Consider the following 55948-nt stretch of genomic DNA (forward strand, 5'->3'; position numbering starts at 1 on the left):
AAATCTTCCGCAAACTGCGTGGTCGCCGCAGGGTAAACACCACGCCACGTAAGCTCCGCCATCGTAAATCCTCCGTTGAATTGATAATCGTATACAGTATATAATGCTATTTGAAAAGGAGTTTGTTGCTATGCCGCAATTTCTCGTTATTGGTGCAGGCATTCTGGGTTTGTCAACAGCGCTCGCCTTGCAGGATAAAGGCCTGTCGGTGACGCTGCTGGACGACGCGCCGAAGCGACCGCCCGCCTCCTGGGGCAATGCAGGACATATTGCGGTGGAGCAGGTGGAGCCGCTGGCCAGCCCGGCCACGCTGCGCGGCGTGCCGGGGCGCCTGTTGGCCAGCGACGACGCGCTGTCCCTGCCCTTGCGCGACCTGCGGCATTGGCTGCCCTTTGGCATCCGGCTGGCGCTGGCGGCGCGGCCTGCCGCTTATCGGGCCGGAACAAAGGCCCTGAAGGGGCTGGTCACCCAGGCAATGCCGGCCTGGCAGCGGCTGGTGGGCGGGCTGGGCGAGCCCGGCCTGCTGCGGCAGGATGGGCATTATGTGCTGTGGGATACGCCACAAAGTGCCGCCGCCGGGCTGGCCCGCTGGCAGGCCAGCGATACCGGCACCACCGATTTCCGCCCCATCGACCGGGAAGAGACGGCACAATTGCGTGCCCTGCTGGGGCGTGACCCGGCCGGCGGCATCCGTTTCCGGGGCAGCGGCCAGATTGCTAGCCATGACCGGCTGTTCCAGGCCATGCGGGAGAGGCTGCTGGGCCGCGGCGGGCAGATCATCACCGGCAAAGCCACCGCCCTGCCGGTGATGGATGGAAGGGCGGCGGTAAAGCTGGCCGATGGCACGCTGTTGGCGGGTGATGGCATTGTCGTCACCGCCGGGGTGGCCAGCCGCCCGCTGATGGAAAGCCTGGGCCATCGGGTGCCGATGATCGCCGAACGTGGATACCATCTGCACGCACCGCCGGGGGAATGGCCGGCCGACCTGCCGCCCTTGGTGTTTGAGGATCGGTCGCTGATCGTCACCCGCTTTGCCGATTATCTGCGTTGTTCCAGCTTTGTGGAATTCAGCCACCCAGACAGCCCCGCCGACCCGCAGAAATGGGAACGGTTGCGTAATCGTGTACGAGAATTGGGCCTGCCCTTCCCCCTGCCGGCGGGCGAATGGCTGGGCAGCCGCCCCACCCTGCCCGATTATCTGCCTGCCATCGGTCGCAGTGACCGGGCGGGCAATCTGTTCTATGCCTTCGGGCATCAGCATCTAGGCCTGACGCTGGGGCCATTGACGGGGGAATTGATCGCCGCGCAGGCAACGGGCCAGCGCCCTGCGCTGGATCTTTCGCCCTTAAATCTTGATCGTTTCGGATAAGGAATAACCATTATGACAACCGGTATCGGTGGTTCCACCATCGAAATGGAGCTTTCTGGCCTTGGCCCCTGGGCCGATATCGCCCCCGCCATCACCCCGGCGGAGCGGGAGATGCGGCTGGAAAAGGCCCGCCAGCTGATGGTGACCATAGGGGCCGACGCATTGCTGGTGGGGGCCGGGGCCAGCCTGCATTATTTCGCCGGCGTGCCCTGGGGCGCCTCGGAACGGCTGGTGGCCATGCTGCTGACCCGGTCGGGCGACCCACTGCTGTTCGCCCCCACCTTCGAGCTGGGATCGCTGGCGGCCGACACGGCCATTTCCGCCAGCGTGCGCGATTGGCAGGAACATGAAAGCCCCTACGCGCTGGTGGCCGGTGCGCTGGCGGAACGCGGGGTCGCCACCCTGGCCGTCGACCCCGCGATGGCCTTCACCATGGTGGACAGGCTGCGCAAGGCCGCTCCGGGCGTCAACCTGCTGGATGCCACACCGGTGATCGATGGCTGCCGCATGGTGAAATCCGCTGCCGAGTTGGCGGCCCTGCGTCAGGCCAAACAGATGACGCTGGAGGTGCAGCGCCGGGCCGCCCGCATCCTGCATCCCGGCATCACCGCCACCGAGGTGAAGCGTTTCATTGAGCAGGCGCATCGGGCGCTGGGAGCGGCCGGCAACAGTTTCTGCATCGTCCAGTTCGGCCGTTCCACCGCCTTCCCGCACGGGTTGCCGGGGGAAAGCGTGCTGGTGGAAGGTGATGTGGTGCTGATCGATACCGGCTGTCTGGTCCAGGGCTATCATTCCGACATCACCCGCACCTATGTGTTTGGCGAACCCACGCACGAACAGCGGCGCATCTGGGCGATTGAGCGCGAGGCCCAGCAGGCCGCCTTTGATGCCGTGCGTCCGGGTGTTCTGTGCGAGGCGGTGGATGAAGCCGCCCGCCGCGTGCTGGCGGCGCATGGGCTGGGCCCGGATTACCGGCTGCCCGGCCTGCCCCACCGCACCGGCCACGGAATCGGCCTGTCGATTCACGAGGCCGCCTATCTGGTGCGCGGCGATAAGACACCGCTGGTCCCCGGTATGTGCTTTTCCAACGAACCGATGATCGTGGTGCCCGACCAGTTCGGCATCCGGCTGGAAGACCATTTCCATGTTACTGAAACCTGTGCGGAATGGTTCACCCAGCCGTCACCGTCCATTGATCGCCCCTTCGGCTGAACAAAGGCAACCCGCCCGTGCAGGTGCCGGGCGGGTTTTCCGCAAGATCAGCCCGTTGAAAACAAGCTGATCCCGTTTAAGCAAAAAAATTCATCTACCACCCGTTAAGAGGGTAATTTACCAACCAGCGCTCACCGTATAATATTGAAGAGGTAGCCCCGAAGGGCTAATCAGAGGGCGGTTGCCGATCCGGCGCCAGGTGAAATTGCAATGCCCGTCACTGAGGGCACAGGGGAGGTGTTGTATGATTGGCTATCCGGGTTACCCGCAGACCATTTCCTATCCGCAGACCATCTCGTATCCTCAAGCGGTCTCGTGCATTCCCGCCAGCTGCTATTATCCGCAAACGATCAGCCTCGCTCAGCCCGGCACCATCAGCTTCGCTCAGCCCGGCACCATCAGCTTCGCTCAGCCCGGCACCATCAGCTTCGCTCAGCCCGGCACCATCAGCTTCGCTCAGCCCGGCACCATCAGCTTCGCTCAGCCCGGCACCATCAGCTTCGCTCAGCCCGGCACCATCAGCTTCGCTCAGCCCGGCACCATCAGCTTCGCTCAGCCGGGGACGATCAGCTTCGCTCAGCCGGGGACGATCAGCTTCGCTCAGCCGGGGACGATCAGCCTCGCTCAGCCCGGTGCAGCGACCGCCGGGGTGACGCAGGGGCCGCTGGCCCCGCCGCAGACGACAGCCGTGGGTAATCCCTGGGTGACGCAAACCACCTATTGCCCGCCGGCCGCCTGATTTGCCCCCCATGGTCCGGGCGGGTATCCTCCCGCCCGGACCTTTTTCAGTATATCGGCAAGGGCGACCCCATGTTTCTGCTGGCCAGCGATGTTGCGCCCTTTTTACTGTCGCGTGCCCTGCTGACGGCAGAGGATGTGGTCAGCGACAGGCTGCGGATTCGAGAGGTCAGGCGGCGTAACCGCAGCTTCCGCATCTCCGGCATCGAGGGTCCGGGCCTGTTCATCAAGCAGGTGGCCGCAGCGGCCCCCGATCTTGCAGGCTCCATCGGGCGGGAAGCGGCCTTGCATCAGATGGCGGCGACCTTTCCGGCCCTGTCGGTCCTGCGGGGAACGACGGTGGCGCTGCGTCGGTTTGAGGAGCGCCGCAGCGCGCTGGTCTTTGACCTGTTCGGCGATGCGGAAACGTTGGATGCACATTATCGTCGCACCCGGCAGACGGACCAGGCGACAATGGCCCTTCTGGGCGCTGCTTTGGCCGGCATCCATACCCAGGCGGAACCGCTGGCAGCCCATATTGCCGACCAGATTGGCGCGCCCCGGCAGCCGCCTTGGATATTGACCCTGGGCCAACGGGATATGCCCCTTCTCGGCCAGGGCGGGGCGCATCTGGTGGCCGCCATCCGGGCCACCCCCACCATGCTGCAGGGGTTGCAGGCGGCCCTGGCAGGATGGCGCCCGGTCACCCTGGTGCATGGTGATCTGAAATGGGACAATATCCTGGTTCGTGAGGGGGCGGAAAAGATGCCCGACCTGCGGATCGTGGATTGGGAGCTGGCCGATCTGGGTGATCCGCTCTGGGATCGGGCAGGTGTGCTGGCCGGGTTTTTCAGCAGCTGGCTGGTGGAGGATGGCGGCTTGCCCTGGATGGCCACCCCCAATGCGCCACCACGCCCCCCCCTACCGATACCCCTGCCCCCCTTGCAGTCCATGTGGCCCGCCATGGCCGCCTTCTGGCGGGGGGCCAGCGGTGCCGGCGGGTCGGATATCTCTGCCCTGCGGCCAGTTCTGCCTTATCTGGGGGCACGACTGCTGCAAAGCGCCCTGGAATCCACCTTCACCTCCCCCACAGTACCCCCGCTGGCCGCAGAGCTGGTCAATCTTGCCGGGCTGGCCTTCGCCGCACCGGAGCGGTTCCTGGCGGAATTTCTTGATCTCAGCCGGGTCGCAGAGGATGCCCCGCCACCCCGTCCGGTGGAGGCCAACCCGGCCCCGCCACCGGCACACGGGCCGGCCGACTGGGCCGACCCTTCCCTGGTGGCAGTGGCGGAGGCGGTCCGCATCCTGCCGCCCCAGTCGGTGCAGTTGAGCCCGCTGCCGCCGCAACCGGTTTCCGCCCCGCCGGGCCAGGATGTCCGCCCTTCCATGGTGGAGGCACTCTGGCCGCTGCTTTATCAATATGCCTATACGCGCCGCTGGGATGGCAATCCCGCACCGCCCAAACAGCTGGATCTGACACCCGACAGCACCCTTGTCTCCCGCCTGTCTGGTGCCAATGCCGGCCATTCGCTGCTGGATCGCGGCTGGCAAATCTATCAGGTGGCACCGGACGGGCGCCTGCATGTGGAGAAAGGTGGCGGCTATCGGGTTGTCAGTGCCGGACAGGCGGGGCTGCCCCCCGGCTTTCAGCCGCAGCCCGGTACCCTGATCGATCTGCGGATGCCGCACCAGTCGCTGACCGCCCAGGCAGGTTATTATCATGCCTTCGGTGAAACGCCCGCCAGTGCGTCGGAAGAAGGAGAGCTGGCGCGGCTCTATTTCAATGTCGGGGCGGAGCAGGCGCCGGCCCTGCTGCATCTGCTGACACTGGGGCTCAACCGCTATTTCATCCCGTTCAGCCTGAAATGCCCTGTCGCCCCCGCCCTGTACGACCGGGTGGATACGCTGGTGCTCTATCCGCCCCGGCGTTATCTGCCGCTGGTGCTGGATGTGCTGGATGAGGCAGTGCCGATGATCGCCCCCCTGCTGCGGCCGGGGGAGCCACTGTTCACCCGCCGGCTGCTACCGGGACTGGGGGGGGCAGATGATCCCGGAACGGGGGAAAGTTTCGGCCAGTCGCGGTGTCGATTGGTGGCGGCGGGCATTATTGATGCCTGGTCAGGGGGCGGCACATTGCTGGACTGTATGGGGGCGCGGTTAAGCGGGGCCGGGCTGCGGCTGGAGGCCCCGCATCTGTCGCCCGGCCTTGCGGATCTTTACCGGCCGTTGCGGGGGGCACCATGAACCAGATGCTGGCAGCCGCCCCCCTGGTGGAGGGGCGTGACCATTTCCTGCGCTGCGCCGATGAGATCGGCCGCCGCCTCTGCCGGGATGCGTTGCGCCACGGTGACAATATCAACTGGCTGCGGACGGAACCGGAACAGCGGGAAAACCTGCCCCAGCTGCTGGTCCGGCCGGTAGGGGCCGATCTTTATCAGGGAACAGCCGGGATTATGCTGTTCCTGGCGCTGTTGCATCAACGCACGGGCGACCGGCTGGTCGCCCGCACCCTGGATCAAGCACTGGCCGCGGCCACCAAAAGTGCTGGCACAGGCGCAGGGGGATTTTATACCGGCGATGCCGGCATTGGCGCATTGTTCATCAGCCTTGGTCTGCTGCAAGGGCGCGAGGGGCTGGTGGAAATGGGGCTGGCGCGGCTGGGACAGGCGGTGAGGTTGCACAAGCCGGCCGCGCTGGACCTACTGGGCGGGGCGGCGGGGCTTATACCCTTGTTGCTGACCCTGGCCCGCCACCATGACCGGCCGGATTTCCAAGATCATGCGCTGACACTGGGCGCCACCCTCCTGGCCGCCGGGCAATCCGGGCCCGACGGTCTCTGCTGGCCCAGCGGAACGGAAGGGCCGGCGCCCAGCGGCTTCGCCCACGGCGGTGCCGGCATGGTCCCCGCCCTGGCCAGCCTGCACTTGGCCAGCGGGGAAACCCACTGGGCGGAGGCTTTGACAGAGGTGCTGCGTTATCAGCGGGCGCAATTCAATGGTCCGATGGGCAATTGGCCGGACTATCGGGATGCCGCCGGCACCCCTTCCCCCCAACCCAGCTTCGGTGCCTCCTGGTGCCATGGCGCGGCGGGAATCGGCCGGTCACGGCTCTGGCTTCTGGCTGCCGGCGCCCAGGACCCGGTATTGGGGGAGGAGCTGGAGGCTGCCCTGCGGGTCGTCGCCATGGCGATTTCCCAGCCTGCCGCTTCCGCTCCCGCCGATTTCAGTTATTGCCATGGTCTGGCGGGCATGGCGGATCTGCTGCTGGATGCCGGGCTCTGGCTCGGGCGGCCGGAACTGACGGCCCTTGCCGCGGCGGCCGGCTATCGCGGCATTGAACGTCATGCGGTCCCGCGCATTCCCTGGCCCTGCGGGCTGCATGGGGTGGGAGAATTGCCGGGACTGATGACCGGGTTGGCGGGGATCGGTCATTTCTATCTGCGGCTGCATGATCCGCTGACCACCGGCAGCCTGCTGCTGCCGGACCCTTATCTGGGAACACGCAATAATACCAGCGGCATGAAATCATGATCGACGGTATAACTTGATGGGAGGAACAACACGATGAACGAGCCGAAGGCCGGTGCCCGTTTTCCCGGTTCCCCGCCGCCGGAGGGCGGCAGCCGATTCGTGGTGTCCCATCGTACGGCACCTTTTCAGGATGCCGATCAGCGCAAGCAGGCGCGGGACCGGTTCGATGAATTTGTCGATAGGGCACTGACACCCAATGCCGACCTGAAACGCCAACAAGAGGCGCCGACGGATCATGGCCGCCGCATTCTGGTGCTGGAGATCGATGCAGCCGAGCTGCAGGAGAAGCTGAAGGACGGTCCCGACAATTTGCTGGTGGAACGCGAACTGCCCCGGCAGATCCCCCGCCCCCTGCCCCCGCCGCTGCGTGACCTGCACCGCCGGGCACGGCCAGAGCCGGCCACCCGCACCGCGGCGGAGAAAAAGGCACAGCTCTCCCTCACCCTGACCGTTCTGGCCAACGGCACGGCGGCTGAAGGGGCGCAGGTCGGCGTCTGGTTTGAGACAGGGGCCAGCAATACCACGCTGGTTCAGGTGGTGGCCGATGCCCAGGGGCAGGCCGTGCTGGCCTATAAGCCCGGCTGGACGCCGGCCAAAGGGCTGATCCTGCCCTATGGCCGGGCCTGGAGCATGATGGTGGAAAATCCGCATGACGGACAGACCATCAATCTGCCACCCCTCCCCATGGGCCAGGGCCCGACGGGCTGGTGGCATGCGCTGACCGGCGCGCCTTATTACGACCCCAACCGGGGGACGGGCATCCGGATCGGCGTGGTGGATACCGGGGCCGGGCCGACGCCGCTGCTGGATCATGTCCAGGGTCTGGGCGCGTTCCTGTTCGGGGAATTCCTGCCGGGCCCGCAGGCGGCGGCGGATGTGCAGGACCATGGCACCGCCGTCACCGGTCTGCTGGGGGCCCGGCCGTCCCTGGGTTCCACCGATTTCTGCGGATTGGTACCGGGGGCGGATATCGGCGTCGTCCGGGTCTATGGCGAAACGGGCGGCGCCAGTCAGGTGGATATCGCCTCGGCCATTGATCTTCTCTCCACCAGCCATATGGCGGACCTGATCAATCTCAGCCTGGGCGGTGCTGCCTCTGCCATTGAACATGATGCCATCATCGCCGCCCGGCTGCGCGGCACGCTCTGCCTGGCCTCGGCCGGCAATGCGGAAGGCGGTGCCGTCACCTATCCTGCCGCCTATCCGGAATGTGTGGCGGTATCGGCGTTGGGGCTGTTGGGCACCACGCCCATAGGCAGTTTTGCCGCCAGCTGGACCCCGCAAAGCTGGGACCGCTACAGTGCCGGTGGTATTTTCGTGCCCGATTTCATCAGTATCGGCTGGCAGATTGACGCGATTGCCCCCGGCACCGGTCTGATCTCCACCATCCCCAGCCGCTATGGCCAGGAACGCCCCTATGCCGATATGAGCGGCACCTCGCTGGCAGCCCCGTTGACCACCGGCGTGCTGGCCACCCTGCTGAGCCGGGACGCAAACTACCGCAACCTGCCGCGCACGGCGTTGCGGGCGGATTATGCCCGTCAGGTTCTGGCACAGCACCTGATCAATCTGGGCGTCGCGCCCTGGTACCAGGGCTGCGGTGCTGCCTACGCGTTCCCGGTGATATGAGGGGCGCTCCGGGGCCTTCCATCGGGCGGCTTCTGACTGCCCTGCTGCTGTTCCTGCTGATCCTGGCGCCCGCCGCAGGGGCACAGGACGCGCAGGCTCGTCGCCTGCTGCAGGAAAAGCGGCTGGTTATCGCGGCCGACAATCTGTTTCCCCGCACCCATGGCAGCCTGATCATCACCCAGCCGCAGGCGACCCTGTTCCGGCTGACGCAGGGGGTGATCGGGCGTATGCACGGAGAATTGATTGCCTGTTCCCTGTGCAGCCAGCTTCCCAACGCGCTGGATGGATCGCTGGTCACCCTGCAGGATGAGGAGGGGCGCACGGTTACCCGCGCCAGTTTTGAGCTGCTGCCCAACCTGCGCTGGGGCGATGGGACACCGCTGGATATTGGCGATATCGAATTCGGCCTGACCGTGGCCCGGCGTTATCCGCCACAGGTGCTGGACCCGACGGGGATCACCGCCCGCATACGTTCCCTGCGCATGAGCGGGCCGCGCCGCCTGGAAGTGCTCTATGAGGGCAGCCTGTGCAAGGAACAGCTTTTCGTTCCTCCGCCCCTGCCCCGACGGTTGGAAGAACCGATATTCCGGGCCGATCCCAACCGCTATCTTCAGCGCAGCCTTTATTTCACCGAACGCAACCGCCCCGGCCTCTATCTCGGTCCCTATATGATCGAGTCAGAAAAAGCGCCACACAGCATTCAATTGCGGCGAAACCCCTATTATGCTGGCACTACCCCTTATTTCGAGCGGGTGGACCTGTTGTTCAGCGATCCGGAGAGCGCCGAAAAAGGGCTGCTGGACGGCAGCATTGATGTGCTGTTGCCAAAGGCTGTGCGGGAGGAAGCCTTGGTCCGCTTCACCCGCGAACGGCGCGACCGTTTCAAGATCCTCTGGTCCCCCTCCACCACGCTGACTTGGCTGACCCCTAATTTCAGCCGGCCGGCCCTGGCCGACCGGCAGGTACGGGAGGCGCTGTATCTGGCGCTTGACCGCGATGCCATGGTGAAAACCCTGACATTGGGCACGTCGCTGGTGGCGCCGGGCTATCTGCACCCAGGCCTGCCGGCCTATATGGCCGGCTTTCCCCGCTATGGCTATAATGTGACAAGGGCGGCAACGCTGCTGGATGGCGCCGGATGGCGGCGGGACAAAAGCGGTCAGCGGCGCAACGCCGAGGGCCAGCTCCTGGCGCTGACCCTGTCTTATCGCGCCGGCGACCATGGCGTCGGCCTGGCCCTGGCCGATGCTTGGCGCGCGATCGGCGTCACTGTCTCCTTGAAAGAAGAGCCGGATATTGTCAGTGCCTTCCGCGGACGTGGTTTCGATATGGTGCTGAGCAGCATCACCTATTCCGCCGTTTCTCCCAGCATGCCGCAATTCTTCCTGTCCAACGCCGTGCCGACGGCAGAAAATGGGATGCGCGGCCTGAATTTCACCGGCCATGCCGATCCAGCCCTCGATAACGCTATTGAGGCGATTGACCTGGCGGGATGCACACGTGACGACCAGCGGCAAGCCTGGACCGCGTTTCAACAGCAACTGATGAATGAATTGCCGCGCCTGCCGCTCTGGTTCAACAGCTTGGGCACGGTTTTCACCAATCGATTGGAAGGGGTTGGTAATCCCCCCTTCGGCGATCCCGTGCTGACCATTCAGCGCTGGCGACCAAAGGCGACCATGCCACCCTGACGGGCTCCACCCTATCCTCTTTTACATACACACCTGATTGAACATCTCGGCGGTTTGGGCGATCTTGTTGTTAATCAATGTACCCCCTGAAGGAATGTTGTGACATGGCAGACAACCGCCTCTCAGGATGGATAAAGCAATGCCCGCCTCACAATCCGGTGTGACGGCGGCCATGGCCGATACCCGCCCGGGAAGCAGCGGATGGGGGTGGGGCAGGCGCTGGCTGCTGCCATCCCTGCGTGCTGTGGTTCCAACCCTGATCGCTGTGATCCTGATGGCGGGGCTTTATAGCCGCGGCGGGCAGACTGTGCTGGATCTGTCCAATGACAATGCCCAGATCCTGCAAAATATGGAGGCCAGCGTCAGGCTGGCGGATATCGGCAACCGGATGCAGGGGCTGAGTGCCCGCTTCAACTGGATCATGGTGCTGAAGGCGGCGGAACGCGAGGGCATTGATGTCGGGGCTGAACTGGAGAAAGCCACCGCCGCGCTGGATAATGTTATTGCCGATATGGAGGCTTATCGCCGGGCGGGCGCCAGTACAGAACAAATTCCCGCCATCAATGATATGCTGAACGAGCTGTCGGACTATCGCAGTGCGGTCACCTGGGTTGGCTCCATGGTCGATCTGGATTACCCCAGCGCCGTGGCCTATCTGGAAAGCTTCGGGCAGGTGTTCGACCGCGTACAGGGGCAGCTGGCACAAATGGTCAGCGCCCACGGCGCCCAAGCGCGCCAGTTGGCCGCCGCCGCCGCCCACCGGGCCGACAACAGTATTCAGACTTTCCTTTATTTTGCGATTGCCATGTCGGCCGGTGTCGCCCTTTTATCGTGGCTGATCGGCCGCTATCAACAGCGCCTTCGCGTGGATACCGAACTGTTGCAAACCCAGGTGGATCTGCGCACCGCCGATTTGCAGCGGGCCAATAGCGAGCTGGCGGCTTCGGCCAGCACCCTCAGCCGGCTGGGCCATGTCGGCCGGGAACTGACGGCGACCCTGGACCTTGGCCAGGTTTGCGACGCGCTGGCACAGAGCGCGGCGGACCTGTTACCGACAGAAGCGTTCGGTATCGCCCTGCTGAACGAGACTGAGAACAATATCGCCTATGTTCTGTTCAATCTTGATGGCAAGCCCTTTCCCAACCTGCCGTCCTATCCGCTGGACCACCCCACATCCCTGACCGTGCAGGCCTTAAGCTATGGCGGCGATATGATGGTGCTGGATCAGGCTGCGGCGGCCCTGGCACCATCGATGCAGGAAAGCGGGGATGCTCGTATGGCTTCCCTGATCTTCTGCCCGCTGGCCATTTCGGAAAATGTGCTGGGCGTGCTGACGGTGCAGACACGCCAGCCCAACGCCTATGGCCCCCGCGAACAGGATATTCTGCGCACCCTGGCCGCCAACGCGGCCATCGCCATTGCCAATGCCCAGGCCTATCGCCAGCTGGGCACGACGCTGACGGAACTGCGCGCTGCCCATACACGATTGGTTCAGCAGGAAAAGCTGGCCTCACTGGGCGGGCTGGTGGCCGGGGTGGCGCATGAGATCAATACGCCGCTGGGCGTGGCACTGACCGGGGCCAGCTTTATCGAAGGCCAGTGCCAGGAACTGAAGGTGCGGCTGGATAACCGGGAGCTGAAACGCTCTGATCTGGATGAGTTCATCAAGATCGCCGATGAAGGGATGCATGTGGTTCTGACCAACCTGACGCGTGCTGCCGATCTGGTGCAGAGCTTCAAGCTGGTGGCCGCCGATCAGCATAGCGAGGAGGCGCAGCTGATCGATCTCGGCCGCTATCTCCGGGATATGGTGCGCAGCCTGGAACCCTTGCTGCGCCGCAGCCGTGTGGCCATGAAACTTGATCTGGCCGATGGGGTGATGCTGCGGGTGGCACCGGGTCCGGTGGCGCAGCTGGCCACCAATCTGGTGCAGAATGCGGTGATCCATGCTTTCGCGGGCGTGGCAGAGCCCACCATCCGCATCCATCTGCCCGCCCCTTCTGACGCGAACCTGCCAGTGCGCTTCATGATCAGTGATAACGGGGTCGGCATGGTACCGGAGGTGGCGGCAAAAGCCTTCGACCCCTTCTTCACCACCCGTCGCGGCAGCGGCGGCACCGGCCTGGGCCTGCATATCGTGCATAATCTGGCCCAGGCAGCGCTGGGCGGCGATGTGGAGTTGCAAACCGCACCCGGCGAAGGCTGCCTTTTCACCATCACCCTGCCCCGCCAACCGCCGCAGCGCATGGCGGCAGCCGGGTAAGACTTGTGAGCCTCACTACCCTGCGGGGCAGCGTCCCGGCCGGCAGGTTTCCCCGCCTGCCGGGATAGCCCACCCGATTGATCAGGCCGCCTTGGTGGTGGCCAGATCGTAAGAAGCGATGATCGGCGACTGCGGGTTGTGCTGGCTGTCGTAGGGGATGTACTTCATCTCCACCTTGGTGAAGTTCAAGGTGATCTGCTCTTCCGGACGGTCGTTGGTGGCAACGATGTTGTAGGAGGAAATCAGAGTATTGGTCAGGGTGAATTCAATATAGGTGTCACCCGGATTGCCCGAGGAGACGATGTGGATCTTGGTGGTCACCCCGTTGCGGCCGGAGCAGGATTGCGAGAACAGCTTGACCGAAGAGCTGTCGGACGTCTTGGTCAGCGTCACCTCACCCACCGACGGTTCGGAACCTTCGCGGTTGGAGGTCGCACCGGCCAGCGTGTTCATGTGGCGGCTGACACCCCATTGCAGGGTTTTGATGTCGGTCCATTGCACATGGTTCTGGTGGGTTGCGTCGCCGGCAATGCCTTCGATCTGCATGTAAATCGGCATCATTCTCTCCTTGGATTGGTTGATCGGAACAGCAGTTCAGGGAAAAATGGCACCATCACGCCGCCGAACTGGCGGGTTGTGACTTCCAGCCGGGCTGGGGCACCGGGTCCAGGTCGATGCGGAAGTCGCCGGCGGCGTCATCCCAATCGACTTTGGCGGCGGCAATGCTTTGCCGCGCCGCCAGACTTTCCAGCAAACGCCGGGACAAGGCCGGCATCAGGGAACGGGACAGCACATGGTCAATGGCGCGCGCACCCATGTCGCCCTCGCCACAGCGCGCCACCAGCCGTTCCACCAGGGCCGGCGTGACGGTCAGGCTGGCGCCATAGGTCTGGCGCACGCGGGCGCGCAGCCGTTCCAACTGGATATCGACAATGGCGCGCAGTTGCTCCCCGCCCAGCGGCAGATAGGGCACCACGCTGACACGCCCCAGGAAGGCTGCCTTATAATGTTTCAGCAGTTCCGGGTGCAGCGTGGCGGCCAGCCCTTCCTGGTCGGGCAGCGTATCGGGGTCAGCCCCCAGCGCCATCAACAGGTCGGCCCCGGCATTGGAGGCCATCAGGATGGTGGTGTTGCGAAAATCAATGTCGCGCCCTTCGCCATCGCGCAGCACGCCCTTGTCGAACACCTGATAGAACACGTCCTGCACGCCGGGATGGGCCTTTTCCATCTCATCCAGCAGCAGCACGCCATAGGGACGGCGGCGCACCGCCTCCGTCAGCACCCCGCCCTCGCCATAGCCGACATAGCCGGGGGGCGAGCCCATCAGCAGGGAAACCTTATGTTCTTCCTTGAATTCCGACATGTTGATGACGGTCAGGCTCTGTTCCCCGCCATAGAGCATGTCGGCCAGGGCCAGGGCCGTTTCCGTTTTGCCGACACCACTGGGGCCGGCCAGCAGGAACACGGCCGGCGGCTTGCGCGGGTCGTGGATGCCGGCGCGTGCGGTGTGCAGCACATCGGCAATCAGGCGCAGCGCGCCATCCTGGCCGACCACGCGCTGACGCAGCCGGCTTTCCAGGCCCAGTACATTTTCCACTTCCGACGACAGCATCCGGCCGACGGGAATGCCGGTCCAGCGGGCCACCACACTGGCCACGGCGGCGGCGGTCACATCATCATGCAGCAGCGGCGTTTCCCCCTGCAGGGCCGCCAGATCGCGGCGCAAGCGGGCATGGCGTTCACGCAAAGCCAGCGCTTCCGCCTCTGCCAAGGGTGTGGCTGCCGGCCCTTCCAGCCTGGCAGTAATGTCGGCAATCTGGCTGATCAGGGCCTGTTCAGCCTCCCAGCGGCCGGCCAGTTCCGCCTTGCGCGCCTTGATATCGGCCAGACGTTCCGCCAGGGCCGACAGGGTGGCGGCATGGTCGGCGCCCAGCCGTTCCTCCCGCGTCAGCACCGCCTGTTCAGCCTCGATGGTTTCCACCTCCCGTGTCAGCGCCTCCAGCGCTTCCGGGGTGCCGGCCCGGCTCATCGCCACCATGGCGCAGGCGGTATCCAGCAGGCTGACGCATTTATCGGGGAGTTGCCGGCCGCTGATATAACGGTGGGAGAGATGGACAGCGGCGCGCACCGCCTCATCCAGGATGCGCACACCGTGATGGCGTTCCAGCGTGGGGACCAGACCCCGCATCATGGCAATCGCCATCGCCTCGTCCGGTTCCTCCACCTTTACCGGTTGGAAACGGCGGGTCAGCGCGGCATCGCGCTCCACATAGCGCTTATATTCGCTCCAGGTGGTGGCGGCGATCATGCGCAGGGCACCACGCGCCAGATCAGGCTTCAACAGGTTGGCGGCATCGCCCTGCCCCGCCTGCCCGCCGGCCCCGATCAGCGTATGGGCCTCATCCACGAACAGGATGAGGGGCTTGGCGGAACCCTTCACCTCCTCGATCACGCCTTTCAGGCGGTTCTCAAACTCCCCCTTTACGCCGGCACCGGCTTGCAACAGGCCCAGGTCCAGCGTGCGGATGGACACATCGCGCAAGGCGGCGGGCACCTCGCCGGCGGCGATGCGCAGGGCCAGGCTTTCCACCACCGCCGTCTTGCCGACGCCGGCCTCACCCACCAGAATGGGATTGTTCTGGCGGCGGCGGGTCAGGATATCGATCACCTGCCGCACCTCCGCATCGCGCCCGATGATCGGGTCGATGCGGCCATCGCGGGCTTCCGCCGTCAGGTCGATGGTGTAGGCATCCAGGTTGGGCGTGCGGCCCCCATTGCGCGGCGTGGCCGCCGCTGCCCCCGTCACCGGTTGGGCGGTGGGGTCGGCGGCGGCGATCGCCTCCAGCCCCGCGCGGTCCAGATCGGCCAGCAGCGGCCCCAGATCGCCCAGCGCCACCGCGCCCTTTTCATCATGGCACAGCGCCAGCAGCAGGTGCAGCGGGCTGACCGCACCAGCCTTGAATCGCAGCGACGCCACCAGCCACGCCTCCCGCATCAGCGTCACCACGCGGGGGGAGAAGGCGGGCGGGCGGCTGCTGCCGGTGCGGCAGCGTTCCAGCGCGCGCTCCAGCACCCGGCGCATGGCATCTTCGGTGATGCCGACACGCGGCAGCACCGGCGCCAGCACCTTGTCGGGCCGGTCCAGCAGGGCCAGCAACCAATGTTCGGCCTCAATCTCATAATGGCTGCGCGCCATGGCGATGCCGGCCGCCGCCTCCAGCGCGCGGCGGGAATGGTCGTCCAGTCCTGCCACCAAAGTCTTTAAATCAACTGCATCCATGATAACCGCCACGATTGGAAGGGCTGCGCCGATGGGTTTTGGCCGGTTCGCACTGTCACGCTGATGAAATAAATATGTACGGAAAATGGAAATGAACTCTATTTGCGCTATAGATACCGCAAAATCGCAGAGAATAAACTTCGTAGTGGTGTTACCACCAACGGGATTTCCTAAATATCTTGTAATTTTTCAAAACGGATTCAGTGATAATAATCCATATTACTTACGTCTATTATCGCATCATCCGGGTCACGTACCATGGGGAAGGCGCTGAGCCAGCCGTCGTACCCCAAACGCACACCGGCCCCTTGCCCGCCCTGCAACACACAGTCGGGCACTTCGTTCCGCCGCAGGATCAGTTGCACGTCAAAATCCAGCCCCGCCCCGGCATAAAGCCGCGCCAGTTCAACAATGCGGCGCAGGCCGGGGCTGCCGGGCAGATGATCCCGGAACTGCCGCCTGGTCAGTGGCCCCAGAATCAGCCGGAAACGGCCCTGCACATCCCACATGCGGGCACCAGCCACCGTATCCACGCCCAGCCGGTTATATCCGCCCAGGCGGGAGAAGCCGCCCTGCAAGCAGGTCTGTTCGCTTTGGGGGATGGCGATCCAGCGCCCGCTGAATTGCTGCACCTTCACCGGGATACCGCAGGCATCGGCCAGCATCCGTTCCAGGGAGATGGCGGCGCGTGGCTGCTGGCTGAACAGGCCGGCGAAATAGACCATCACCTCATCCCGCAGGGACAGGCGCCCGCGCACATGCGGCGTGCCGAAACCGGCGATGGATAGCAGCGCCGTGCTGGCGGCATCCCCACCGGCCAGCCCATGCCGTTCGTACAGGGCGGGCAAGCGATAGCGTCGCCACGCCTGGAAGAACAGGGCGCCGATCCGGTCATTGAACAGGTCCAGAAAGGCGGCAAAACCGGGGGACCGGTCTTTCAGGCTGCGGATCACCGTCTCGGTATAGACCTGGGGCAAGGCCGATAGCGGCCCCGTCATGGTCATAAGGTTGACAGCCATTTCCGCCCGCGGCACCCCCTCCCCATCACCATCCACCGGGGCCGGCAAGGACAGGTGCTGGATTTCATGCGCCGGAAAGGACAGTGACGGGTTGGCGGTGAAGCGCACCGGCGGCCCGTCTGCCGCATCCTCATTCGCCGCTGACAATTGGCGTTCCAGCAACTGAATGGCGCGGAACAGGTCGAACCGGTGCGGCTGGTCGCGCAGCAGGTCGATCAGCGGCGGGATTTTCGGGGCAACACTCATGCCACAATCCCTTCGCCGATGCGTGCCGGCCAGCGGGCCATGATCTCCGTCCGGCCCTTGGCGCGCAGGCTCAACCGGGTGAAAGAATTGATGCTGACATAAAGGGAGAAGAAACGTTCCAGCACGGCGGCGGGCAGAAAGATGCCGGTGCTGCCGCCGCGTTCCGGGTCCAGCACCAGTTCAATATCCAGCCCCCGGCACAGGGTGGCCACATCGGTATGCGGTGCCCGCGCCGTGGTGCGGCGGCTGGTGACGGAGACAACGGCATCCACCAGGGCGCGGGTTTCCGGTGTATCCTTCAGATCGTAGAGCCGCAGGATGGCGCGCAGCGCATCCGCCCCACCCGGCCCATCCACCAGCGACAGATGGTTGAGCGACAGATGCGAAATCAGCCGCCAGCGCGCCCCATTGCCCGTGGCCGGGCGGATCACCGGGGTGGGTGGCGTCAGGCAGGCGATGGGCAGCAAGGGCCCGCCATCGGACAGGGTGAAATGTGGATGCCCACCGCCAAACGGCAATTGCGCCGGCAGGTCGCGGTTGAAGCACAAGGTCTCCACACTCACCGTCCAGTCGGCGGGGATGGAGGGGTTCAGGCCCAGATCGACCAGCGACAGGAACATGTCGGTGCTGGCATCGCGGCTGCCGCGCGGGCGGCGCATCGCGTGCCAGAAATGTTGCTGCTTGTCCGGGTCCGGCGACTGGTGCCCGCCATAAAGCGGGGCGATGGAAAGTTTCTCTCCCCGGGGGGACGATGCGGTGACGCGCTCAATGGCATAAATCTCCCGCGCTTCCGGGCGGCGGGCATCGGGCTGCACCAGATATTCATTCACCTCATGCCCCAGGATGATCGGCTCCGCCGCCTGGCGGAACAGGTTCACCACCGGCACACAGCCCAGCGCGAACAGCGACGGGCGCACCAGCTTTTCGCCTTCCTGCCAGGCGCGGTCGAGATAGAGGTAAATCTCCATCTCCTTGCCCACGCCGCGCAGGATGCGGGCCGACAGCCCGCGCAGATCGACAAACAGGAACTTTTCCGGGAAGGCAAACAGCTCTGTCAGCAACCGATAGCCGATAAAGGATTGCGCGCCATAGGGCACCATGCCGTCCTCCGGCTCAAACCCCACCGCCGACAGGCAATCCGGCCCCAAGGTCACCGGCACCGGATCATTGATATCCGACACCAACGCCATGCCGATGACATTGTTCAACAGCAATTCATGCAGGCGGTACACCGCCTCCGGCGGGCCGTTCAGGAAAAAACGCAGCCGGTCCGGCCCCAGTTCCGTCAGATTCATCCCCTGGGCGGTGACGCTGATCTTCAGGCGCAGCACCGACTTGGCCACGCGCGCCGCCGGCACCAGCGGGGCCGCCGCTGGCATGGCGGCCAGACTGGCCGTCGTCACCTCAATGGGCCAGACCTCTGCCGGCATGGTGGTACGGAAACGGCAGGGCTCCCCGCGCACCGGCTCGGTCTCCAGCGCCGCCCCGCGCGGGACGGCGTGGCTGCTGGTCAGTTCCGGGGCCGCCTTCATCTGCACCACGGCCATGGAGGGCATGGGCGTGACGTAATGGGGATAAAGCATCCCCAGCAGCGCGTCGGTCAGTTCCGGGAAATCATCATCCAGCTTCTGCCGTACACGCGCGGTGAGATAAGCGAAGCTCTCAATCAGCCGGGCAACATGCGGATCGTCCACCGCATTGGGGCTGATGCGCAGATTGCCCGCCACCTTGGGATGATCCGCGGCAAATTGCGCCGCCGCGCGGCGGATGGCGGCCAGTTCCTGGGAATAGAAGGAAAGAAATGTATCAGGCATGGCTGCCGCCCTTGATGGAAAAGGTCTGGCTGACCGGATCGAAGACGGATTCAAAGACAATCGGTTCTGGCGAAGGTTCCACCCGGATTACCGCTTCCACCCGGAAACGCAGGGTGCGGTCCAGCACATGGTCGCTGGTCAGTACCGACACAGCGACGCCGGCCAAGCGGGGTTCGAAATTGCGGATGGCGGTTTCCAGGGCACGGCCGAAAATCAAGTGCCGTTCCGCCGTCGCCATATTGATGGCGGTGAAATCGGGAATGCCGAAGCGCAGCGGGCTGCGCGCCAACTCCCCGATCTCCCCGCCCGGCACGCCGGGGCGGCGGCGGGTGTTCAACAGGGCTTCCAGATCGCGGCGGATGGCCTGTTTCAATTGCGCCAGGGCGGCATTCCAGCCCACCTGACGCACGCTCGGCCCTTCCACCGGCTGCAACAGCCGGTCGAATACGGAGGGAATGATGGTGACGGGCGGGGCGGCCATCGGCTTACCCCCCTGTTGGCGTGAAATGCAGGCTGGTCAGGTCCAGCACCGGTTTCGCCTGATCGCCCAGCAGGAAACAGCGCTGGCCCTTGCCCAGCACCAGCCCTGCCTGTTCCTGCCAGTCGGTGGCGCGGCCCAGGCGGAAGGCGGGCGTATCCGGGGCAATTGCGGCATAGATCGCCGGCATATAGAGCGTGCCGGTGGTGCCATCATCCAGGGTCAGTCGCACTTCCCGCCAGATCAGGTCCAGCAACTGGCGGGCCGGCACGAAATCCAGCCCCGCCACATGGGCCAGATCCACCCAGAGATAGCGGCCATCCATGGTCAGCAGTTCCAGCAGGCCGCCGGTGGCATCATCCAGATCGCGGAAATCATCGAAACCCTTGCCCACTTTGGGCGCACGGGCAGTTTCCGCCTGGGCGTAGAGCGAGGCAGCGCCCGCTTTGTCGCCTTCGCGCCATTTGACGCCGGCTTCCAGATGCAGGCGGATGGCATCGGAGGGTTCGCGCAGCAGGTCGGGCGGGCGGCCGGCACGGTACCAGTCCTGCCGCGCCGCTTCCGCCCGGATCAGGTGGCGGGTCAGGCTGATGCGGCGCTGCAGCTCTGGGGCCTGATTCAGCAGGATGGAAAGCTGGGCGTCGGCGCGCTCCAATTCCCCATTGGCGCAGAACAGTTCGGCCAGCCGATAGCGGGCAGCCTTGTCCGTCGGCCCCCGCCGCACCGCCTCCGTCGCCGCGGCAATGGCACCCGGCAGGTCATCGGCGTCGATATGGTGTTGCAGGGCGGTGGTCATGGGATGGTCCTGTTGTTAAGTGAAATGTCCAACGCTCTGTTTCCGTCACCCCGGCGAAGGCCGGGGTCCAGGGGCCACAAGCGCGTCGCTCTACGATGCTGGACCCCGGCCTTCGCCGGGGTGACGGTAGAGAGAGCGAACAGGTTGATCACCCCTGCGGGCCCACCAGTTCCGTCACCAGCCGGAAACTGGTCTGGATGTCATCCAGTTGGAAATGCGGTTTCAGGTGGATGACGCAGCCGAAGGCACCGGGGCGACCGGCAATGTCGCGGACCTGCACCTCTGCTTCGCGCAGCGGGTAGCGGGCCTTGAAGGAGAGCGCCGCATCGTCGTTGCCCAGGCAATAACCGCGCAGCCAGGTGCGCAAATGATCCTCAAACTCCGCCGCCGTGGCGAAGGAACCGATCTTGTCCCGCCCGATCAGCTTGATGTAATGGGCAAAGCGGGAGGCGCAGAGCACATATTGCAGCATCGCCGACAGGCGCGCATTGGATGTGGCCGTGGCCCGGTCATAGGCTTTGGGATTATGCAGCGACTGGGTGCTGTAAAAGACGCAGGCATCCAGATAGCCAACGCGCGACAGGGGCACCATGCCCATCTCGCTCAATTGCTTTTCCTGCCCGTCGGAGAAATAGACCTCCAGCGGCGGGGCCGCCGGGCCGCTGCGCCCGAAGGAGGGGAAGGCATGGCCAGGAAATTCCGTCAGCACGCCGCCGGCTTCCATATCCTCCGGCGCGCCCCGGATATCGGCGAACCAGCCATAATGGTGATAGGCCCGCATCACCACGGTGGCGAAGGCAAAGGCGGCATTGCCCCACAGGTAGTCCGCCGCCCCCGGCCGCCCTGCATATTCGGTAAAGCGGAAACCATCCACCCGGTGCGGATCATGGCCATAGGGTTGGCGCATCAGGATGCGCGGCAGGGCCAGCCCCAGGAAGCGCGCATCATCGGCGTCACGCAGCCCCCGCCAGCGCAGATGATCCGGCCCGTCGAAGGAACGGGACAGGTCCACCGTGCCGCCCATGTCGCTGAAACTGTCCAGCCCCAGCAATGCCGGCGAACAGCTTGTCACAAAGGGGCAGAAGGCCGCCGCCGCCACGGCGGCGATGGATTTCAGCGTACCAACATCGTCGGTCGGGTGATCGGCGTTGCGGTTATGGCGCACATAATAATCACCGATCAGCAGGCCGAATGGCTCCCCACCCGGCGTGCCGAACTCCTCGCTATAGACCTTGGCGAAAAGCTGGCTCTGGTCAAATTCGATGGCGCGTTCGAAGTCGCGCGCCAACTCCCGCCATGCCACATCCAACATGCGGATTTTCACCGCGCGGGCGGATGAGGCCGTTTCCACCAGTTGCAACAGCCCCCGCCAGGTTGCTTCCAGCCGCTGCATCCTTGGGTGATGCAGGATGGCGTTCACCTGTGCCGTCAACAGCCGGTCGATGGCGGCGATCAACTGGTCGATGATCAATCTTTTATCGGGGTGGCGGCGCAATTGCGCCCGCCAGTCGGCACCCGTATCCGCCTGCGTAGGCCGGCGGGGATCACTCCCCGCCTGCACCACCTGCGGCCTGGGTGTCAACACCAGGGGTTGATGCATTATTGCTTGCTCGGGATACGCGCCACCATGCGCAGGGAGGTGGTCAGTTCTTCCATCTGCAGCCAGGGCCGCATCCAGGCGATGGCGTTATAGGAACCGGGCTTGCCGGGGATTTCCTTCACCGTCACCTTGGCCTCGCGCAGCGGATATGCTGCCTTCATCTCCTGGCCGGCCCCTTCATTGGCGTTGACGTAATTGTTGATCCAGCGGTTCAACCACGCCTCGCAATCCTCCACTTCCAGGAAGGAACCGATCTTGTCGCGCGCCATCACCTTCAGGTAATGGGCGAAACGCGACGTGGCCATCATATAGGGCAGCCGGGCGGAGATGGCGGCATTGGCCGTAGCATCGGGCCGGTCATATTTCTTGGGCTTCTGCACGGTCTGCGCGCCGAAGAACACGGCATAATCGGTGTTCTTGTAATGGCAGAGCGGCAGGAAGCCCAACTTGCCCAGTTCCGCATCCCGGCGGTCCGTGATGCCGATTTCCGTCGGGCATTTCTGGTCCGGGTCGCCATCATCGCTGGTGAAGATATAGGTGGGCAGATTATCCACCTTGCCGCCGCCTTCAGCGCCGCGAATGGCGGTGCACCAGCCATATTTGGCAAAGGCATTCGTCATCCGCGCGCCCATCACATAGGCGGCGTTCATCCAGCAGAAATTCTCATGCTCCTGCGCCTGGTTGCGGCCATCGGTACCGGGCGGCGTTTCCTCGTAATTGAACTCATCGATGGTCAGCGTGTTGGACCCATAGGGCAACCGGGCCAGCACGCGCGGCAGGGTCAGGGTAACGAAACGGCTATCCTCGCTGTCACGGAAGCTGCGCCACTGGGTATATTCCACCGTGTCGAAAATCTTCTCCAGGTCGCGCGGCTTGGCCAGATCGCGGTAATCCTGGAAACCGAAAAGCTGCGGGCTGGCGGCGGAAACGAACGGTGCAAAGGCCGCAGCGGAGATGGAGGAGATGCTGGTCAGCATCTGCACATCTTCGGGGTGATTGGTGAATTCATAATCACCGATCAACATGCCATAGGGCTCACCGCCCGGCGTGCCGAACTCATTCTCATACAGCTTCTTGAACAGTTCGCTCTGGTCGAACTCCACCGCCTTGGAGAGATCCTTCATCAATTCGCGCTTGCGCACATTCAGCACGCGAATTTTCAGGTTGGCGCTGGTTTCCGTGCTCATCACCAGATGGTGCAGGCCGCGCCAGCTTCCTTCCAGTTTCAGGAAGTCGGGATGGTGCATGATGGCGGCCAACTGCTTGGACAGTTTGGCATCCAGCGCGTTGACCGCCTCGTTGATGGTCAGGGTCAGGTTGCGGCGATAGGTGACGGTGCCGTTCAGCGCCTCCTGCGTCAGGGTGCGCAACAGGCTTTCCACGCGCGACGGCTCCGTCTGCCGGGTGGCGCTGATCGCCTGATCCAGCAGCGACGGCGCGCCGTCCAGCGTTTCGGTCTTGGTGGCAGAGGTGGCAAGCGTTTGCGTCGACATCACTTCACCTCCTCAGGGGTGGCGGCCAATTGTTCGGACAGTTTGCGCAACTGGGCATCGTCCTGCAGGATCTGCTCCAGCAGATCTTCCAACTGGGTGGACCGGTCAGCCTTGGTCAGCAGGTCGCGCAACTGGTTGCGGGTTTCCAGCAACTGGCGCAGTGCGGGCACCTGCTGCACGATCTGCCCCGGCTCCATATCTTCCAGGGAGGCGAATTTCAGTTCCACGGCCATTTCGCTGCCATCGCCGGCCAACTCATTGGCCACCCGCAGGCGAAGCTGTGGCTTCATGCGGGCCAGGATTTCGTTGAAATTATCCCGGTCGATCTGGATGAACTTGCGGTCCTTTAGCGGCTTCACATCGTCAGACGGATCGCCGGAAAAGTCGCCCAGCACGCCGACGACGAAGGGAAGCTCCTTCTCCACCATCGCGCCATCGGTTTCGACCTCGTACTTGATATGGACGCGGGGCTTGCGAACCCGCTCCAGCTTGTCATGCACACTGGCCATGTCATTTCTCCCGAAACTTTAAAGGTTTGCTGTTCGCGGTCAGGTGGAAAAAGGGTCAGGAAGGCGGGGGCACGCGGATGCCCGCCGCCGTCAGCATGGAATTGCGCACCGCCGGATCGGCCACCAGTTCGGCCAGCAATTCCGGCAGGGTCATCTGGCCGCGCCGCACCAAGTCTTCGATCGTGTAGGAGATCGGGGAATGCGGTTCGGTGCGGCGGAAGAAACGGCCGATATCGGCCAGCATGCGTAGCGCCTCTTCCCGGCTGGCGATGCCTTCGGGGCCGACGGCCGGGCTGGTCTTTGCGGGGGAAACCTGGATCGGTGCGCCGCTGACGCTGGTTTCCAGGATCGGATCATCCGCTGCCACCGGGTCGGGCATCGGCTCCTCCTCGTTCAGGTCCGTCAGGAACAGGGTGGCGTCCTCAATTTCCTCCAGCAGGTTGGCGATGGCCGATGTCGGCGGCGCCTCCGTCCCGCAGCGTTCGGTCAATACCCGGTCGAGAGTGGCGAAGGTGGTGCGGCAGGCGCGGATATCGGAAAGCAACCGGCGCTTATCCGCCACCGGCACCGCGGCCATGCGCTGGCGCAGGGTATCGGGCGTGGGGGGCGGCTTGCGGTTGGGGCGGTTGCGGGTGTCGGGTGTCTGCACCGCGCGCTGGGCCAACTGGAAATGCCAGAAGGCAAAACCGTCATCATTGCGCAGCAGCGGCACCTTGCGGATGGGCTGGATCAGCGTGCCTTCCGCCCCGATGCCGTTCAACCCGGCCACGGCGGTGATGCGCGCGCCCACCCCATCCTCGTCGGGCAGCGGATGTACATCATCCCAGAACCGTTCCACCAGACCGGTCAGCAGGCGGAACCCATCGGCCAGCCCGGCAAACCCATCCAGCCGCACGGCGGCTTCCACCAGCCAGACGGCCACTTCCAGATCCTTGGAGCGGTCGGCCAGCAGGGCCGTGCCGCTCTCCAGAATCTGCTGCCATTCTTTCAGCGGGGCCTGCGCCTCGTCATCGGAATCCGCCCGGCGTTCGGTGGCCCGCGCGCCGGCGCGCAAATCCTTCAGATGGTAATAGCCCCCCTCCCCGCCCGCCTGCCCGCGCAGGTCTGGGCCGCAGGGGCTTGGCCCTTCCAGCGGGGACAGCAGAATATCCAGATCAAACAGAGCCATGCCCTACCCCCTGCCCTTGCCGAACAGGGAACCGATGCGGGACAGCAGCCCGCCACCCTTGGCCGCCCCCGGCGCATCCAGCCCGCGCAGCAGGGCCGACAGGTCGGTGGGGCGCTGTTTGGGATCGGGCTGCAACATGGCGCGGATGATGGGGCGCAGCCGGTCGGGCACGGCATCCAGCGGCGGCACGCTGCGGCGGGCGTCGGCCGCCTGATCGGGCGTCTGACCCATGGGCAGTTTCTCACCCCGCGCGGCAGCCGCAATCACCAGACCCAGGCTGTAGATATCGGAAGCGATACCAATGGTCCCGCCATGCAGGCCCAGTTGCTCCGGCGAGGCGAAGGAGAATTTGCCGGCGAAATCCAGCCCATCGCGCGGCGTCACCCCGCCGCGCAGTTCCGCCGCCACGCCGAAATCAATGATCTTGGCCGCCGCCGGATTATCATCGGGCAGCAGGATATTGTCCGGCGAGACGTCCCGATGCACCAGACCGGCGGCATGGATGGCCGACAGCCCCGCCGCCAGCCGGCGCAGCAAGGCTTCCAGCGCCGACAGGCGCAGGGGGCCGCGCCGGATCAGTTGCGAGAGCGACGGCCCGTCAACATATTCCAGCAGCAGCATGGAACGGCCGTCATTGTCACGGAACAGACCGGCGCATTCCACCACCGCCTCATGCCGCACCCGGCGCAGCAACCTTCCCTCCGCATGGAACATGCCGACAATGCGGGGATCGTCACGATAGGCCGGGATGATCACCTTGATGGCATGGTCGGTTTTCAGGTCACGGTGGCGAACCCGGTAAATCTCCCCCATGCCGCCACGCGCCAGCAGGGTGCGGACCTTGAAGCTGTTCAGCATCACCGCCCCCGGCGCCAGCGACCAGCCGGAACTGTCCGGCGGCGGTGTCGGGGCGGGGTCATCATCCCGCCCGTCGGTGGCCTTGGCGATATAGCGTTCCAGCACGCCGCGCGCTGTGCGCAACAGGTCCAGCGTTTCGATTTCCGCCAGACCGGTGCGCTTGGCCTCTGCCCGGATGGCGCCGATCAGGCCGGCAAGCTGGTTTTCCACCACCTCCCGCGTCGCGGCCTTGGCCAGCGGGCCGGGGGCGGCGCGGATGGCGGTGAACTCCACCGGCTCCACCGGCGGGGCGGGTTCGCCCGGCACGAAACGGGTCAGTTCCTCCGGCGCTTCCGGTTCGGCAGCCAGCAGCAGGGAGGTTTCCTCATCCGGTTCCACCGGGGCGGACATCAGCAGCGATGTCACCTCGTCCGGTGCCTCCGGTATGGGGTCGACGGGGGGCCGGGCGGCCAGCATGGTGTGGTTCATGCTGTCACCTCCCCCGCCTTTTCCGCCGGCGGCTGCGGCCGTGCCGCTGCCAGATCGGTGGGGATATCCACGATAATGGCGGTCAGATTGTCCGGCGCGCCGGAGACCAGCACATTCTCCACCAGCGCATCCACCGCGTCGCGGGGGGCCAGCCCCTGGATCATCTGGGCGATTTCCGCATCGCGCAGCACCTTGGTCACACCGTCGCTGCAGAGCAGGAAACGGTCACCTGGCAGGGCTGTGTCATGCATCATCTCCACCTCCAGCGCATCGGCGGCACCCACCGCGCGCGTCACCAACATCGTGCTGCGCTGGTTGTTCCCCAGCCCGGCGGCGACATGATCGCTGGTGAGTTGCTGGAAAGTACCGTCGCGCAGCCGATAGATCCGGCTGTCCCCCGCCCACAGGCAGGAGATGCGGTTGGCATAAACCACCAGCACCACGGCGGTGGAGGCGACGACCGCCTGTTCATCCAGCGTGCGCGCCCGGTCGCGCAACATGCCGTTGGCCTCATGCAGCGCATCGCGCACATCATCGACAAAGCCGGCGTAGGAAAGCGGGGGCAGCACATTGTCCAGCGTGGCCACCACGGTGGCGCTGGCCACTTCGCCATCGGAATGGCCGCCCAGCCCGTCGGCCACACACCACAGCCCGATATCCTCCCGCATCAGCAGGGCATCCTGGTTGGCACCCCGGCGGGTGCCCGGATGGGTGCGGCCATGGCAGGGCATCGGCACTACAGGGCGCAGCAGCAGGATGGGCAGTTCGGCATCATCCAGATGCAGCACACTGTCCGCCGGCCGCTCCCAGCCCCATTCCTCCCAATGGCCATCCATGAAGGCGGCGAAATTCTGCGGCGCCGGCAGGCCGGGGGCGATCAGCAGGGAAGAGGCGACGCGATCGGACCCGCTGGTCCACCACAGGCTGAACCGGTTGTTGAAGCCGATCAGCACCTGATCCAGCAGCCTTCCATAGGTGTCGGCCAATTGGCCATTCTGCACCTTGCCGTCCCCCTCCAGCCCGACACGCAGGCCGTTGGCGCCATTGGCGGCTGGCCTTGTTGTGTCATAGGGCGGGGCACCCAGCGTGCGCAGCGCCTGGTCGAACCGATCGAAGACGAAGCCATCTTCCAGCGAGGACAGGGCCAGCGCCTCCACCTTGTCGAACCAGCCGCGTGCTGTTTCGATCAGCCTTATGGGGGCGACGCAGCCCGGCAGCGGGGCCGCCAGCACCAGGGGGAAATAACGCCCCACCCGGTCCACAGACGGCATCAGCACGCCGGCCAACGGCACATCCCCGCAGACACCCGGCCCCAGCACGAAGCGCCAGATCGGCGTTTCCAGGTAGGAGGGCAGCCAGCCCTCCCCCATCTGGCGGCGGGATGTGGCGATGGATGCCTGCAGCCATTCGTCCAGGGGCTGCACCAGCCCCGGCCCCAGCCGGCGGGACACAAAGTCCCCCCGCGCCGGGATCTTGCCGAAAAAGCCGGGCTCGTGCGCCGAGGCGCCGCTATTTAGAACGAGGTTGGACAACGGAAATTCCTCAATTCCTTGAGCACCAGGGGGTTGAGCGACGTGCTGGAACGCACTTCAAACACGGCTGTATGGCCATCAGCGGTGAAGGAGATGCGGGCCGTATCGCTGCCCACGGCAGACATGGCCCCCTTGTCGACCAGCCGGAACAAAGACCAGGGGCCGGTCTGGGTCATGCCCTGCGGGTTGGCATTGCTGCCCGATACCTCAAACACCACGCGGCTGACGGCATTGGCCTCCCCCGCCGGCCATTGCAGGGCGGTCGGCCATTGCGGGCCATGGCGATATTCCACCTGCTGGCCGCCGCTGGTCAGCAGCACGCCGGTCGCCTTGGGGTCTAGCGTAGAAGGTGTCACCTGCAGGGTGACATTTGGGGTCTGCCCACCATCGGGGAAGAAGGCATCGCGGATCTGCGCCGCATTCTGGAAGGAGACCAGAACCGAATTGGGAATGCCCAGGCCGGTGCCACCGACGCTGTTCCAGCGCCAGCGGGCACCCGACGTATCCACCAGCGTGCGCAGATGGGTGTTGAAGAACTTGTCCATCAGGCCGTTGGGCGCGAACAGGCGGGTGAAATCGCCGATGGAGATTTCGCTCTCCGCCCCCGTTTCGAACGGGTAGCGGCCGCGCACCGCCCGCCGGCAGAAGCCGCCCACTTCCCCGCCCCACAGGTTGGAAAGCTGGGCCCGCGCCCCGCCGACCGATTGCTGGCTGATACCTTCGGTGAAGGCACCCACCCAGGCCGCCACCGGCTGCGGCAATTGCGGCACCTGGGCGGCCAGACGCTGGGTCGGCCCGGCCCCGCCCCGCGACGCGCGGGCATACATGTCCACCTGACCATTGGCCGGGCCGCTGGCCAAGGCGCTCATCTCCTCATAGGCATTGCCCAGCAGGCGGATCAAATCCTCCACCCGCGCCGGGGCCCCATCCGCCGGGGTGATGAAATCAGCGATGGGCTGGAAATGCTGGGTCACACCACGCGCACCCGCCGGGGCATTGGCCATGGCGGCCGACACAGCGGCGGCATCGCCCGGATTGACGCCGGGCGGCAGGGCCAGCCTTGTTTCATCCGCCACCGCGCGCAGCAGCTTCAGCATCGGCATATCCGGGCCGGACACCATGTTCAGCACGGTCACGGTCTGCTGCAAATCGGCCATCGGCACGATGCGCAGATCGTTCAGCATCTCATCCCAGACGCGGGTGTAATCGGCGAAATACAGTTCCAGCACGCGGGCGCGGATGGCTTCCATCTGTTCGGGTGCCGGGGTCTGCTTTTCGCCCATCACCCAGCTTTGGGCCTGGACTTCCCTCAGCACCCCGTCCAGGGCCGGCTGGAAGGATTTATAGAAACCCTCGCGGGTATAGACACCGGGGATGCCTTCGTTCAGCGGCTTACCGGACAGGCGGGTGAACACACGTTCCCCGCTGCCGCCGGCATGGTTGATGGGCAGCCATTGCTTCTGCTGCGCCACGTCACCGCGCTGGCGAACCAGGGCATAGACACGCTCCGCCGGGGTCAGCTTTTCCAGGCTGCGGCGCGATTGTTCGATCAGGTTGGCATCCAGGGCGATGGGCGACAGGCCGCCGGCAATCAGGCTGTCCAGATGGCGGGCCAGCGCCTCCCGCAGCGGCTGGTTATTGGGGCCGGGCCAGGATGTGGCCCAGTCATTGGCCATCCAGGCTTTCACGGCCCCGGCATCCATCGGGCCATGGCTGCCCAGCATCAGATAGATGCGCAGGGCGGCGGCGGTGAAATCATCATCGCCCTGGCGGTCACGGATCTGATTCTGCAAGCGCACCAGCAGGCGGGGCAGCAACAGCCCGTTCAACGCCTTCTGATAGGCATTGCCATGCACCGCCGTCAGCTTGTCGCCCTGATACAGGCCGAAGGTCAGCCAGCTTCCGGCATCCGCCCCTTCCGGCGTCAGGCCGGTGGGCAGGGCGCGCAGGATATCCAGCGGCTTGACCACACGGGGCAGGTCGCCATCGGCGACATTCTGCACCGGAATGCCCTGCACCGCCTTTTCATAGTCGGCCAATTGTTCATTGATCTGCGCCACCTGGCGTTCATTGGTGCGATAGCCCGTGGTCCAGGCATAGGCCATCACCGCCAGCAGCACGAAGGCCAGCGCATAGGTGGCGATGCGTATCCGCCGCCGCCGTTCCTCCACCTTGGGGTTCAGGCTGACCACGGCGGCTTCGGCAAACACCACTTCGCGGAACAGACGGGTCAGGAAATAGCTGCGGCCCTGGCGGTTATTGGCCGGCAGGCGCACCGGGTCCAGCCCGAAGGTGCTGGTGATGGTGGCCATGGTGCGGTCAATCGGCATCCCCACCTGCAGGCTGCTGGTGAAATAGACACCACGCAGCAAAGGCCGGCTGTCATAGGCGCTGGAACGGAAAATCTCCGTCAGCACCTCCAGCATGGCGTCGCCCAGGCTGGCCACCTGATTAGGGAAGTTGAAGACCAGACCGCGCCGGTCAATGTCGCTTTCCTGCTGCACCCGTTCCAGCAGCCGTTCATTCAGCCGGGCGACCAGCGCCTCCAACTCCTGCGGGAAGCGGGTGACAACGCCGGCATTTTCCGCCGAGCCATCATCCAGCGGGAAGGTCATACCCCAGACCTGCTCCCGTTCCGTCTTGCCCAAGCCGTCAAAGAACTCCACGAAGCCCGGCACCAGATCGACCTTGGTGAAGGCGACATAGACCGGCACCTGGATGCCGAAACTGTCATAGAGCTCATTCAGGCGCTGGCGGATGGCGCGGGCATGGTTCAGCCGTTCCGTCGGGTCTGGCGCCATCAGGTCGGCCAGGCTCAGCACCACCACGGCCCCGTTCACCGGCTGGCGGGCGCGGTAGCTTTTCAGCAGGTCCAGGAAGCCCAGCCAGGCTTTCTGGTCCAATTGCGGGTCGCTGTCCTGCGTGGTGTAGCGACCGGCCGTATCCAGCAGGATGGCCTGGTCGGTAAACCACCAGTCGCAATTGCGCGTGCCGCCGATCCCCTTCAATGGGTCGCGCCCCAGGGAGCCGGACAGCGGGAAGTTCAGGCCGGAGGTGAGCAGGGCGGAGCTTTTGCCCGATCCGGGCGGCCCGATCAGCATGTACCAGGGCAATTGGTACAGATAGGACCGGTTCATGCCGCTGCCGCCGGCCTTCTTGCGCAGGGTGCCCAGCGCTTCCAGCAACCGTTCGCGCAGCTGGCGCAACTCATCGGCAGAGGCATCGCCGCGCTTGTCGGCCTCCCCCGCCTGGGTCAGGTCGCGCATCATCCGGTCGTCGGTCTTGCGCGACTTGAAATTGACCTGCAGGTTGAAGGCCGCCCAGACCACGAAGACCGCCACACAGGCGATCATCCGCGCCATGTCGGATTCCAGCGGGCGGTAACTGCCCACGGCGATCAGCGCGCCGACATACCAGATCATCAGCGCGAAACCGATGGCCCAGATCAGCGACCAGACCCAGCGGGCGCGCAAGGGCTGCACCAGGGTGGAGAAAAAGGGCTGTATCGTGGCGGGAAGGAATTGCGTGATCATTGCGGCGTTCCTTGGCTCACCGGCGGCGGGGCCGCCGGGGCGGGCGTCGTCTGTGCGGGCGCTGCCGGGATGGTCACCATCGGCGCGCTGCGCAGGATGACGTCGATGCGGCGGTTGGCTTCGCGGCCGGCCTCAGCATCGTTGGAGGCGACGGGCTGGGTATCGGCCATACCCTGGGCCTTGATGCGGGTCGGGTCTTGCACATGGTCGGCAATAATGGCCGCCACAGCATCGGCGCGCGCCTGCGACAGGTGCCAGTTGGAGGGGAAGCGGATGGTGCGGATCGGCACATTGTCGGTATGGCCGGTGATGGTCACCTGCCCTGGCCGCGTGTTCAGCGCCTGCCCGATCCGCACCAGCAGACCATCATAGGAGCCATCCACCTGCGCCGAACCAGACGGGAACATGCCGGCATTGCGGATGCGCACCACGGTGTCGGTGCCCTGCGCCACCACCGTTACCAGCCCGGCCTTGATCTCCGGTGCCAGAAAGGCGGTGAAATGGTCCACATCGCGGGCCGGCGCCTGCACCGGCGGGGCCGGATCGGCGATCTTGATGGAGGGTTGGCCGGCGGGCGGCAAGGCCGCCATTTTTTCCAGCGTGGCATCGGACTGGCCGTTCAGCGCAAAGCTGAAACCAACCGCCATCAGGGTGATGACGATCAGCGTCACCGCCATCACGGTCCAGAATTCAATGCTGGGCATCAGTGGGCGATAGGGGGCCTCCACCCCACGCCAGTGGGGCGACAGCTCCCGCTCCCCCTCCCCGCGCAACTGCATCAGTGTGCGGTAGAGATTATCGCGGATGCGGGCATGTTCCAGCGCCCCTTGGGCCAGGATGCGCAACCGCCCCTCAAAGCCTAAGGAGAGGCAGAGATACATCAGCTCCAGCACATGCAGGTTAGCAGCCGCATCCTTCAGCAGATGGTTCAGCAGGTCATAGAAACGCTCACCCCCCGTCACATCGACATGGAAGCTGACCACCATGCTGGTGCGGGTCCAGGTGCTGCTGGCCCCCCAGGGGGTGTTCAGCACCACATCATCCACCGTGGCGCAGAGCGCGTAATGCGCGGCGCGGGCGGCCTCCGGCGAAAGGCCGGAACCCTGGATGCGCTTTTCGAAATTCTTGATCTCGCCGGCCACCCGTTCGCGCAGATCGGCGATATTGGGTTGGGTGGCGGTGACGCGCAGGCGACGGATCAGGTTCAGGATCGGCCCGGCAGCGGCCAGCAGCGGGTTCAGGCCGCCCAGCGTCAGGTCGATCGTGTCATTGGCGATGAAATCGGTCGGCGGTGCCACCACGGCACTGGCCGGGGCCGCCGGTCGGCGGCCGCCCGGCGTGGGCTTGATGATGGTTTCCTCGTGGCCTGACTGGCCATAGCTGGCAAAGCTGGACATCAGGCGACCCCTTTGATGGCCCACAGCTCCATATCCACCTGGGCGAATTCACCGGCCAGATGCAGGGCGATGCCGCCCGATTGCTGAAGCTGCTTGAAATGCGGAGAACTGCGATCCAGTTCGAAAAACACCTGACCGGAGCGATAGGGCAGCTGGCGCGGGGCCATCGGCATCGGGCTGACGCGGATGCCCGGCAGGGCCACATTCACCAGCTGTGCGATCTGTTCCACCGGGCCGATTTTGACCTGATTGGGGAACAGCCGGCGCAGATGTTCGACCGGCATGTCGCCATTGACCGCCAGCACGAAGCTGGCATTGAACAGCAGCGACCGGTCGGCGATGACACCAACCTTGATACCATGGCGACGCGGTTGCAGCGGGATGGGCACCGCCGTCTGTTCCAGCACAGCGGACAGGGACGCGCGCAGATCGGCCAGCACCGGGCGGAAGGTGGCCTGCAAATCCTCGTGCCGGTAATCGGGGAAGATGGTGGCGCGCTTGCCCTCGGCGGTGAAGGTCGCCAGTTCGCCAGCGATTTCCACGCACAGGCGGTAAAAACGCTCCGGGTGCAGCATGGGGGCGGTGGCGGCGTAATGGCGCAACAGCGGCTCGTACCGGTTCACCGTCTGCAACAGCAGGAAATCAGCAATCTCCGCCGCCCCCTTGGCCTGCGACGGGCCGGCCACGCGGGCGGCCAGCGCCTCGGCCCGGTGCTGGATCAGCGCCTGGATCTCGGTCAGGAAACCATGCAGCGGCGATTGCGCCGCGACAGAGGTGGTGGGGGCGATAAACTGGTCATCCAGGATGATGGCACGGTCGGACCGCACCTCCACCACCCGCGCCACAGCGATCTTTTCATATCCCGCCAGCGGCTGGGTTTCCGGGGCCAAGCGCAGGCGCAGGCGCGCCACATCCATGGGTGCGGACTGGCCGCTGCCCAGATTGGCATCTTCTGCCTCAAACCGGGCGGGGACATAGCGGGTGATGGCATCTTCAGAATTGGGGTTGCCAACCTCCGCCGCCCCCGGCTGGCGCACCGGCAGGGTCAGATAGATCAGGCAGTTCTTGATATTATCGAACAGTTCCAGCGGCGGCGGATGATCGGCATCATCGGGGATGGAAAAGGGGGTGCCGTCCGGCAGGATGCCCCGCGCCGCCGCGATGGCGAACTTGCCGATCCCCAGCAGTTCCCGGTTGATCACCAGCTCGCTGATCCCCCAGGAAAAGGGAGCCAGCGGCTGGGTGCGGGCCGCCACCAGCCGCTCGACATGGCGGTCGGCCTGCTGGAAATGCTGCACCCGCAGGAACATGCCCTCGGACCAGACCACGCGGTTGGCGGACATCATCATCCAGCATCCCTCACTTTTTCTGTTCCGGCTGCGGGCGCTGCTGCACCGTCACGCCGTTGGCCCCGACAGTGACATCCAGGATGACGCTGCCGGTGGCGGGCACGGCCACCACCTCCCGCCATTTCACCTTGTCGATGGCGCGATAGGCGGCGACCACGCCGACATAATTCACCTTGTCATTGGCCGGCTGGGTGATCAGCTTCTGGTCAGACGGGGCCAGCACCAGTTCCTGGCGGTCCAGCTGATCGGCACCCAGCGTCTTGGCATCCTGCTGGATCAACTGGATGGGGGCGGCCAGATTGAAACTATCCTTGTTGGCCAGACCATAGACGCGCACCACCACCGGGGCGGCCCGCCCCTGCGCATCGGCATTCACCTCCCGCGTGGTGGTGACATAGATGGGAATAGCCCCGCGCGGGGGCGCCGGCGGCGGCTTGCTGGAACAGGCGGACAGCAGCAGCGTGCCGGCAAGGCCAAGGGAAGCAAGAAGGGATAAACGGGTTTTTTTCATCTTGATGGGGCCCATTTCTGGTCAGCCTGATCAAAGGCTGCGGAATTGTTTGGTGTAGGCGGCAGAAAACTTGCCGCCGAGCGGTGGACCGGAGGATTGTTCCCCCATGATCCGCTGATGGGTTTGTTCGTATTTTTCCCAGCACCGCGCCTTATGGACCTGCGGCAACAGGGACGAACTGACATCGGTGCTGACGCTTTCGGGCGACAGCTGTTCCAGCACATCGGCCACCACCGTCTTCATGCCGGCGATCAGGGCCACCTCATGGGCCTTGATATCGCGCAGGCTTTCGCGGATGGCGTCCGGCGCATCCAGGAAACCCGTCACCCGCTTGCCGATCAGCACGGCCAGCGTGCCATCCAGGTTGGCGGAAAATTTCAGCGGGTTGTTTTCCTTGGCGCGCAGCAGCGTATGTTCGATGCGGAATTCCGATTTCAGGAAGGCCCGCAGTTCTAGCAGCTCCCGCATCCCGGACACCGCCTCGCGGAAGGCCAGCCCCATCTTGTGCATCAGGGCAGCCTGATCGGCATTGTCGATGGCCTCCATCGGCAGGCCGACACCGGCCATGAAGGCGGCCACCGGGTCGGTGCCACGCAGGTCGGTTGCGGCCTCCGCCGGCTCCCGGGCCACGGGCGGTGGGGGTGGGGGCGCAGGGACGGGCACCGCTTCCGCCACCGGCGGGCGTGGCGTGGGGCGGGGAAAATCGGGGGCAGGTTCCGGTTCGGCCAGGGCTTCAGGCTCCGCCGGCAGCGTCGCCTCATCGGAATGCCAATCGGGCGGGATCACCGGGCGCTGCACCTCGGGGGCGGCGAAATGATTGGCCAGTTGCGGATGCCCGCCAAAGGCCGCCATGTCGGATTCCGGCACCTCCAGCGCGGCCAGGTCGCCATCGCGCTCAATGGGGCTGGCATCGCTGCGCCGCCGCCCGCCCAGAATATCGCTCACCGAGGCCGGATTGGCACCATAGGCGGCGGGCGCGGTCTCCATGGCGAAATCAAGCCCGCCCCCGCCGGCCGGCGAATGATCACCGAACAGAGCGGGGGCGGCCGCCACCATCTCCCGAAATTCCGCCTTCAGCACACAGGGGCCGAGATTGATCACCTCCCCATCGCGCAGCGCCTGGGCATTTCCCTTGCCCAACGGCACCGGCGCATCGCCAACGAAAACACCATTGGTGCTGGTATCGATGATGAAATAGGCATTGCCGCGTTTTTCAAACCGGCAATGCTGTTTGGACAGATGGCGGTGCGGATCATTGACCACCCAGTCATTCTCCTGCCCGCGCCCGATGCTGATGCTGGCGCCGTCAAAGCTGCGGCTTTCCCCCTCGCTCAGGGAGCTGTCACCCGCTTTCATCACTTTCAGGACAAGCGCCATCTTTTCCTCGTTCACGTGGGAGCGGGACGTAACCGGGCTGCGAAAACGACCGGCATATCACCCGATGATCGTATAAGGATCGAAGACTGGGTTTTGTTTCAGAAAAATTATCGATCGTTGCGGAACAATCGTGGAAACAAAATAATACCATCAACAAATGCCGCGAGATAACCACGGCCATTCACAAAAAATAGGTATCACAAGCAATAGGAACCACCGACGTGCTATTTGGTGTTATCCATACATGTTCTGTTTATACACACGCACTATTCCATATAGCTGACGATCCACCGATTTGGTGTCACCCCTTCCGGATGATGTACCTTCGACCACTTACCTTTGTCGCAATCCGCGTTCAAAGAGCCTTTCTCGCGCCCGTTCGATAGGCCGAAGGGCCGATAAATCAGGTTCTCGGCCATGAAACGATACCCCCTGGGGGTGCCGCCCTATTCCAATCGTTGCTTATAACGGCCCTTCGCATCGGCCCGTTCGGCATACCCCGAATTCGGCGATCCACTTGCCTTCTGTTTCGTTGAAGCCAAAGCGACTTTCTATAATAAGGGGCAAACCCCCCTCAATATTCCGGGGTTTTGCTTCTGTAGAATTCACCCTGCTCTCAGCATGTCAGGGATTTGCGTTTTTTGTGACGCCTGATGGCGCTTTCAATACCCCGTTTCCTTGGGGTGTTTTCTTTCCAAGGCATTTGCCGTTGGCTGCAAGGGCCATTGCTCGGGAATCTGGAATGGACGGTTTCACGCAGGTCAATCGCATCCTGGCGATCGATACACCGCTTGGCCCCGATCAGTTGCTGCTGGAAGCGCTGGAGGGGACGGAGGCGGTGTCGGCGCTGTTCACCTTCCGCGCCACGGTGCGGGCGCAGACCGATATGCTGGATCCGGCCAGCCTGGTGGCCCAGCCGGTGGATTTCCACCTGCGGCTTCAAGATGGCGTCTATCGCAGTTTCAACGGCATCGTCGCCGGGTTGACCGCCGGCCATGCCGCCGGGCGCGGTCAGCGCCATTATGAGCTTGAGATTGTGCCCTGGCTCTGGCTGCTGACCCGCACCAGCGATTGCCGCATCTTCCAGAACAAGAACAGCCTGGAAATCCTGGCCACCATCTTCGATGAGATGGGCCATAGCCAGTATGATTTCTCCATGGCCGGCTCACCGCCACCCCGCCCCTATTGCGTGCAGTATCGGGAGACCGATTTCGCCTTTGTCTGCCGCCTGCTGGAGGAGGATGGGCTTTACTATTTCTTCCGCCACGAGCCGGGCAAGCACACGCTGGTGGTGGCAACGCAGACCGCCGCCTATCAATCCGGGGCCGAGCCCAGCATCCCGTTCAGCGCCACGTCGGCCCTGTCCAACCATATCAAGGACTGGCGGCGGCGCCATTCCTATCAGGCCAGCGCCTGGACGGTGGCCGATTATAATTTCGAAACCAGCAAGCTGCGCCTGAACCAGACGGTTCCCACCCTCTCCAATTTCCAGCAACAGCCCCAGCACGAACATTTTGAGTTTCCGGGCCTTCATGCCGATCCTGGCCTGGGCGAACGCCGCGCCAAGCTGAACATGCAGGCCGAGGAGGTGGAGCGCGAGACTATCCAGGGCGTCAGCGATTGCCGCACCCTGGCCCCCATCGGCCGCTTCCTGATGACCGGCCATCCGGTGATGGCGGAGAACAGTTCCTATGTCGTGCTGTCGGTCAGCCACAAGGCCGCCGACCAGTCCTATGAAACCAATGGCGGCAGCAATACGCAGTACGAGAACAGCTTTACCTGTATCCCAGCATCCACCCCCTTTGTCCCCCGCCGCACCACCCCCCGCCCCACCATCCCCGGCCTGCAAACGGCCGTGGTGGTGGGGCCCAAGGGGGAGGATATCCATACCGACGCCTATGGGCGGGTGAAGGTGCAATTCTACTGGGACCGGCGCGGCACGGCGGACGACCGTTCTTCCTGCTGGATCCGGGCAACGCAAAGCTGGGCCGGGCGCGGCTTTGGCGCGCAGACCATCCCGCGTGTGGGCATGGAGGTGGTGGTCGGTTTCATGGAGGGCAACCCGGATCGCCCGGTGATCCTGGGGCTGGTGCCGAATTCCGAAACCGCCGCGCCCGTTTCCCTGCCGGCGCAGAAGACGCAGACCGCGTTTCGTACCCTGTCCAGCCCCGGCGGCAACGGCTTCAACCTGTTCTCCATGGAGGATAAGGCGGGTGGTGAGGAACTGGCCTTCCATAGCCAGAAGGATCTCTCCACCGTCGTCCAGAACAACCAGTTCATCCAGATCGGCAATGGCGCCATCCAGCGCGCCAAGAACCTGATGGTCTTCCAGGTCGGTGAAAGCGCCATCCAACTGACCCCAGACAAGATCATCCTGGTCTCCAACGGCTCCACCATCATCATGGACAAGACGGGCATCAGCCTGGATGGGGAGTATATCTGGCTGAACACCAAGGAGAAGGTGCCCCCACCGGAAGCAGAAGAGGTGCAGGTCTCCGGTGGCGGCGGCGGCGGCGGGGCGGCTGCCGGCAATGGTGCCGCCGGCGGCAGCAGCGCCACGTCGGCGATCAATGGGCAGAACCCGGCTGGTCAGTCCGGCGGTGGCGGGGGTGGAGGCGGTGGTGGTGGCTGGGGCGATGCGCCGGCAACCGCCAAACCGACCGAGGGCACCACGCTGCAAGGCGGCGACTGGGCAGCCAATAAGACCAAGGGGCCTGTCACCTCCAAGGTGCTGGGTGCCGAAGGGTCGGTCACCGGCAATGTCACCAATGACAAGGCCACGGTGGATGCCAAGGGTGAGGCGGCATTGGCCCGCATTTCGGCCAAAGGCCAGAATGATTGGGGTGAGATCGGTGGTGGCCTGGATGTCTTCGCCGCCGACGCCGAAGGCCATGCCGGCATCACCAAGAACGGTCTTGGCGCTGCGGGTGAGGCCAAGGCCGCCATGCAGCGGCTTTCCGTGGAAGGGGCGCTGGGCAACAGCGATTACGGCAAGGTCGGCCTGAAAGGCACGGGCGAACTGTTCTCCGCCGATGCCAAAGGGCAGGCGCTGCTGGGCGATGATGGCCGTTATGTCGGTGCTGCCCTGGGCGGCAAGGCCGGCGCCCGCGTGGCACAGGCATCGGCCGAACAGACCTTCTCCATTCCCATCGGCTGGTTGCCGGGTGTGCCCGATGGCTGGACGCTGGATGGTAAATTCCAGCAAAGCGCATCGGCCGGCAGTGCAGAGATCGGCGGCGGCGGCTTCGGCTATTTCGATCGCCAGACCCAGCGCTATCATGGTGGCGGCTTTGCCGAGATCGGTGCGATCTTCGGTGTGGGCACGGAGGGTGAATTAAGCGTGGGGCCGCCGAAGAAATGAGTGCTGAAACCGTAACCTTGGGCCGGATGGCAGCCCTGGCCACCCGTTTTCCAGAGCGGGGCCGCACCCTGCTGGGATTTCTGCTGCTGGCGGTGCTGTTCGCCCTGGTGGTCATCATTGGCAAACTGGTGGAAAGATCAGCGCCCGGCCTGTTGTTCCTGATCCAGATCGCCATGGCTATGCTGGGCGTGTTGATGTTTTCCCTGATCATTCTGGTGCAATGGCGGCGGGTGGTGGATTTCGCGTTCCGATTGGGCAGGCTGCCGGGCCGGATGCCGGGGATGTGGCGGGTTTTTCTGCTGCCCTATCCACGCCGCGATGTTGACGTGATGATAGAGCGCGGGCGTCTGGCGGAATTGCTGACCCTGCCGGTGGTTCTGATAATCTCTCTGGGGCTTCTGCTGGCAGTGATCCTGCCACACGAAAGCAAAGCGAAGGAAAGTGCAATGACTGAGATGCGGACGACTATCCAGGCCACCCAAGCCGATCTGGCCCGCGATTACCTGCAGCAGCCTTTCCAAAGCCCCTATCCGGCCTTCGCCTTCACCCTGGCCATCCGCAAGGACTGGCTATGGTTCGAAAAGGAGGGCCAGCCGGACAGGCCCAATGGCAAGCTGCAGAAGCTGGCCGCCTATGGCGACCGCAGAGACCAGAGCCTGATCGAGGTCTATGCCCTGGCGCTGGAGCGGGAAATCGCGCCAGAGGATTGGCTGGAACAATGGGTGATCACCAACCAGTATCAGGTGTTGGGCCATCGCAGCATCCCGTCTACCGCCGGCCGCAATGCCGATGTGCTGGCGAAGAAGATGGTGGCGGGCCGCCCGGTTCTGTACCGGCTTCGCACCTTCAAGAATGGCAAGTTCCTCTATCTGCTGCATAGTTTCAGTGATGAGGCGCATTATCCGCAGGTCGAGGAAGCCTTCCTGGTGGCCGCCCAGACCTTCCGCCTGACACAGGCACCGCAGCAGGCCTATGCGGAGCCCCTGCAGGATCTGCCGCTGAACAAGGTTTTCCAGTTGGGTTTCAAGGCCCCCACCTCCTGGACGGCACAGCCGGATAACAGCGTTGGGGCCGACAGCCAGTCCTGGATTGTCAGCAATGGTCAGGGGGCGGAACGGCTGGGCATTCTCAACATCTATGCCGCCCCGCGCGACAGCTTCGCCAGCGCCCAGGCAGCCGGCGATCAGGTGGCAGGCGGAATGCGCGGGCTGGGTGCCGATATCACCAAAAACCCGTTGCGCACGGTGGAAAGTGATATTCCCGGCGTCAGCCTGTCTGTCAGCAGCCTGGAAACCAGCATCAACGGCAAGCCGGCGACCTTCCGGCAAACCGTGGTGGGCACGGCCAAGGGCTGGGCTGTTTTCAGCCTGCTGTCCCCTGCCCCCCACCCCGATTCATACCTGATCGGCCCCATCAACCGCCGCGCCTATGACATCGCCTTTGGCAGTTTCCTGTCAGCCCTGGCACCGAAGTGAACCGCCCCTGCCTCTGCCGGATGGAACGGTTGGTGATCGTCAATTCGCTGTTACCATGACAGAGGCCGGGTTGGCTGGAACGTAAATACACCATCCAACCCGGTCATCAGGATCAATCCCCATCGCCCGTCATCGGCAGCACGGGGGACACGTTCCAGATCTCCGTCGCATAATCCATGATGGTGCGGTCAGAGGAGAACCAGCCCATGCCGGCCGTGTTCAAGATGGCCTTGGCCGTCCATTCATCCTGACTGCGGTACAGCTCTGCCGCCGTTGCGTGGGTGTTGCAGTAATCCTCGAAATCCGCCGTGACCAGGAAATGGTCGCCATTCAGCAGACTGTCGACAATGGGCTGGAAACGGCGCGGATCGTCGGGGGAGAAGATGCCGGAACCGATCATGTCCAGCGCCCGCTTCAGCCGCGGGTTGGTGGCCACCACCTGACGCGGATCAAAGGCACCGCCCTGGCGCAGCTCCTGCACCTCCGCCGCATTCATGCCGAAGATGAAGATATTCTCCGCCCCGACATGATCGCGCATTTCCACATTGGCCCCATCCAGGGTGCCGATGGTCAGCGCCCCATTCAGCGCCAGCTTCATATTGCCGGTGCCTGATGCCTCCATCCCCGCCGTGGAAATCTGTTCCGACAGGTCGGCCGCCGGCATGATCAGTTCAGCTTGGGTGACATTGTAATTGGGCAGCATCACCAGCCGCAGCCGCCCCTTCACCACCGGGTCTTGATTGATCACCCGCGCAATGTCATTGGCCAGCTTGATGATCAGCTTGGCCTGGGTATAGGCGGGGGCCGCCTTGCCGGCCAAAATCTTGGTGACCGGCACGAACTCCCGGGTGGGGTTGTCGCGGATGTCATTATACAGCGCCACCGTCTGCAACAGGTTCAGCAACTGGCGCTTATATTCATGGATGCGCTTCACCTGCACATCGAACAAGCTGTCAATGTCGATATCCACCTTCAGGTGGCGGGTGATATAGGCGGCCAGCCGCTTCTTGTTCTGGCGCTTGGCGCGGCGGAATTCCTCCCGGAAGACGGGATCGTCCGCCCGCTCCCGCAGGGCGCCCAACTGTTCCAGATCCATTACCCAGCCGGAACCGATACGGCTGGTGATCAGGGCCGACAGGGCCGGGTTGGCCTGCAACAGCCAGCGGCGCGGGGTGATGCCATTGGTCTTGTTGGTGATGCGGTCGGGGAATTCGCGGTGGAAATCGGCAAACACCGTCTTGCGCATCAGGTCGGTATGCAGGGCCGAGACACCATTGACCTTGTGGCTGCCCAGAAAGGCCAGATTGCCCATGCGCACCCGCCGGTCGCCATTTTCATCAATCAGCGAGAGGCGCTGGATGGTGCTGATATCGGCATGGGACTTTATCTGGTTCAAGAACCGGGCATTGATCTCATAAATGATCTGCATATGGCGGGGCAGCACCCGTTCCAGCAGCCGCACCGGCCAGGATTCCAGCGCCTCCGGCAGCAGGGTGTGGTTGGTATAGCTGAAGGTACGGCGGGTGACGTCCCAGGCGTGCTCCCATTCCAGCCCATGCTGGTCGATCAGCAGCCGCATCAGCTCGGCAATGCCGATGGCGGGATGGGTATCATTAAGCTGGATGGCCGCCTTGTCGGGCAGGCTGTCAAAATCGCGGTGATGCTGCAGATACCGGCGCAGGATGTCCTGGATGCTGGCGCTGGTGAAGAAATATTCCTGCTTCAGCCGCAACTCCCGCCCCACCTCCGTAGCGTCATTGGGGTAGAGCACGCGGGACAGATTCTCCGACAGAACCTTGCCTTCCACCGCCTTCAGATAATCGCCATCATTGAAATCGCTGAAGCTGAAATCATGCGCGGCGCGGGCAGACCACAGGCGCAGCGTGTTGATCGTCTCCCCGCCATAGCCGACCACCGGCGTGTCGAACGCCATGGCGTGCACCATGTCGGTGCCGGTCCATTGGGCGCGCTCAATCCCGCGCCCATCGCGCACCCGCTCCACATGGCCATAGAAATGCACAGGGTACAGCACTTCCGGCCGGGCGAATTCCCACGGGTTGCCAAAGCGCAGCCAGTTGTCCGGCGTTTCCACCTGCCAGCCATGATCGAATTCCTGTTCGAACAGGCCATATTCGTAACGGATGCCATAGCCATAGCCGGGCAGGTTGCGGGTGGCCATGCTATCCAGGAAACAGGCGGCCAGCCGGCCCAGCCCGCCATTGCCCAGCGCCGGGTCCGGCTCCATCTCCAGCACCTCTTCCAGGCGCAGGCCCAGCCGGTCCAGCGCTTCGCGTGCCTCCTCCACCAGCCCCAGGTTGGAGAGGTTGTTAAGCAGCAGCCGCCCGATCAGGAATTCCATGGAGAAGTAGTAGATACGCTTGGCATCGGCGGCATAGACGGCGCGGGTGGTATCCATCCAGCGATCCACCACCCGGTCCCGCACGGCCAGGGCGGCGCTGTTGAACCAGTCGCGCCGTGTGGCGGCGCGGGCATCCTTGCCGACGGAATAGACCAGCCATTCAACGAAGGATCGTTTCAGCGCATCGACATCCAATGCCTTGCGGCCGATCTCACGGGATTTGAAACGGGCATCCATAGGTAACTGTCTTTCCCATACCATCCGGCCGGCCGCGCCGGTCACGCTTCCCGACTTGGGGGAGACGGGCATTTTCACTGTCTAATATTGATTTTGTGTCAACAATACGCAACGAAACGCTTTGTCACCGCTGTCGCAACCCCGCCGCGCCGGGGAAGTGGATGGCGCTGGCCGCCGCGCTGATATACAATATCCGACCGGGGTACCCCGGCTCAGAAAAGGTGGGTAAACGGGCACGGAACATCCGGGCCGGGCATATGTTGTTGAACAGGCCGCTGATCGATGTGCAAGGCACGGCCACTGGTGATTGTTTCGTTCCAGATATAGTGATGACATGAAACGGCTGACCATGAGCGATATCAACGCCTATATGGATGGCGCCCTTTCCCCGGCCCAGCGTCGGGAGGTGGAAGCCGCCCTGGCAGCCGACCCGGCCGCGGCCGAACTGTTGAAGCGCTATCAGCGCAACACGGAAGCCTTGCATCAGCTTTATGATCCCGTATTGGAGGAGCCGGTGCCAGAACAGATGTTGAGCCTGCTGCGCCGGCATAGCGGTCCGCGACCCCATTGAAAGGGCGGCCGGCCGCCACAATATGGCCTTCCCTGCCGGCCATGGTTCCGGCCATGATGCGCCGCCCCTTCCCGTCCCCCACGCAACCGCCTTGATGAACCCCACCCCGCCGCGACGGAAACGGCCACCCCCGCGCCCCCAGGTGGTCCTGCTAGGACCGATCCTGCACGCGCGCGGTAGCGGTGGCGCCACCGGGTCGGCCGCGCGCTGGCGGGTGGCCGTCACCTTTCTGCTGGAGGGCGATCAGGAACCGCCGGACCTGCTGGTGGAAGGCGTGCTGCTGCCGGTGCCGCCGCGCTTCCTGTACGCCTGGGCCGAGATGCCCCCGGTGGGGCCGAACCTTTCCGACGCCTATGCCCAGCCCTGCCCCAGCGGGCCGATGCAGCTCTGGCGTTATGATTTCGCCGTGCCGCGTGGCCTGCAGGATGGCCACGCCGCCTATGGTTTCCAGGGGGATGAGCGGCGCTGGCGCTTCACCGTGCCCGGCACGGCCATGGCCCCGCGCATTGCCTATAATGCCTGCGGCGGTTGCGAGGATGAAAGCACCATCCAGGCGGAGGGCCTGTCCCGCAACGCCATGTGGGGCCATCTGCTGGGCCGCCACCGGGCCAACCCGTTCCATCTGATGCTGATGGGCGGCGATCAGGTCTATGCTGACGGGTTATGGGAGCAGCTACCCGCCTTGAAGGAGGCCGCATCCCGCCCCCTGATGCGCCGGGTGGCGGTGAAAGAACCACCGGAGCTGGAGCGGGAACTGGATGCCTGGTATCTGGCAACCTATCGCCATGCCTGGAACCAGCCGGAAGCCGCCGCCATGCTGGCCAGCGTGCCCGGCCTGCGCATGTGGGATGATCACGATATCATCGATGGCTGGGGCTCCCACCCCGAATCGCTGCTGCAAAGCCCGGTCTATCAGGCGATCTACCGTGCCGCCCGCCGCGCCTTCCGGCTGTTCCAGATCGGCATGACCGATGATGACCCGATTGAAACCCTGATGGCGCCGGAACCGCCGGGCTTCACCCAGGGCATCATGGTCAATGGCATCGGCATCCTGGCACCCGACCTGCGCAGCGAACGGCGGCCCGATCAGGTCTTTTCCCTGCGCAGCCTGCGCCATCTGCCCCGCTGGCTGGAGCATTTTTCCGCCTGCGGGCATCTGTTGGTGATGTCCAGCGTGCCGCTGATCTTCACCTCCTTCGGGCTGCTGGAACGGGTGCTGAACCTGATCCCCGGCCGGCAGAAGATGGAAGATGACCTGCGCGACCAGTGGCGCAGCCCCGCCCATACGCAGGAATGGCTGCAGGTGGTGGAGGCGCTGCTGGATTTCAGCCGCCGGCAGAATTGCACCGTCACCATCCTGTCGGGGGAGGTGCATCTGGGGGCCTATGGCCGGATCGACAGCGGCGATGTCACCCTGCGCCAATGCGTCAGTTCCGGCATCGTGCATCCGGCGCCGCACGGGCTGGCGGTGGATATGATGGAACGGATGGCCGCCAAGCCGGAGAAGCTGCGCGGCGGCCTGCGCCTGACCATGGAGCCGATGCCCGGCCGGGAAAAACGCCTGCTGACAGTGCGCAACTGGCTGTCGCTGACTGGCACGGATGAAGGCGGCCTGCTGGCCGAATGGTATGGCGAAGGCATGGCCGCCCCCCTGGCGCTGTCGATTCCGCTGCGACAGCGGGATTAACCCCCGCCAATATAATATAAAACCCTGCCCCCCGCGCCGCGCACTTGCCTGCACCCGGTCCCGCGCTATAGTCCGCCGCAACCGACCCAGCCCCGTTTCCAGACCCCGAGGCAGCGCCCCATGGCGACCCATCCGCATGATATCGACGGCCGCGCCGACAGTTTCAGCCACCGGCACCTGCTGGGCATCCAGGGGCTGACGGCACCGGAAATCAACCTGCTGCTGGATCTGGCCGACCGCTATGTCGAACAGAATCGCGCCGGGGCCAAGTCCGACCTGCTGGCCGGGCGCACTGTCGTCAACCTGTTCTTCGAAAACTCCACCCGCACCCGCACCAGTTTCGAACTGGCGGCCCGCCGGCTGGGGGCCGACTGCATCAACATGTCCGTCGATGGCAGCTCGGTGAAGAAGGGGGAGACGCTGATCGACACGGCGATGACCCTGAACGCCATGCATCTGGATGCGCTGGTGGTTCGCCACCAGGAATCGGGCGCGCCGAAGCTGCTGGCCGACAAGGTGAATTGCGCGGTGCTGAATGCCGGCGACGGCCAGCATGAACACCCGACCCAGGCCCTGCTGGATGCGCTGACCATCCGCCGCCGCCTGGGCACGCTGAAGGGCCTGACTGTCGCCATCTGCGGCGATATCCTGCACAGCCGCGTCGCCCGCTCCAACATCCAGCTGCTCAACATCATGGGCGCCAACGTGCGCGTGGTGGCCCCGCCCACCCTGCTGCCGAGCGCCATCGGGGAGTTGAGCGTGGAAGTGCATCATTCGATGAAGACCGGCCTGAAGGATGCCGACATCGTGATGATGCTGCGTCTGCAACTGGAACGGATGCAGGGCCAGTTCGTGCCCAGCCAGCGGGAATATTTCCGCTTCTTCGGCCTGGATTATGAGAAGCTGGCCGTGGCCAAGCCCGGCGCCCTGATCATGCATCCCGGCCCGATGAATCGCGGGGTGGAGATCGACAGTCTGGTGGCCGACGATATCCACCGCTCTGTCATCTTACAGCAGGTGGAACTGGGCGTGGCCGTGCGCATGGCCTGCCTGGATCTGCTGGTGCGCAACAAGGGCTGAGCCCACCCGCCGCCCTGTTCCGCCCCCATCGCCCCTTCCCGCCCGCCGGCCCGGACACGCCCCCATGACCCAGCGCACCGCCTATCTGAATGCCCGCCTGATCGATCCCGCCACCGGCCTGGATGCCGTAGGTGGCCTTCTGGTGGAAGGCACCCGTATTGCCGATTTCGGTCCCGGCCTGTTCGCCAATGGCGTGCCGGAGGGGGTGACGGCGGTGGATTGCACCGGCCTTTGTCTGGCCCCCGGTCTGGTGGACCTGCGCGCGTCCGTGGGGGAGCCGGGGTTTGAGCATAATGAAACCATCCTGACCGCCAGCCGCAGTGCCGCCGCCGGCGGTATCACCGCCCTGGCGGCCCTGCCCAACACCGATCCGGTGATCGATGACGTGGCGGGGATTGAATTCATCGCCCGCCGGGCGCGTGAAACCAAGCTGGTGAAGATTTTCGCCTATGGCGCGCTGACGCGGGAAAATGCCGGCAAAGAACTGGCCGAGATCGGCCTGTTGATGGAGGCCGGGGCCATTGGCTTTACCGATGGCGGCCCCATCGCCGACCCGGCCCTGATGCGCCGCGCGCTCTCCTACGCCAGCACCTTTGGCCAGACCATTTTCCAGCATCCGAGCGAGCCGCGCTTGGCCGGCGGCGTGATGAATTCCGGGGAGATCGCCACCAAACTGGGCCTTGCCGGCATTCCGGCCATGGCCGAAGTCATCATGCTGGAACGCGACCTGCGGCTTGTGGAAATGACCGGCGGGCGTTACCACGCCGCTAATATCTCCACTGCCGAATCGGTCAATGTCATCCGCCGGGCCAAGGCGCGCGGGCTGTCCATCACCTGCGACACCGCCCCGCCCTATTTCTCCCTGACGGACATGGATGTGGGCGATTACCGTACCTTCTTCAAGCTGAAGCCCCCCCTGCGCAGCGAGACGGATCGCCGGGCCATTGTGGAAGGGCTGGCCGATGGCACCATCGATGCCATCACGTCGGACCACCAGCCGCATGATCAGGACAGCAAGCGCGTGCCCTTCGCCCAGGCAGCCTTTGGTGCCGTCGGGTTTGAAACCCTGCTGCCGCTGGTGCTGGACCTGCATCATAAGGGCCAGGTGCCGCTGGCCCGCGCGCTGGCCGCCGTCACCCATATCCCTGCCGACATTCTGGGTCTGACGCATCTGGGCCGGCTGGCCAAGGGCGGGGCCGCCGATCTGGTGCTGTTCGATCTGGACCGGCCCTGGCGGATCGAGGGGGAGAAACTGGCGTCGAAATCGAAGAATAGCTGTTTCGACAAACGCCCGGTTCAGGGCATGGTGATGCGCACCATCGTGGATGGGCGCAGCGTGTTCACCCGCGCCGCCTGACCCGACGCACGCAGCAGCAACAAGAACAAAAGGATCGGCGCCATCATGGTTGAACCGGCAACCACTTCCCTGGCCTGGGGCCTGCTGATCGCCGCCTTTGCCGGCGGCTATTTCCTGGGCTCCATCCCGTTCGGGCTGGTGCTGACCCGGCTGGCCGGCTATGGCGATATCCGCAAGATCGGCAGCGGCAATATCGGCGCCACCAATGTGTTGCGCACCGGGAACAAGCCGCTAGCCGCCTTGACCCTGATCCTGGATAGCGGCAAGGGCGGCATCGCCACCCTGCTGGCGCTGTATTTTGGTGGGGTGGAAGCAGCGGTGGCCGCCGCCGCCGGTTCCATGCTGGGCCACAGCTTCCCGGTCTGGCTGGGTTTCAAGGGTGGCAAGGGGGTTGCCACGGCACTGGGCGTGCTGCTGGCCATTGCCTGGCCGGTGGGGCTGTCCGCCTGCGGCACCTGGCTGCTGGCCGCTTTCGCCTTCCGCATCTCCTCGCTTTCCGCCCTGATTGCCATCGGGCTCAGCCCCGTGGTCGCCTGGTTCCTGGCTGGGCCGGCAGTGGCCGGGCTCTGCGTCTTCATCGCCCTACTGGTCTTCATCCGGCACAAGGAAAATATCGCCCGGCTGCTGAAGGGTACCGAGCCGAAGATCGGGGCAAAGAAGAAGGAGACGGCGGCCTAAGCCGCCGCCGCCAACGCCGCCCTTGTCGACAGGGTCAGGGGCTGCGGCAACGCATCCAGGGCAAACCAGCCCCAATCGGCCAGCGCGTCGGGCTCCATCACCCGCGGCTCCCCGGCAATGATCCGGGCGCGGTGGACAGGGTTGATCCAGTGGCTGGGTGCCTCCCGATCAATCTGGTCGACGACGCAGAGCAGCCCGGTCAGCGCGATTTCCACCCCCAGTTCCTCGGCGATTTCCCGCACCGCGGTGTCCGCCACCTTTTCCAGAAAATCCACCTTGCCGCCCGGCAGGCCCCAATGGTCCGCCTCCGGGTTACGGCGCCGTTTGACCAGCAGCAACCGCCCCTCTTCATCCTGGATAAAGGCGCCACAGCCCACCCGTGGGGTCATTTTCCGTACTCCCGGACATCTCTCAGAAGTCGTTCTTATCCCCCACATCGCACCGTGACAAGCAGGTGGCAAAGCTGGCTTAGGGGGTTCCGGGCGCTTTTCCCTTCTCCCATCGCCCCTGTTGCACAAAGCGTCATTACCGGCACGGACTGACCGCTTGGAAAATGGGCGGATAGAACCCCCTTCATACCCTTTCAGAAATACCCCGCTTTCGCCCCCGCCCTCACCGTTAGATCGGGCAATGCGCCCTCGCGTTTCCGGTAAATAAGGGTTGTGCCATCCGTCGGTCCTGCGCGGAAACCCGCATCGCGCAGACGGATGGCTGCTGAACCCCAAGTGAGACGAGGGTTATGAGGCATGTCGGTCTTCGCCACCCTGTTCCAGCCGGGCGCCATCGGCTCCAGCCTGGGTATTCCGCCCTTCACCCCGTTTAACCTGCAAACACCGGGTGCGCTGGCGGAGATGGCCAAAATGGCGGCCCAGACGCTGCCGGGGCCGGCCGGACAATTGCTGAACCCAGCGCTGCAAATGGCCCAGTCACTGGCCGCTGGCGGGCCGCAGGCCGGTGCCGCCAGTGCCCTGAATGCCGGCATGGCACAGGCAGCCTCTGCCTTGGGCAATGCCGTGCCGGGGATGCAGGCGGCAAGCAGCCTGCTGCAGGGCGGCATGGCGCAAGCCGCGTCCGCCCTGGGGGCCAACCTGCCGGGCACAGCCGGGGCCGGCGGGGCTGCGGCGCTGCCCGGCACCCTGCCCCGATCCGCCGATCTGGACGCCGTGGCGGGCAGCCTTGCCCCGGCCGGCCAGAATGCCCTGTCCAGCCTGCAGGGCCTGATGCCCGGCACGGCCGCCAGCAGCCCCGGCGGGGGGGCAGCTTCATCGCTGGCGGCCAAGGCGATGGCGGGGGAGATGCCCAAGGCCGACGATCTGCTGGCCGCCGCCCCCAGCACCGGGAACCCGAAGATCGATCAGGCCGTTTCCGTGGCCCGTGCCCTGCGCCAGCCGGGTTGATCCCTCCCCATTTTTCGTTCAGGACATTTCATGTCGCAGACCTGCCGCACCCGCGATTTCAGCTTCCAATTGCCGGATGACTGGACCGACCGGTCGATGATCGCCTGGGCCGGCCCATCGGATAATAGCGGCCCGGTCGCGCCCAATATCATGGTGGCCTATGATCGCCCCCGTCCGGGGGAGGCACTGGGGGCCTATGTCAACCGGCAGATGGCCGACCTGACCGCCCGCGCCCAGGGCTTCCAACTGGAATTGCGGCGCGATGTCATGCTGTCGGGCCGGCAGGCGGTGGAGGTGCTGTTCCAGTGGAATTCCGGGGCCGGCATGGTGAAACAGCGCCAGCTTTATGCCCAATTGCCGGATGGGCGCCTGATTTCCATCGTCAATACCGCCCCGGCGGAACGCTTTGCTGCCTGTGATCAGCAGTTCCTGGCCATGCTGAACAGCTTCACCTGGCCGGCACCGGGCGCGGCGACCTGAACCATGGATGGGGAATTCAACGCCGCCCGCGAAGGCGACCCGATCGAACATAGCAGTGCTATGGCCGGTTTTCTGGTCGGTGCCGCCATCGGCCTGGCGGCGGGCATCGCAATTGTCGCCGTGACGGTGGCAACGGGCGGTGCCGCCCTGGCCGTCATCGGGGCGGTGGGCGGTGCGATGGCCGCAACCGGCAGCGGCGCGCTTCTGGGCAAGGATCTGGGCAGCACCGTCACCCATGCGGCCGGCGAAATCGCCCCCACCTGTTCAGACAATGTGATCATCAATGGCAAGCGGGCCGCCCGTGCCATTGAAGACAAGGGCAAATGTTCCGACCATGGCCCGACGCCGCAACGCATTGCCCAGGGCAGCCGCACCGTCATCATCAATGGCAAACCCGCCGCCCGCATCAAGGACAAGCTGGAATGTGACGGGGTGATTGCCGCCGGCTCCCCCGATGTATTCATCGGGCGGGAGCCGGGCAATTACCTGCCGATTGACAGCGAAGTGCCGGAATGGATGGTGGATACCGCCAATGTTCTGGTCATTGCCGGTTCCGTGATGGGGCTGGGGGCCGGGGCGGGTGCCGCCTTTGTAGCGCGCGGCCTTTGCGGGCTGGCGCGCTTTGGCGGCACGGTCGTGGGCGGCATGGCCGGGGGGATGGCCGGCGGCAAGCTTGGCGGTGCCGTCGGCCAGGCCTATTGGGGTGAACGCGGCCGCATCATCGGTGAGACGCTGGGCGGCTCCATTGGCGGTTTTGCCGGCGGTGGCCTGGGCAACCGCATGACCGCCGGCCACCCGGTCGACGTGGCCAGCGGGGAGCTGTTCACCGAAGCCCTGGATTTTGAGGTGGCGGGGCCGCTGCCGTTGGTCTGGGGCCGGGTCTGGATGTCCAGTTCCACCCATCAGGGCGAGTTGGGGTCCGGCTGGCATCACCCGTTCGATATGGCGCTGTATCGCTGGGCGGCCGGCGGTGGCTGTGCGGCGCGGCTGGGCGATGGGCGGCTGGCCTTCTTCACTGACCCCGCCCCCGGCCGCCCCGCCCTGAACAGCGTGGAAAAGCTGCTGCTGCAGACGGATGGCCGGGAATACTGGCTGACCGATTATCAGGGCACGCGCATGGTGTTCGGCCCGGCTGATGCCACCGGCCTGCGCCGGCTGGTGGGCGTGGCGGATGCCAATGGCAACGCCATCCGCCTGTCACGCGGCGATCAGGGCCGGCTGCTGGGCCTGATGGACAGTGCCGGGCGCGAATACGGGGTCCAGACGGACGATGCAAGGCGCATCACCGCCATCGACGCACCCCACCCAGACGGGCCGGATGCGGATGGTCAGCCAAGGCGGCTGCGGCTGGTCAGCTTCCGCTATGATGAGGCGGGCGACATGGTGGCCGCCGCCGATGCGCGCGGCCATGAATGGCACTATCGCTACGAAAACCACCTGCTGGTGGAGGAGGTTCGGCGCGGCGGCCTGGCCTTCCATTTTGTCTGGGACGATGTGGCGCGGGGCCGTGCCGCCCGCTGTGTGGAAACCTGGGGCACGAACGGGCTCTACCATGCCAGGCTGCGCTACGACACCAGCGCCCGCACCACCGAAGTGGTCACCGGGCGCGGGGCAAAAAGCCTCTATCGCTGGAACCCGCTGCACCTGATCGATGAAGAAACCGACCCGCTGGGTCAGGTGACGAAGCGGGAGTTCGATCAGGCAGGACGGCTGGTATCCATCACCGGGCCGGACGGCGCCACCCTGCGCCTGACCTATGATGATTTGGGACGGCTGGTCGAACGTGTCAGCCCTGACGGGGCGGCGCTGCACCTTGCCTATGGCGTGCCGGTCGAGGGAGACCTTACCCGGCCCGATCTGGGCCGCCCGGTGCAGGTGGTGGAGGCCGATGGCGCCAGCCATCGCTTCACCTATGATCCGCGTGGCAATCTGGCCCAGCATATTTCCCCATCGGGTCAGCAGACAGCCTATCTGCGCGATGGGCGCGGCCTGCCGCTGGCGCTGCGCGATGCGTTGGGCACCATTCAGCGCTTCACCTGGTCCGCCGGTGGTGACCTGCTGGCGGAGGCGACGGAGAAAGGCCCCTATCGACACTATGATCATGATGCGTTGGGCCGGGTCATCTCCGTCCAGCGCGGCACCGATGCGCCGCTGCGCCTCAGCCGGGATGAAAATGGCAACCCCGTCACCATCCACCGCCCCGATGGCGGCAAGGTGGAACTGGATTATGACGCCGAAGACCATGTAACCCGCCATAAAGACCCGCTGGGACGGGTGACGCGCTGGCGTTATGACGGCTTGCCCTATCCGCTGGAACGCATGGCCGCCGATGGCTCGCGCTTCCAGTATCATTACGACAGCGAACTGAACCTGATCGGCCTGACCAACGCCAAGGGCGAACGCTATCGGCTGGATTACGATCCCGCCGGGCGGCTGGTGGCAGAAACCGGGTTTGACGGGCGGCTGATCCAGTACCGGCGCGATGCCGCCGGCTTTGTGGTGGAAAGCACCGACCAGGGCCGCGCCACCCGGTTCAGCCGCGATGTGCTGGGCCGGCTGGTGGCGGCACGGTTCGCCGATGGCCGGTCCCACCGCTATCGTTACGATCTGGTGGGAAGGTTGCTGGCGGCGGAAACGCCGGACCATGCTAACCTGTTCGCCTATGATACCGATGGGCGGCTGGCGGTGGAACGCCAGGGCAGCCAGGAAATCCGCCATCTGCATGATGCGCGCGGTCGCCGCACGGCCACCCTGCTGCCCGATGGGCGGCGGGTGGAACTGGCCTGGGGTGATGATGGCCTGCCGTCTGCCGTGGGCTGTGACGGGCGGGAGATTGCCCGTTTCCAGCGCGACGCGGCGGGGCGGGAGATCGGTCGCCAAGCCGGCAGCATTTTCCAGCGCCAGGATTTTGACCCGCAAGGCCGCCTGATCCGCCAGAAAGGGGTGCGTCGCGGCGGGGCTGTCAGCTTCAGCCGGGCCTATGGCTATGATGGTGCCGACGCGCTGGTGGCGATTGAGGATGCCAAGCGCGGGGTGCGGCGCTATCGCTATGATGCCTGCGACCGGCTGTTGGCCGTGGAAGGCACCAACCCGGAAAGTTTCGTTCCCGATCCGGCGGGCAATATCCTGTCCTCTGGTGCCGATGCCGGTTTCTGGGGTGGGGAGGCCAAGGGCGACCGGCTGCTGGTACATGGCGATGCCAAGTTCCAGTATGATGCCTGGGGCAACCGGGTGCGGGAATGGCGGGCCGCCGGCGGCGCCGTCTCACTGACCTATCGCTATGATGCCAGCAACCGCTTGGTCGCGGTGGATCGGCAGGATCGGCGGGGCCGGACGCTGGCGCGCTATGGCTATGACGCCTTCGGGCGGCGGCTGTGGAAACAGACCGCCCATCTGCCCCCCGCCAGCGCCAATGACGATACCCCCTCCCCCGGCGGCGATGGCGCAGGTCTGGTCTGGCAGCGCACGGATTTCCTCTGGGATGGCGATGTGTTGCTGGGCGAAAGCGCCGCCCACGCGCTCGATGCCCCCAGCCCCGACCCGTTGGCCGTGGTCTATCTGCACGAACCCGGCAGCTTCCGCCCGCTGGCCCAACTGCGCCGCAATGGCGGGGCGGATCAGAGGTCACAGGTCTATCATTACCACCTAGACCATCTGGGCACGCCGCAGGAACTGACCAACGATAATGGCGAGCTGGTCTGGCAGGCGGAATACCGTGCCTGGGGGGCCTTGGCGAAGCTGCATGTGGCGGAGGTGGAAAACCCTCTGCGCTTCCAGGGCCAGTATCACGACGCTGAAACCGGCTTGCACTATAACCGCCACCGCTACTACGCCCCCAACGAGGGCTGCTTCACCACTCAAGACCCGATCCGGCTGGCCGGCGGCAGCAACCTTGCGGCTTACGCGCCGAATCCGGTAGAATGGGTCGATCCGTTGGGGTTGAGTTGTGGGGTAGATGGAAAAGGCGTCAATCCTTATGAAGTTGATACTTATAAGAACCTGCGCAACCGTTCTCTTGCCGGTGACAAACTAGATATTGACCACCAACCCTCTCATGCATCGAATATTGCTCGGACAGAGGCGGAATTGGGGCGGCGGCTGACCCCAGCGGAAATAATACAGGTTCGAGATGAGGGAACGGCCGTCGCGGTACCGCAAGATTGGCATCGCCAACAAAGCCCAACGTTTGGCGGTCGAAACACACCGTCCCAAATCCAGGCCGATGCATTGAATCCACAAGGCGCTGCTTATCGTGATTCCCAAGCGATGATTGATGGTGCAAGTTTCGAGAATAAAGCGGCGGCGGAGGCAGCCGCCGCGCAAATTCGAGAGATCTCTGGAGGACTATAATGAAAGTTGATTTCCGATTTGACCGGATGAGTAAACTTCTAAGGAAGCCTGTAACAGATCCAGAAGTCGCTGCCTTATCTAATATAGCAGATAATGGATTGAATAAATCTGCACATGTCGGATTCATGAATTTCAATAATCATGGATTATCCATAATGCTGAAAGAAGCTCCATGGGTGATAAATAATTACGAACCCGGAGACGAAAATACCATGTATGTAGATAGTATACATTTCTATTCTGATGGGTATGAAAAAAATGCAAAATACTCTGAAGAAATGCCGCATAACTTAAACTTTGGAGACACAAAGGACGATGTATTAAGAAAGATGGGAGAACCATATTCTGCTGGCGGCGGAAATTATGTGAAGCTACTAAAAAAAAATGCTCCAATGTGGATAAAATATATGATTGGAGATGATGTTTTACATATTCAGCTTAACAATGATGATCGCGTCGATCTCGTATCTTTATCCGTAACCACTCCAACACTGAAATAGTTCAACCCGGATTTGTCACCGGCAGCTGGCATTTTTCCGGATTTATTTTTGACAACAAGTAATTACCCTTATTTTGGAGCGGTTAAGAATTTACAGGGTGTTTTTCGGGATGCGGTTTGCGGATCATGGTCGGCGGGTGGTCATGGGGGCGTTTGACGGGGGAGAAATCACCTCGGATGCGGGCGGGCTGCTGTTGCGTGAGGTGGCCGGTCGGCTGAATTTGTTTGAGCGGATGGCGGCCTGCTTTGAGGACCGACGCAACCGTAAGCAGGTGACGCATGCGCTGCCCGATCTGCTGGCGCAGCGGGTCATCGCCATGGCGCTGGGGTACGAGGACCTCAACGATCACGACCGGATGCGCCACGATCCGCTGTTGAAGGTGACGGCGGCAGCCAGGCCGCGGATAGCGGGTGGCGCGCCGTTGCCGGCGCTGGCCGGGAGTTCGACGCTGGGCCGGCTGGAGCGGCGTTTCGAGGAGGCCAACCGGCGTTATCACAAGTTCACCGCGCAGCCGTCACGCCTGCAGGATCTGTATGTCGAACTGTTCACCGGCAGTTATGCGACAGCGCCGGAGCGG

At 64.4% G+C, this 55948-nt stretch carries 39 protein-coding genes; 20 read left to right on the forward strand and 19 right to left on the reverse strand.

Features of this window, described 5'->3' with window-relative positions; translation table 11 throughout:
* Positions 1-130: 130 nt before the first annotated feature.
* The 8 genes from CHB97_RS23505 (at position 131) to CHB97_RS23540 (ending at position 12411) form a co-directional block, all read left to right on the forward strand.
* Complete coding sequence (locus CHB97_RS23505; protein ID WP_089290463.1) at positions 131-1369, forward strand: FAD-binding oxidoreductase; 1239 nt, start codon at positions 131-133, stop codon at positions 1367-1369.
* A gap of 12 nt (positions 1370-1381) precedes the next feature.
* Positions 1382-2581 (forward strand): Xaa-Pro peptidase family protein, encoded by a 1200-nt coding sequence (locus CHB97_RS23510; RefSeq protein ID WP_089290464.1) that lies wholly within the window; start codon positions 1382-1384, stop codon positions 2579-2581.
* A gap of 244 nt (positions 2582-2825) precedes the next feature.
* Entirely contained in the window at positions 2826-3320 is a 495-nt protein-coding gene (locus CHB97_RS23515; RefSeq protein WP_089290465.1) for a hypothetical protein, read from the forward strand.
* Positions 3321-3391: 71 nt separating this feature from the next.
* On the forward strand, positions 3392-5542 hold the full coding sequence (locus CHB97_RS23520; RefSeq protein WP_143271158.1) for a T3SS effector HopA1 family protein: 2151 nt from the start codon (positions 3392-3394) through the stop codon (positions 5540-5542).
* Entirely contained in the window at positions 5539-6828 is a 1290-nt protein-coding gene (locus CHB97_RS23525) for a lanthionine synthetase LanC family protein (protein WP_089290467.1), read from the forward strand. Before CHB97_RS23520 ends, CHB97_RS23525 begins: the two co-directional genes overlap by 4 nt.
* 33 nt (positions 6829-6861) lie before the next feature.
* Positions 6862-8457: a S8 family serine peptidase gene (locus CHB97_RS23530; RefSeq protein WP_089290468.1), complete on the forward strand. Its 1596-nt coding sequence runs from the start codon at positions 6862-6864 to the stop codon at positions 8455-8457.
* Complete coding sequence (locus CHB97_RS23535; RefSeq protein ID WP_089290469.1) at positions 8454-10148, forward strand: ABC transporter substrate-binding protein; 1695 nt, start codon at positions 8454-8456, stop codon at positions 10146-10148. The genes CHB97_RS23530 and CHB97_RS23535 overlap by 4 nt, the downstream gene beginning before the upstream one ends.
* Positions 10149-10287: 139 nt before the next feature.
* Positions 10288-12411 (forward strand): ATP-binding protein, encoded by a 2124-nt coding sequence (locus tag CHB97_RS23540; protein ID WP_160106209.1) that lies wholly within the window; start codon positions 10288-10290, stop codon positions 12409-12411.
* An 81-nt stretch (positions 12412-12492) separates the two neighbouring features.
* Here the strand turns inward: CHB97_RS23540 and CHB97_RS23545 are convergent, their stop codons facing one another.
* The 17 genes from CHB97_RS23545 to tagH form a co-directional block, all read right to left on the reverse strand.
* Positions 12493-12972, reverse strand: coding sequence for a type VI secretion system tube protein Hcp (locus CHB97_RS23545; protein ID WP_244559682.1), 480 nt, complete (start codon positions 12970-12972; stop codon positions 12493-12495).
* Between the two features lie 52 nt (positions 12973-13024).
* Positions 13025-15691: a type VI secretion system ATPase TssH gene (gene tssH, locus CHB97_RS23550; RefSeq protein WP_089290472.1), complete on the reverse strand. Its 2667-nt coding sequence runs from the start codon at positions 15689-15691 to the stop codon at positions 13025-13027.
* Between the two features lie 200 nt (positions 15692-15891).
* Complete coding sequence (gene tssG, locus CHB97_RS23555; protein ID WP_089290473.1) at positions 15892-16956, reverse strand: type VI secretion system baseplate subunit TssG; 1065 nt, start codon at positions 16954-16956, stop codon at positions 15892-15894.
* On the reverse strand, positions 16953-18770 hold the full coding sequence (gene tssF / locus CHB97_RS23560; protein ID WP_089290474.1) for a type VI secretion system baseplate subunit TssF: 1818 nt from the start codon (positions 18768-18770) through the stop codon (positions 16953-16955). Before tssF ends, tssG begins: the two co-directional genes overlap by 4 nt.
* Positions 18763-19251 (reverse strand): type VI secretion system baseplate subunit TssE, encoded by a 489-nt coding sequence (gene tssE / locus CHB97_RS23565; RefSeq protein ID WP_089290475.1) that lies wholly within the window; start codon positions 19249-19251, stop codon positions 18763-18765. The genes tssF and tssE overlap by 8 nt, the downstream gene beginning before the upstream one ends.
* Positions 19252-19255: 4 nt before the next feature.
* Positions 19256-20044 (reverse strand): type VI secretion system accessory protein TagJ, encoded by a 789-nt coding sequence (locus CHB97_RS23570; RefSeq protein ID WP_089290476.1) that lies wholly within the window; start codon positions 20042-20044, stop codon positions 19256-19258.
* A 148-nt stretch (positions 20045-20192) separates the two neighbouring features.
* The gene (gene tssC, locus CHB97_RS23575; protein ID WP_089290477.1) at positions 20193-21644 is read right to left on the reverse strand and encodes a type VI secretion system contractile sheath large subunit; all 1452 of its coding nucleotides are present in this window, start codon (positions 21642-21644) and stop codon (positions 20193-20195) included.
* On the reverse strand, positions 21644-23137 hold the full coding sequence (tssC, locus tag CHB97_RS23580; RefSeq protein ID WP_089290478.1) for a type VI secretion system contractile sheath large subunit: 1494 nt from the start codon (positions 23135-23137) through the stop codon (positions 21644-21646). The genes tssC (CHB97_RS23575) and tssC (CHB97_RS23580) overlap by 1 nt, the downstream gene beginning before the upstream one ends.
* Entirely contained in the window at positions 23137-23646 is a 510-nt protein-coding gene (gene tssB / locus CHB97_RS23585; RefSeq protein ID WP_089290479.1) for a type VI secretion system contractile sheath small subunit, read from the reverse strand. The genes tssC (CHB97_RS23580) and tssB overlap by 1 nt, the downstream gene beginning before the upstream one ends.
* A 55-nt stretch (positions 23647-23701) precedes the next feature.
* Positions 23702-24814, reverse strand: a complete 1113-nt coding sequence (tssA, locus tag CHB97_RS23590; protein WP_089290480.1) for a type VI secretion system protein TssA — start codon at positions 24812-24814, stop codon at positions 23702-23704.
* A gap of 3 nt (positions 24815-24817) precedes the next feature.
* Positions 24818-26140 carry a serine/threonine-protein kinase gene (locus tag CHB97_RS23595; protein WP_089290481.1) on the reverse strand — a complete coding sequence of 441 codons (1323 nt, stop codon included), beginning with the start codon at positions 26138-26140 and terminating at the stop codon, positions 24818-24820.
* Positions 26137-27672, reverse strand: a complete 1536-nt coding sequence (tagF, locus tag CHB97_RS23600) for a type VI secretion system-associated protein TagF (RefSeq protein ID WP_089290482.1) — start codon at positions 27670-27672, stop codon at positions 26137-26139. The genes CHB97_RS23595 and tagF overlap by 4 nt, the downstream gene beginning before the upstream one ends.
* Positions 27654-31205, reverse strand: a complete 3552-nt coding sequence (gene tssM / locus CHB97_RS23605; RefSeq protein WP_089290483.1) for a type VI secretion system membrane subunit TssM — start codon at positions 31203-31205, stop codon at positions 27654-27656. The genes tagF and tssM overlap by 19 nt, the downstream gene beginning before the upstream one ends.
* Positions 31202-32602 carry a type IVB secretion system protein IcmH/DotU gene (icmH, locus tag CHB97_RS23610; RefSeq protein WP_089290484.1) on the reverse strand — a complete coding sequence of 467 codons (1401 nt, stop codon included), beginning with the start codon at positions 32600-32602 and terminating at the stop codon, positions 31202-31204. The genes tssM and icmH overlap by 4 nt, the downstream gene beginning before the upstream one ends.
* Complete coding sequence (gene tssK / locus CHB97_RS23615) at positions 32602-33951, reverse strand: type VI secretion system baseplate subunit TssK (protein WP_371333137.1); 1350 nt, start codon at positions 33949-33951, stop codon at positions 32602-32604. Before tssK ends, icmH begins: the two co-directional genes overlap by 1 nt.
* A gap of 10 nt (positions 33952-33961) precedes the next feature.
* Positions 33962-34462, reverse strand: a complete 501-nt coding sequence (gene tssJ, locus CHB97_RS23620; protein ID WP_160106211.1) for a type VI secretion system lipoprotein TssJ — start codon at positions 34460-34462, stop codon at positions 33962-33964.
* A gap of 30 nt (positions 34463-34492) precedes the next feature.
* The gene (gene tagH / locus CHB97_RS23625; RefSeq protein WP_089290486.1) at positions 34493-35839 is read right to left on the reverse strand and encodes a type VI secretion system-associated FHA domain protein TagH; all 1347 of its coding nucleotides are present in this window, start codon (positions 35837-35839) and stop codon (positions 34493-34495) included.
* 742 nt (positions 35840-36581) lie between these two features.
* On the opposite strand from tagH, the gene CHB97_RS23630 reads away from it, so the two are divergent.
* Positions 36582-39200, forward strand: a complete 2619-nt coding sequence (locus CHB97_RS23630; RefSeq protein ID WP_089290487.1) for a type VI secretion system Vgr family protein — start codon at positions 36582-36584, stop codon at positions 39198-39200.
* Entirely contained in the window at positions 39197-40675 is a 1479-nt protein-coding gene (locus tag CHB97_RS23635; RefSeq protein WP_143271160.1) for a hypothetical protein, read from the forward strand. Before CHB97_RS23630 ends, CHB97_RS23635 begins: the two co-directional genes overlap by 4 nt.
* 112 nt (positions 40676-40787) lie before the next feature.
* Here the strand turns inward: CHB97_RS23635 and CHB97_RS23640 are convergent, their stop codons facing one another.
* Entirely contained in the window at positions 40788-43271 is a 2484-nt protein-coding gene (locus CHB97_RS23640) for a glycogen/starch/alpha-glucan phosphorylase (protein ID WP_089290489.1), read from the reverse strand.
* A gap of 349 nt (positions 43272-43620) precedes the next feature.
* Between CHB97_RS23640 and CHB97_RS23645 the strand changes: the two genes are divergently transcribed.
* The 5 genes from CHB97_RS23645 to plsY all read left to right on the forward strand — a co-directional run bounded on the left by CHB97_RS23645 (position 43621) and on the right by plsY (position 48644).
* Complete coding sequence (locus CHB97_RS23645; protein ID WP_244559684.1) at positions 43621-43842, forward strand: zf-HC2 domain-containing protein; 222 nt, start codon at positions 43621-43623, stop codon at positions 43840-43842.
* Positions 43843-43984: 142 nt separating this feature from the next.
* Positions 43985-45529, forward strand: coding sequence for an alkaline phosphatase D family protein (locus CHB97_RS23650; RefSeq protein ID WP_143271162.1), 1545 nt, complete (start codon positions 43985-43987; stop codon positions 45527-45529).
* Between the two features lie 120 nt (positions 45530-45649).
* Entirely contained in the window at positions 45650-46609 is a 960-nt protein-coding gene (locus tag CHB97_RS23655; protein WP_089290492.1) for an aspartate carbamoyltransferase catalytic subunit, read from the forward strand.
* 64 nt (positions 46610-46673) lie between these two features.
* Complete coding sequence (pyrC, locus tag CHB97_RS23660; protein ID WP_089290493.1) at positions 46674-47966, forward strand: dihydroorotase; 1293 nt, start codon at positions 46674-46676, stop codon at positions 47964-47966.
* Between the two features lie 45 nt (positions 47967-48011).
* Positions 48012-48644 (forward strand): glycerol-3-phosphate 1-O-acyltransferase PlsY, encoded by a 633-nt coding sequence (gene plsY, locus CHB97_RS23665; RefSeq protein WP_200820099.1) that lies wholly within the window; start codon positions 48012-48014, stop codon positions 48642-48644.
* Here the strand turns inward: plsY and CHB97_RS23670 are convergent.
* Positions 48641-49033 carry an NUDIX domain-containing protein gene (locus CHB97_RS23670; protein WP_089290494.1) on the reverse strand — a complete coding sequence of 131 codons (393 nt, stop codon included), beginning with the start codon at positions 49031-49033 and terminating at the stop codon, positions 48641-48643. The genes plsY and CHB97_RS23670 overlap by 4 nt on opposite strands.
* A 357-nt stretch (positions 49034-49390) precedes the next feature.
* Between CHB97_RS23670 and CHB97_RS23675 the strand changes: the two genes are divergently transcribed.
* The 5 genes from CHB97_RS23675 to CHB97_RS23690 all read left to right on the forward strand — a co-directional run.
* Complete coding sequence (locus CHB97_RS23675; protein WP_089290495.1) at positions 49391-50041, forward strand: hypothetical protein; 651 nt, start codon at positions 49391-49393, stop codon at positions 50039-50041.
* A gap of 30 nt (positions 50042-50071) precedes the next feature.
* Positions 50072-50521 carry a DcrB-related protein gene (locus CHB97_RS23680; RefSeq protein ID WP_089290496.1) on the forward strand — a complete coding sequence of 150 codons (450 nt, stop codon included), beginning with the start codon at positions 50072-50074 and terminating at the stop codon, positions 50519-50521.
* A gap of 3 nt (positions 50522-50524) precedes the next feature.
* Complete coding sequence (locus CHB97_RS23685; RefSeq protein ID WP_089290497.1) at positions 50525-54871, forward strand: RHS repeat-associated core domain-containing protein; 4347 nt, start codon at positions 50525-50527, stop codon at positions 54869-54871.
* Positions 54871-55371 (forward strand): hypothetical protein, encoded by a 501-nt coding sequence (locus CHB97_RS26220; RefSeq protein ID WP_143271164.1) that lies wholly within the window; start codon positions 54871-54873, stop codon positions 55369-55371. The genes CHB97_RS23685 and CHB97_RS26220 overlap by 1 nt, the downstream gene beginning before the upstream one ends.
* 109 nt (positions 55372-55480) lie before the next feature.
* Positions 55481-55948: transposase (locus CHB97_RS23690; protein WP_200819940.1), on the forward strand; the 468-nt coding region annotated here is incomplete at its 3' end.

The sequence above is a fragment of the Azospirillum sp. RU38E genome (genome assembly GCF_900188385.1).
In the GTDB taxonomy this organism is placed as follows: Bacteria; Pseudomonadota; Alphaproteobacteria; order Azospirillales; family Azospirillaceae; genus Niveispirillum.

Coding starts and splice junctions, on each gene's coding strand:
- CHB97_RS23505 (WP_089290463.1), top strand. CDS start 131: ATGCCGCAATTTCTCGTTATTGGTGCAGGCATTCTGGGTTTGTCAACA.
- CHB97_RS23510 (WP_089290464.1), top strand. CDS start 1,382: ATGACAACCGGTATCGGTGGTTCCACCATCGAAATGGAGCTTTCTGGC.
- CHB97_RS23515 (WP_089290465.1), top strand. CDS start 2,826: ATGATTGGCTATCCGGGTTACCCGCAGACCATTTCCTATCCGCAGACC.
- CHB97_RS23520 (WP_143271158.1), top strand. CDS start 3,392: ATGTTTCTGCTGGCCAGCGATGTTGCGCCCTTTTTACTGTCGCGTGCC.
- CHB97_RS23525 (WP_089290467.1), top strand. CDS start 5,539: ATGAACCAGATGCTGGCAGCCGCCCCCCTGGTGGAGGGGCGTGACCAT.
- CHB97_RS23530 (WP_089290468.1), top strand. CDS start 6,862: ATGAACGAGCCGAAGGCCGGTGCCCGTTTTCCCGGTTCCCCGCCGCCG.
- CHB97_RS23535 (WP_089290469.1), top strand. CDS start 8,454: ATGAGGGGCGCTCCGGGGCCTTCCATCGGGCGGCTTCTGACTGCCCTG.
- CHB97_RS23540 (WP_160106209.1), top strand. CDS start 10,288: ATGCCCGCCTCACAATCCGGTGTGACGGCGGCCATGGCCGATACCCGC.
- CHB97_RS23545 (WP_244559682.1), bottom strand. CDS start 12,972: ATGATGCCGATTTACATGCAGATCGAAGGCATTGCCGGCGACGCAACC.
- tssH (WP_089290472.1), bottom strand. CDS start 15,691: ATGGATGCAGTTGATTTAAAGACTTTGGTGGCAGGACTGGACGACCAT.
- tssG (WP_089290473.1), bottom strand. CDS start 16,956: ATGAGTGTTGCCCCGAAAATCCCGCCGCTGATCGACCTGCTGCGCGAC.
- tssF (WP_089290474.1), bottom strand. CDS start 18,770: ATGCCTGATACATTTCTTTCCTTCTATTCCCAGGAACTGGCCGCCATC.
- tssE (WP_089290475.1), bottom strand. CDS start 19,251: ATGGCCGCCCCGCCCGTCACCATCATTCCCTCCGTATTCGACCGGCTG.
- CHB97_RS23570 (WP_089290476.1), bottom strand. CDS start 20,044: ATGACCACCGCCCTGCAACACCATATCGACGCCGATGACCTGCCGGGT.
- tssC (WP_089290477.1), bottom strand. CDS start 21,644: ATGCATCAACCCCTGGTGTTGACACCCAGGCCGCAGGTGGTGCAGGCG.
- tssC (WP_089290478.1), bottom strand. CDS start 23,137: ATGTCGACGCAAACGCTTGCCACCTCTGCCACCAAGACCGAAACGCTG.
- tssB (WP_089290479.1), bottom strand. CDS start 23,646: ATGGCCAGTGTGCATGACAAGCTGGAGCGGGTTCGCAAGCCCCGCGTC.
- tssA (WP_089290480.1), bottom strand. CDS start 24,814: ATGGCTCTGTTTGATCTGGATATTCTGCTGTCCCCGCTGGAAGGGCCA.
- CHB97_RS23595 (WP_089290481.1), bottom strand. CDS start 26,140: ATGAACCACACCATGCTGGCCGCCCGGCCCCCCGTCGACCCCATACCG.
- tssM (WP_089290483.1), bottom strand. CDS start 31,205: ATGATCACGCAATTCCTTCCCGCCACGATACAGCCCTTTTTCTCCACC.
- icmH (WP_089290484.1), bottom strand. CDS start 32,602: ATGTCCAGCTTTGCCAGCTATGGCCAGTCAGGCCACGAGGAAACCATC.
- tssK (WP_371333137.1), bottom strand. CDS start 33,951: ATGATGATGTCCGCCAACCGCGTGGTCTGGTCCGAGGGCATGTTCCTG.
- tssJ (WP_160106211.1), bottom strand. CDS start 34,462: ATGAAAAAAACCCGTTTATCCCTTCTTGCTTCCCTTGGCCTTGCCGGC.
- tagH (WP_089290486.1), bottom strand. CDS start 35,839: ATGGCGCTTGTCCTGAAAGTGATGAAAGCGGGTGACAGCTCCCTGAGC.
- CHB97_RS23630 (WP_089290487.1), top strand. CDS start 36,582: ATGGACGGTTTCACGCAGGTCAATCGCATCCTGGCGATCGATACACCG.
- CHB97_RS23635 (WP_143271160.1), top strand. CDS start 39,197: ATGAGTGCTGAAACCGTAACCTTGGGCCGGATGGCAGCCCTGGCCACC.
- CHB97_RS23640 (WP_089290489.1), bottom strand. CDS start 43,271: ATGGATGCCCGTTTCAAATCCCGTGAGATCGGCCGCAAGGCATTGGAT.
- CHB97_RS23645 (WP_244559684.1), top strand. CDS start 43,621: ATGAGCGATATCAACGCCTATATGGATGGCGCCCTTTCCCCGGCCCAG.
- CHB97_RS23655 (WP_089290492.1), top strand. CDS start 45,650: ATGGCGACCCATCCGCATGATATCGACGGCCGCGCCGACAGTTTCAGC.
- pyrC (WP_089290493.1), top strand. CDS start 46,674: ATGACCCAGCGCACCGCCTATCTGAATGCCCGCCTGATCGATCCCGCC.
- plsY (WP_200820099.1), top strand. CDS start 48,012: ATGGTTGAACCGGCAACCACTTCCCTGGCCTGGGGCCTGCTGATCGCC.
- CHB97_RS23670 (WP_089290494.1), bottom strand. CDS start 49,033: ATGACCCCACGGGTGGGCTGTGGCGCCTTTATCCAGGATGAAGAGGGG.
- CHB97_RS23675 (WP_089290495.1), top strand. CDS start 49,391: ATGTCGGTCTTCGCCACCCTGTTCCAGCCGGGCGCCATCGGCTCCAGC.
- CHB97_RS23680 (WP_089290496.1), top strand. CDS start 50,072: ATGTCGCAGACCTGCCGCACCCGCGATTTCAGCTTCCAATTGCCGGAT.
- CHB97_RS23685 (WP_089290497.1), top strand. CDS start 50,525: ATGGATGGGGAATTCAACGCCGCCCGCGAAGGCGACCCGATCGAACAT.
- CHB97_RS26220 (WP_143271164.1), top strand. CDS start 54,871: ATGAAAGTTGATTTCCGATTTGACCGGATGAGTAAACTTCTAAGGAAG.